63 protein-coding genes (1 of these 63 cut by a window edge) are annotated in these 57,228 nt (G+C 42.1%); 30 read left to right on the forward strand and 33 right to left on the reverse strand.

Translation table 11 applies throughout. The features are described from left to right. Both V7L05_RS33650 and V7L05_RS33655 read right to left on the reverse strand, forming a co-directional pair. On the reverse strand, positions 1-931 hold the 5' portion of the coding sequence (locus V7L05_RS33650; RefSeq protein ID WP_335170604.1) for a TIGR03960 family B12-binding radical SAM protein. It extends 1,766 nt beyond the left edge of the window; the window shows 931 of its 2,697 coding nt (coding positions 1-931); it begins with the start codon at positions 929-931; its stop codon lies beyond the left edge, outside the window. Between the two features lie 155 nt (positions 932-1,086). Beyond that, positions 1,087-1,416: an STAS domain-containing protein gene (locus V7L05_RS33655; RefSeq protein ID WP_334952885.1), complete on the reverse strand. Its 330-nt coding sequence runs from the start codon at positions 1,414-1,416 to the stop codon at positions 1,087-1,089. A 468-nt stretch (positions 1,417-1,884) separates the two neighbouring features. Here V7L05_RS33655 and V7L05_RS33660 point away from each other — a divergent pair, with 468 nt between their 5' ends. Together V7L05_RS33660 and V7L05_RS33665 are read left to right on the forward strand one after the other, a co-directional pair. Then, complete coding sequence (locus tag V7L05_RS33660) at positions 1,885-2,088, forward strand: hypothetical protein (RefSeq protein ID WP_292763530.1); 204 nt, start codon at positions 1,885-1,887, stop codon at positions 2,086-2,088. A gap of 210 nt (positions 2,089-2,298) precedes the next feature. Next, positions 2,299-3,474: a pyridoxal phosphate-dependent aminotransferase gene (locus V7L05_RS33665; RefSeq protein ID WP_335170605.1), complete on the forward strand. Its 1,176-nt coding sequence runs from the start codon at positions 2,299-2,301 to the stop codon at positions 3,472-3,474. 160 nt (positions 3,475-3,634) lie between these two features. On the opposite strand, the gene V7L05_RS33670 is transcribed toward V7L05_RS33665, so the two are convergent. Then, positions 3,635-4,000, reverse strand: coding sequence for a hypothetical protein (locus V7L05_RS33670; protein WP_335170678.1), 366 nt, complete (start codon positions 3,998-4,000; stop codon positions 3,635-3,637). A 300-nt stretch (positions 4,001-4,300) separates the two neighbouring features. Here V7L05_RS33670 and clpS point away from each other — a divergent pair, with 300 nt between their 5' ends. The 4 genes from clpS to V7L05_RS33690 all read left to right on the forward strand — a co-directional run bounded on the left by clpS (position 4,301) and on the right by V7L05_RS33690 (position 6,352). Continuing rightward, a complete protein-coding gene (gene clpS / locus V7L05_RS33675) occupies positions 4,301-4,582 on the forward strand; it encodes an ATP-dependent Clp protease adapter ClpS (protein ID WP_104907504.1) in 282 nt (93 codons plus the stop codon). 73 nt (positions 4,583-4,655) lie between these two features. Next, a complete protein-coding gene (locus tag V7L05_RS33680) occupies positions 4,656-5,480 on the forward strand; it encodes a CPBP family intramembrane glutamic endopeptidase (RefSeq protein WP_335170606.1) in 825 nt (274 codons plus the stop codon). 74 nt (positions 5,481-5,554) lie between these two features. After that, the gene (locus V7L05_RS33685) at positions 5,555-6,082 is read left to right on the forward strand and encodes a hypothetical protein (protein WP_335170607.1); all 528 of its coding nucleotides are present in this window, start codon (positions 5,555-5,557) and stop codon (positions 6,080-6,082) included. A 3-nt stretch (positions 6,083-6,085) separates the two neighbouring features. After that, a complete protein-coding gene (locus V7L05_RS33690; RefSeq protein ID WP_335170608.1) occupies positions 6,086-6,352 on the forward strand; it encodes a hypothetical protein in 267 nt (88 codons plus the stop codon). Here the strand turns inward: V7L05_RS33690 and V7L05_RS33695 are convergent. Both V7L05_RS33695 and V7L05_RS33700 read right to left on the reverse strand, forming a co-directional pair. Continuing rightward, the gene (locus tag V7L05_RS33695) at positions 6,326-6,727 is read right to left on the reverse strand and encodes a type II toxin-antitoxin system VapC family toxin (protein ID WP_335170609.1); all 402 of its coding nucleotides are present in this window, start codon (positions 6,725-6,727) and stop codon (positions 6,326-6,328) included. The genes V7L05_RS33690 and V7L05_RS33695 overlap by 27 nt on opposite strands. Then, positions 6,727-6,960, reverse strand: coding sequence for a hypothetical protein (locus tag V7L05_RS33700; protein WP_335170610.1), 234 nt, complete (start codon positions 6,958-6,960; stop codon positions 6,727-6,729). The genes V7L05_RS33695 and V7L05_RS33700 overlap by 1 nt, the downstream gene beginning before the upstream one ends. Before the next feature lie 381 nt (positions 6,961-7,341). On the opposite strand from V7L05_RS33700, the gene V7L05_RS33705 reads away from it, so the two are divergent. Next, positions 7,342-8,010: a Uma2 family endonuclease gene (locus V7L05_RS33705; protein ID WP_335170611.1), complete on the forward strand. Its 669-nt coding sequence runs from the start codon at positions 7,342-7,344 to the stop codon at positions 8,008-8,010. 37 nt (positions 8,011-8,047) lie between these two features. On the opposite strand, the gene V7L05_RS33710 is transcribed toward V7L05_RS33705, so the two are convergent. Further along, on the reverse strand, positions 8,048-8,248 hold the full coding sequence (locus V7L05_RS33710) for a hypothetical protein (protein ID WP_335170612.1): 201 nt from the start codon (positions 8,246-8,248) through the stop codon (positions 8,048-8,050). Positions 8,249-8,523: 275 nt separating this feature from the next. On the opposite strand from V7L05_RS33710, the gene mnmE reads away from it, so the two are divergent. The 7 genes from mnmE (at position 8,524) to V7L05_RS33745 (ending at position 13,076) form a co-directional block, all read left to right on the forward strand. After that, on the forward strand, positions 8,524-9,918 hold the full coding sequence (gene mnmE / locus V7L05_RS33715; protein ID WP_335170613.1) for a tRNA uridine-5-carboxymethylaminomethyl(34) synthesis GTPase MnmE: 1,395 nt from the start codon (positions 8,524-8,526) through the stop codon (positions 9,916-9,918). 95 nt (positions 9,919-10,013) lie between these two features. Further along, entirely contained in the window at positions 10,014-10,517 is a 504-nt protein-coding gene (locus tag V7L05_RS33720) for a GNAT family N-acetyltransferase (protein ID WP_335170614.1), read from the forward strand. Between the two features lie 6 nt (positions 10,518-10,523). Then, a complete protein-coding gene (locus V7L05_RS33725) occupies positions 10,524-11,294 on the forward strand; it encodes an SDR family NAD(P)-dependent oxidoreductase (RefSeq protein ID WP_335170615.1) in 771 nt (256 codons plus the stop codon). 164 nt (positions 11,295-11,458) lie between these two features. After that, positions 11,459-11,776 (forward strand): hypothetical protein, encoded by a 318-nt coding sequence (locus V7L05_RS33730; RefSeq protein WP_335170616.1) that lies wholly within the window; start codon positions 11,459-11,461, stop codon positions 11,774-11,776. Positions 11,777-11,846: 70 nt separating this feature from the next. After that, a complete protein-coding gene (locus V7L05_RS33735; protein WP_335170617.1) occupies positions 11,847-12,161 on the forward strand; it encodes a ribbon-helix-helix domain-containing protein in 315 nt (104 codons plus the stop codon). A 2-nt stretch (positions 12,162-12,163) separates the two neighbouring features. Beyond that, positions 12,164-12,607 carry a type II toxin-antitoxin system VapC family toxin gene (locus tag V7L05_RS33740; protein WP_335170618.1) on the forward strand — a complete coding sequence of 148 codons (444 nt, stop codon included), beginning with the start codon at positions 12,164-12,166 and terminating at the stop codon, positions 12,605-12,607. 40 nt (positions 12,608-12,647) lie between these two features. Next, positions 12,648-13,076, forward strand: coding sequence for an AlbA family DNA-binding domain-containing protein (locus V7L05_RS33745; protein WP_335170619.1), 429 nt, complete (start codon positions 12,648-12,650; stop codon positions 13,074-13,076). Between the two features lie 21 nt (positions 13,077-13,097). On the opposite strand, the gene V7L05_RS33750 is transcribed toward V7L05_RS33745, so the two are convergent. After that, positions 13,098-14,018 carry an alpha/beta hydrolase gene (locus V7L05_RS33750; RefSeq protein ID WP_335170620.1) on the reverse strand — a complete coding sequence of 307 codons (921 nt, stop codon included), beginning with the start codon at positions 14,016-14,018 and terminating at the stop codon, positions 13,098-13,100. Between the two features lie 347 nt (positions 14,019-14,365). Beyond that, a complete protein-coding gene (locus V7L05_RS33755; protein WP_335170621.1) occupies positions 14,366-16,135 on the reverse strand; it encodes a hypothetical protein in 1,770 nt (589 codons plus the stop codon). A gap of 105 nt (positions 16,136-16,240) precedes the next feature. Between V7L05_RS33755 and V7L05_RS33760 the strand changes: the two genes are divergently transcribed. Next, entirely contained in the window at positions 16,241-19,576 is a 3,336-nt protein-coding gene (locus V7L05_RS33760) for an alpha-mannosidase (RefSeq protein WP_335170622.1), read from the forward strand. A gap of 76 nt (positions 19,577-19,652) precedes the next feature. Here the strand turns inward: V7L05_RS33760 and psbN are convergent, their stop codons facing one another. After that, the gene (gene psbN, locus V7L05_RS33765; RefSeq protein ID WP_196525836.1) at positions 19,653-19,784 is read right to left on the reverse strand and encodes a photosystem II reaction center protein PsbN; all 132 of its coding nucleotides are present in this window, start codon (positions 19,782-19,784) and stop codon (positions 19,653-19,655) included. Between the two features lie 85 nt (positions 19,785-19,869). Between psbN and psbH the strand changes: the two genes are divergently transcribed. The 3 genes from psbH (at position 19,870) to pth (ending at position 21,355) form a co-directional block, all read left to right on the forward strand. After that, complete coding sequence (psbH, locus tag V7L05_RS33770) at positions 19,870-20,073, forward strand: photosystem II reaction center phosphoprotein PsbH (RefSeq protein WP_335170623.1); 204 nt, start codon at positions 19,870-19,872, stop codon at positions 20,071-20,073. 151 nt (positions 20,074-20,224) lie between these two features. After that, the gene (locus tag V7L05_RS33775) at positions 20,225-20,497 is read left to right on the forward strand and encodes a TatA/E family twin arginine-targeting protein translocase (RefSeq protein ID WP_099103129.1); all 273 of its coding nucleotides are present in this window, start codon (positions 20,225-20,227) and stop codon (positions 20,495-20,497) included. A 216-nt stretch (positions 20,498-20,713) separates the two neighbouring features. Then, positions 20,714-21,355 carry an aminoacyl-tRNA hydrolase gene (pth, locus tag V7L05_RS33780; protein ID WP_335170624.1) on the forward strand — a complete coding sequence of 214 codons (642 nt, stop codon included), beginning with the start codon at positions 20,714-20,716 and terminating at the stop codon, positions 21,353-21,355. Positions 21,356-21,664: 309 nt separating this feature from the next. Here the strand turns inward: pth and V7L05_RS33785 are convergent, their stop codons facing one another. Beyond that, positions 21,665-22,009, reverse strand: coding sequence for a hypothetical protein (locus V7L05_RS33785; RefSeq protein WP_335170625.1), 345 nt, complete (start codon positions 22,007-22,009; stop codon positions 21,665-21,667). Between the two features lie 507 nt (positions 22,010-22,516). Here V7L05_RS33785 and V7L05_RS33790 point away from each other — a divergent pair. Continuing rightward, positions 22,517-23,359 (forward strand): SPFH domain-containing protein, encoded by an 843-nt coding sequence (locus tag V7L05_RS33790; RefSeq protein WP_335170626.1) that lies wholly within the window; start codon positions 22,517-22,519, stop codon positions 23,357-23,359. A gap of 110 nt (positions 23,360-23,469) precedes the next feature. On the opposite strand, the gene folP is transcribed toward V7L05_RS33790, so the two are convergent. Both folP and tpiA read right to left on the reverse strand, forming a co-directional pair. Beyond that, a complete protein-coding gene (gene folP / locus V7L05_RS33795) occupies positions 23,470-24,330 on the reverse strand; it encodes a dihydropteroate synthase (RefSeq protein ID WP_335170627.1) in 861 nt (286 codons plus the stop codon). A 52-nt stretch (positions 24,331-24,382) separates the two neighbouring features. After that, entirely contained in the window at positions 24,383-25,114 is a 732-nt protein-coding gene (tpiA, locus tag V7L05_RS33800) for a triose-phosphate isomerase (protein WP_335170680.1), read from the reverse strand. 216 nt (positions 25,115-25,330) lie between these two features. On the opposite strand from tpiA, the gene V7L05_RS33805 reads away from it, so the two are divergent. Further along, positions 25,331-26,812: a GTP-binding protein gene (locus V7L05_RS33805; protein ID WP_335170628.1), complete on the forward strand. Its 1,482-nt coding sequence runs from the start codon at positions 25,331-25,333 to the stop codon at positions 26,810-26,812. A gap of 479 nt (positions 26,813-27,291) precedes the next feature. On the opposite strand, the gene V7L05_RS33810 is transcribed toward V7L05_RS33805, so the two are convergent. From V7L05_RS33810 to V7L05_RS33825, 4 genes are all read right to left on the reverse strand, one after another. Further along, the gene (locus V7L05_RS33810; protein ID WP_335170629.1) at positions 27,292-27,681 is read right to left on the reverse strand and encodes a hypothetical protein; all 390 of its coding nucleotides are present in this window, start codon (positions 27,679-27,681) and stop codon (positions 27,292-27,294) included. 527 nt (positions 27,682-28,208) lie between these two features. Next, positions 28,209-28,448: a hypothetical protein gene (locus V7L05_RS33815; RefSeq protein ID WP_335170630.1), complete on the reverse strand. Its 240-nt coding sequence runs from the start codon at positions 28,446-28,448 to the stop codon at positions 28,209-28,211. A 125-nt stretch (positions 28,449-28,573) separates the two neighbouring features. Further along, positions 28,574-30,226, reverse strand: coding sequence for a mechanosensitive ion channel (locus tag V7L05_RS33820; RefSeq protein ID WP_335170631.1), 1,653 nt, complete (start codon positions 30,224-30,226; stop codon positions 28,574-28,576). 139 nt (positions 30,227-30,365) lie between these two features. After that, positions 30,366-30,533, reverse strand: a complete 168-nt coding sequence (locus tag V7L05_RS33825; protein WP_335170632.1) for a hypothetical protein — start codon at positions 30,531-30,533, stop codon at positions 30,366-30,368. On the opposite strand from V7L05_RS33825, the gene V7L05_RS33830 reads away from it, so the two are divergent. Further along, positions 30,515-30,958, forward strand: a complete 444-nt coding sequence (locus V7L05_RS33830; protein ID WP_335170633.1) for an SRPBCC family protein — start codon at positions 30,515-30,517, stop codon at positions 30,956-30,958. The two genes, V7L05_RS33825 and V7L05_RS33830, sit on opposite strands and share 19 nt — an antisense overlap. Before the next feature lie 344 nt (positions 30,959-31,302). Then, positions 31,303-31,893 (forward strand): DVUA0089 family protein, encoded by a 591-nt coding sequence (locus tag V7L05_RS33835; protein ID WP_335170634.1) that lies wholly within the window; start codon positions 31,303-31,305, stop codon positions 31,891-31,893. Between the two features lie 77 nt (positions 31,894-31,970). Here the strand turns inward: V7L05_RS33835 and V7L05_RS33840 are convergent, their stop codons facing one another. After that, on the reverse strand, positions 31,971-32,795 hold the full coding sequence (locus V7L05_RS33840; RefSeq protein WP_335170635.1) for a SirB1 family protein: 825 nt from the start codon (positions 32,793-32,795) through the stop codon (positions 31,971-31,973). A gap of 1,182 nt (positions 32,796-33,977) precedes the next feature. On the opposite strand from V7L05_RS33840, the gene V7L05_RS33845 reads away from it, so the two are divergent. Genes V7L05_RS33845 through V7L05_RS33860 form a run of 4 tightly spaced genes read left to right on the forward strand, consistent with a single transcriptional unit; the run spans position 33,978 to position 35,182 of the window. Then, the gene (locus V7L05_RS33845; RefSeq protein WP_335170636.1) at positions 33,978-34,259 is read left to right on the forward strand and encodes a papain fold toxin domain-containing protein; all 282 of its coding nucleotides are present in this window, start codon (positions 33,978-33,980) and stop codon (positions 34,257-34,259) included. A gap of 13 nt (positions 34,260-34,272) precedes the next feature. After that, on the forward strand, positions 34,273-34,638 hold the full coding sequence (locus V7L05_RS33850; protein ID WP_335170637.1) for a hypothetical protein: 366 nt from the start codon (positions 34,273-34,275) through the stop codon (positions 34,636-34,638). 12 nt (positions 34,639-34,650) lie between these two features. Then, complete coding sequence (locus V7L05_RS33855) at positions 34,651-34,836, forward strand: hypothetical protein (RefSeq protein ID WP_335170638.1); 186 nt, start codon at positions 34,651-34,653, stop codon at positions 34,834-34,836. Beyond that, positions 34,817-35,182, forward strand: a complete 366-nt coding sequence (locus V7L05_RS33860) for a type II toxin-antitoxin system PemK/MazF family toxin (protein WP_335170639.1) — start codon at positions 34,817-34,819, stop codon at positions 35,180-35,182. Before V7L05_RS33855 ends, V7L05_RS33860 begins: the two co-directional genes overlap by 20 nt. A 113-nt stretch (positions 35,183-35,295) precedes the next feature. On the opposite strand, the gene V7L05_RS33865 is transcribed toward V7L05_RS33860, so the two are convergent. The 5 genes from V7L05_RS33865 to V7L05_RS33885 all read right to left on the reverse strand — a co-directional run bounded on the left by V7L05_RS33865 (position 35,296) and on the right by V7L05_RS33885 (position 41,705). Further along, positions 35,296-35,856 (reverse strand): phospholipase D-like domain-containing protein, encoded by a 561-nt coding sequence (locus V7L05_RS33865; protein ID WP_335170640.1) that lies wholly within the window; start codon positions 35,854-35,856, stop codon positions 35,296-35,298. After that, positions 35,853-39,299, reverse strand: a complete 3,447-nt coding sequence (locus V7L05_RS33870) for an AAA domain-containing protein (protein WP_335170641.1) — start codon at positions 39,297-39,299, stop codon at positions 35,853-35,855. The genes V7L05_RS33865 and V7L05_RS33870 overlap by 4 nt, the downstream gene beginning before the upstream one ends. Before the next feature lie 230 nt (positions 39,300-39,529). Beyond that, positions 39,530-39,943, reverse strand: coding sequence for a chorismate mutase (aroH, locus tag V7L05_RS33875; RefSeq protein ID WP_335170642.1), 414 nt, complete (start codon positions 39,941-39,943; stop codon positions 39,530-39,532). Positions 39,944-40,045: 102 nt separating this feature from the next. Then, positions 40,046-40,867 carry a signal peptide peptidase SppA gene (gene sppA / locus V7L05_RS33880; protein WP_334939491.1) on the reverse strand — a complete coding sequence of 274 codons (822 nt, stop codon included), beginning with the start codon at positions 40,865-40,867 and terminating at the stop codon, positions 40,046-40,048. A gap of 541 nt (positions 40,868-41,408) precedes the next feature. Further along, a complete protein-coding gene (locus V7L05_RS33885; RefSeq protein WP_335170681.1) occupies positions 41,409-41,705 on the reverse strand; it encodes a hypothetical protein in 297 nt (98 codons plus the stop codon). A gap of 652 nt (positions 41,706-42,357) precedes the next feature. Here V7L05_RS33885 and V7L05_RS33890 point away from each other — a divergent pair. The 4 genes from V7L05_RS33890 (at position 42,358) to plsY (ending at position 45,972) form a co-directional block, all read left to right on the forward strand. Further along, positions 42,358-43,152 carry an MlaE family lipid ABC transporter permease subunit gene (locus V7L05_RS33890; protein ID WP_335170643.1) on the forward strand — a complete coding sequence of 265 codons (795 nt, stop codon included), beginning with the start codon at positions 42,358-42,360 and terminating at the stop codon, positions 43,150-43,152. A 153-nt stretch (positions 43,153-43,305) separates the two neighbouring features. Next, positions 43,306-43,692 carry a DUF3119 family protein gene (locus tag V7L05_RS33895; protein ID WP_335170644.1) on the forward strand — a complete coding sequence of 129 codons (387 nt, stop codon included), beginning with the start codon at positions 43,306-43,308 and terminating at the stop codon, positions 43,690-43,692. Between the two features lie 121 nt (positions 43,693-43,813). Further along, on the forward strand, positions 43,814-45,088 hold the full coding sequence (locus V7L05_RS33900) for a DUF3086 domain-containing protein (RefSeq protein WP_335170645.1): 1,275 nt from the start codon (positions 43,814-43,816) through the stop codon (positions 45,086-45,088). Positions 45,089-45,291: 203 nt separating this feature from the next. Continuing rightward, positions 45,292-45,972: a glycerol-3-phosphate 1-O-acyltransferase PlsY gene (gene plsY / locus V7L05_RS33905; RefSeq protein ID WP_335170646.1), complete on the forward strand. Its 681-nt coding sequence runs from the start codon at positions 45,292-45,294 to the stop codon at positions 45,970-45,972. Positions 45,973-46,025: 53 nt separating this feature from the next. On the opposite strand, the gene V7L05_RS33910 is transcribed toward plsY, so the two are convergent. The 11 genes from V7L05_RS33910 to V7L05_RS33960 all read right to left on the reverse strand — a co-directional run bounded on the left by V7L05_RS33910 (position 46,026) and on the right by V7L05_RS33960 (position 57,163). Further along, a complete protein-coding gene (locus tag V7L05_RS33910) occupies positions 46,026-46,283 on the reverse strand; it encodes a hypothetical protein (protein ID WP_335170647.1) in 258 nt (85 codons plus the stop codon). A gap of 335 nt (positions 46,284-46,618) precedes the next feature. Then, positions 46,619-46,858 carry a hypothetical protein gene (locus V7L05_RS33915; protein WP_335170648.1) on the reverse strand — a complete coding sequence of 80 codons (240 nt, stop codon included), beginning with the start codon at positions 46,856-46,858 and terminating at the stop codon, positions 46,619-46,621. 174 nt (positions 46,859-47,032) lie between these two features. After that, the gene (locus tag V7L05_RS33920) at positions 47,033-47,602 is read right to left on the reverse strand and encodes a hypothetical protein (protein WP_335170649.1); all 570 of its coding nucleotides are present in this window, start codon (positions 47,600-47,602) and stop codon (positions 47,033-47,035) included. Positions 47,603-47,719: 117 nt separating this feature from the next. Then, positions 47,720-49,315: a hypothetical protein gene (locus V7L05_RS33925; RefSeq protein WP_335170651.1), complete on the reverse strand. Its 1,596-nt coding sequence runs from the start codon at positions 49,313-49,315 to the stop codon at positions 47,720-47,722. After that, a complete protein-coding gene (locus V7L05_RS33930) occupies positions 49,312-50,016 on the reverse strand; it encodes a hypothetical protein (RefSeq protein WP_335170652.1) in 705 nt (234 codons plus the stop codon). The genes V7L05_RS33925 and V7L05_RS33930 overlap by 4 nt, the downstream gene beginning before the upstream one ends. A gap of 50 nt (positions 50,017-50,066) precedes the next feature. Continuing rightward, positions 50,067-50,891 carry a hypothetical protein gene (locus tag V7L05_RS33935; RefSeq protein WP_334948992.1) on the reverse strand — a complete coding sequence of 275 codons (825 nt, stop codon included), beginning with the start codon at positions 50,889-50,891 and terminating at the stop codon, positions 50,067-50,069. 114 nt (positions 50,892-51,005) lie between these two features. After that, complete coding sequence (locus V7L05_RS33940; RefSeq protein WP_335170653.1) at positions 51,006-52,055, reverse strand: hypothetical protein; 1,050 nt, start codon at positions 52,053-52,055, stop codon at positions 51,006-51,008. Positions 52,056-52,499: 444 nt separating this feature from the next. Beyond that, positions 52,500-53,345, reverse strand: coding sequence for a hypothetical protein (locus V7L05_RS33945; RefSeq protein ID WP_335170654.1), 846 nt, complete (start codon positions 53,343-53,345; stop codon positions 52,500-52,502). A gap of 110 nt (positions 53,346-53,455) precedes the next feature. Next, positions 53,456-56,203, reverse strand: coding sequence for a hypothetical protein (locus V7L05_RS33950; RefSeq protein ID WP_335170655.1), 2,748 nt, complete (start codon positions 56,201-56,203; stop codon positions 53,456-53,458). Next, positions 56,157-56,528, reverse strand: a complete 372-nt coding sequence (locus V7L05_RS33955; protein WP_334952294.1) for a hypothetical protein — start codon at positions 56,526-56,528, stop codon at positions 56,157-56,159. The genes V7L05_RS33950 and V7L05_RS33955 overlap by 47 nt, the downstream gene beginning before the upstream one ends. A 14-nt stretch (positions 56,529-56,542) precedes the next feature. Continuing rightward, positions 56,543-57,163, reverse strand: coding sequence for a hypothetical protein (locus tag V7L05_RS33960; RefSeq protein WP_335170656.1), 621 nt, complete (start codon positions 57,161-57,163; stop codon positions 56,543-56,545). Between the last annotated feature and the right edge of the window lie 65 nt (positions 57,164-57,228).

Raw genomic sequence — 57,228 nt, forward strand, 5'->3', positions numbered from 1 at the left:
ACTCATTGTAACCAGTTGCCCGCATACCCTGTTCAATTGCTTCTACCACCTGATCCGGTTCTACATCCCGTGCTGGTCGAGTCAGCATTCCTGGTTGACAGAAGCGACAGCCACGAGTGCAACCACGCCGAATCTCAATGGTCAAGCGGTCATGCACTGTTTCTACGTAGGGAACTAACCCAATGGAATATGCTGGTATGGGAGTTGCAACCCGTCGCAGAATTCGTTTTGGCACGTCTGGGCGACGCGGATGAACTGAGCCATCCTCTGCCATGTCGTAAAACTGGGGCACATATACGCCTGGTATCTGTGCCAAATCCAGTAACAGATTTTCCCGACTCAATCCTGCTTGTTTGCCTTCTTCCAACACCAAACCAATTTCTGGCAGCAGTTCTTCTCCATCTCCAAGGGCGAAAAAGTCGAAGAAGTCGGCATAAGGCTCAGGATTCGATGTCGCTGTTTGCCCACCTGCAAAAATCAACGGAAATTGGGACTGGGTATCGGTAAATTCTTCCCCTGCTTTTTGGCGTTCTCGCCATGTCAAGGGAATTCCAGCCAAATCCAACATTTCCAGGATATTAGTTGCACCCAGTTCGTAACTGAGGCTAAAACCTAAAATGTCGAATTCTGTGAGCGATCGCTTTGACTCTACCGCAAACAATGGCGTTTTAGTTTCGCGTAATTTGGCTGCTAGGTCTTTTCCTGGGAGGTAGGCGCGATCGCACAATTGACGCGGTTGGGCATTCAAGATGTTATAGAGGATGATATGCCCTAAATTTGATGCACCGACTTCATATACTTCTGGGTACGTTAAGACCCAGCGTATTGCTGTCGTATCCCAAGGTTTGTGTACAGCTAAACGCTCATTACCCAGGTAACGCCCTGGTTTTAAAATATCCGATGTTATTAATCTTTCAACTGCAACAGCCACTATGCTATGTTCTAGCTACCTTAATTACAGCTACTCAAACCCAACTTTAGCATTGAATTAGGTCTTTTAACATAGTTTATCGTTGCAACTTACAACTCCTTTACATAAAGTCTACTTATTATCCGAACCTTTGTGCTTTTACTCAAGTAATCAAGTTATGTTGCACTCAACTCAACTTCATCATCCAATATTTCAAATACCCTGTCGAGTTGCGTTAGTTCAAAAATAATTCTAATTGACGGAGTAACAGCGCAAAGTCGGAAACCCCGTCCTAAACCGAGAGCTAGCTTGTGTGTAGATAACAATGCCATCAAACCTGCGCTGTCTAAGGATTCTACTGCTACTAGGTCTACTACCAAGATGGAAATACCATTTTGTGCCAACGCCGTAGTCATATCTCGTTCAAACTCCAAGGCGTTTGCAGCATTCAAACAGCCTTGGGGGCGAATAACTGCAATCTTGGGATAGTTAAGCACTGCCTGCATAATTACATCCTATTAAGAATTGTTGAAGCGTCAAGCTAAGGATTATTGGAACATAAACTCTATTTTGTTGCATCGGCCATATGTCTTAGCTCTCTTTGCTGAATCTTTATTACTTTAGTATCTCTGTTTAAAGATTGTTATAATTCCAGTTTAAAATGTGTTTATATATACTTTTTTTTTATCTCAGTTCAAAAACAATCAACATAGACAGCCATAGAGCAGACAACTCATCAGTAACTATGCTGAGAAAACTTACTTAGTCTATAACTAAAGCTAATTTAGCTAAGTCTTAACGGTAAGTTAAATCTCCCACTTTAGCGTTACTGATGGCATACCACAGAGTCATAGCGCATTATCTATTAACTAATTAAGATGTGATCTAAATCACCAAAAGTTAGTATTTCGATCACTCTTTATACTTAGATAAATCTGGGAGAACTAGTATCATATACAATTAGGCTATTACTTATGAGAACTCAGTACGCTATTCGTAAATTGGTAGAAAAAGCTCTTGACATTAAAAAACTAACTCCTGAGATAGAAAATGAAATCAATTCAGAACTGACGGAACTGGGTTACATTTCTGATGTTGATTACGAAGCTCTAGAATTATTAATGGCAGAGATGGATGCTGGTCGAATTCAGTTAGTTTCTAGTTGGGGATATTCCTAATTGCTTAGGCATAGAGGCTTTTTGGCTATATCCGGTGAATTTAATTAAGATTGGAGCAATCAAAATTTCAAGTAGGTAAAACAAGTTTTAGTAAAGGCAAGGGCGATATCATTCTTTGTATTTTTCTATGAGGTTGATTATTTAAATACCTATTTGGCGTAAACTGTGCTAATGACCCTCTACATTATTGTGCATTCGTAGTAAATCGCCATGCAGTTCGCTAAACGCCTAGAAAAAATTCCTCCCTATCTGTTTGCTGAAATTGTCCAGAAGCGGAATGAACTCGTTGCTAAGGGAGTTGATATCATCAATATGGCGATTGGCGATCCAGATAAACCAACTCCCAGTCATATCCTCCAGGTAATGCATGAGGCGATTGACGACGCTGCCAACCACAATTATCCACCTTACCAAGGGACAAAAGAATTCCGGGAAACTGCGGCTAAGTGGATGGAACGTCGGTTTGGGGTGACAGGGTTGAATCCGAATACAGAGGTTGTTTCTTCAATTGGTTCCAAGGAAGCAATTCATAATACTTTCTTAGCGTTTGTGGAAGCAGGAGACTATACACTAATACCAGATCCTGGTTATCCCGTGTACCGGACTTCGACAATTTTCGCTGGTGGTGAGTCTTTTCCTATGCCCCTGAAGGCAGAAAACGGTTTTTTGCCTGATTTGAGTGCGATACCTGAAGAAGTCGCCCAAAAAGCAAAGCTGTTATGGATTAATTATCCCAATAATCCGACTGGAGCATTGGCAACATTAGAGTTTTTTGAAGAATTGGTGGCTTTCTGCAAGCAGTATGATATTTTGTTGTGTCATGACAACGCCTACTCAGAAATGGCATACGATGGCTATAAACCGCCTAGTGTGCTGCAAATTCCCGGCGCGAAGGATGTAGCGATCGAATTTCACAGTTTGTCTAAGTCGTACAATATGACAGGCTGGCGGGTTGGTTTTGTTGTTGGTAATGCTGTGGGTATAAAAGGTTTGACACAGGTAAAAACTAACGTTGATTCTGGGGTGTTTAAGGCAATTCAAGCATCTGCGATCGCAGCTTATTCTACTACCACGGAAGCAGAACTCCAAGCCATCATGTCGGTTTACCAAAATCGCCGTGACATTATTGTGAATGGATTGCAATCTTTAGGTTGGCCAATTCAGCCTCCGAAAGCTACCCTTTACGTCTGGACACCTGTACCTCCAGGATATTCCTCAGCAGAATTTGTGACGTTGCTACTTGACAAATGTGGCATTCTTGTGCCACCGGGTAGTGGTTATGGTGCATCTGGAGAAGGCTTTTTCCGAATTGCTTTAACTATCCCTGATGAACGGTTGCAAGAAGGAATTCAACGCATGAAAGATGCTGGTATACGCTACGACTGAGGGAGGGAGTGGGGAGTGGGGAGTGAGGGAGATGAGGGAGATGAGGGAGATGAGGGAGATGAGGGGGAGTGAGAATTTTAGATTTTAGATTTTGGATTAAAGAATTGAAATTTAATCCAAAATCTAAAATCCAAAATCCAAAATTGAATTGCCCAATGCTCTAATCCCTAATGCCTAATCCCTCTTGATATGCTTGCCAAAGTTGGTGAATAAACTGATTGAGTTGCTGCTTGGCAGCTGAGTCAGGTTCCGTTTTTGGTTCTTTTGCTAAAACTTGGCTCAAGAAGGTAATTACTTCTGTGTCTAAAGCTGGCCGAAATAAATTTGCAGGCCAAAGCAAGTCAGACGCATCTCGCAAATCGGTAATTAGCGGTGATTCTTGAATCAAAGTAACCATAAATAAAGGACGCACCCAGCACAACTGGCGGGAAACTACAAATTGAATGACTTCTGCATACAGATTCCTGTCGCCATGCTCTAAACACACAATTTGTCCCGGTTGAAGAAAATCTCGGCTAATGTCCATCATTATGCAGTTTGGGCAGGGGCAAGGATTATTTTTTAACTTCCTTAATCTTAAAAGTGAAAATGCGCTAGGTTTAAGGAAAGCTTCTGTAAGATTAGGGTAGCACTCTTACCGCAGCCATGTCTTAGACATCGGCTTCAGAAGTGGGTACGCAAAACTAATACGACCAATCCTTGGCAACAAAGAGTTTTCGTAGCATAGTATCTGGACAGAAATATTATAGAATAGGTAAATAACTGTTAAGCGATCGCTAGACAGAAACTTTGTTGTAGTGAATTAACGAGAAAAGAGCAAAGAGCCGTGTCAGTTGAAACTATTGAAAAGCCTTCCACAACCCGCAAGCTCGCGCCTCGGTATCGCGTTTTGCTCCATAACGACGACTACAACTCGATGGAGCATGTTGTACAGTCACTAATAGCCACTGTGCCAAGCCTTACGCAACCGCAGGCTGTTAGCATCATGATGGAAGCCCATACTAACGGGCTAGCTTTAGTCATTACTTGCGCTCTGGAACACGCTGAGTTCTATTGCGAAACATTGATAAGTCACGGTTTAAGTAGCACGATTGAACCTGATGAATAGTCATTAGTCATTGGTCATTAGTTATTGGTCATTAGTCGAAATTTAGAGTATTGGCTGGTGACTTAACATTGGTATGAAAAAAAACCTTGTCCGTTTAGCCGAACGCCCTGCCCCTATCAGGCTGGGCTGTTTTATTTTGACGTTATTGCTGCTATGGTTGCCATTGGCCGCACCAATATACTTACTAGTGCATGATTCAAACTTAGAAAGTATATTGACATTGGTGTTGTTATATGCAGTATTTATTTTTCTGCTGAGACTATGGGGTAAATATGTCTACCAGCAGCCCCAAATTCTGCGGCGTTATGGCTTAGAATTCACACGACAAAATGGTGTGGATTTACTGCGTGGCTTGGCTATCGGCATAATTAATATTCTGATACTTTTTGGGGTAGAAAGTTTATTGGGTTGGTTGGTGTGGCAACAACCGAAAGTTTTTTTGCTGAAAATAATTTTAGAGGGTTTACTTGTTGGCTTAGGTATTGGATTTGCTGAGGAATTGTTATTCCGAGGCTGGTTGCTAGATGAATTACAACGAGATTACAGTCCGCGTGTGGCACTGGGGACAGATGCAATTGCCTTTGCTACATTGCACTTTATTAAACCCTTGGAGGCAATTATTCATACACTGCCGCAATTTCCAGCTTTAGTATTGCTGGGGTTAACGCAGGTATGGGGAAAGCGTTGGCGGAGGGGACGCTTGGGTTTACCAATTGGTCTGCATGGTGGATTAGTATGGGGCTACTACATTATTAATGTTGGGGAATTAGTGAAATATTCTGGTCAAGTTCCTGATTGGGTAACTGGTGTGAATAATAATCCCCTGCAAGGAATGATGGGGGTGTTGTTAATGAGTGTACTAGCTTTGTGGATACGGGGGCGAACAGTGAAAAGTTAAAAATGGGTAATGAACTTGTAGAAAAATAAAATATCGGCTAAAAAGGAACTACATTAATATTCCATTTGGGCCAAGTGTCAGAGTTTAGACAAAAGTTTTTTAGAGATTCAAGATCAAATAAAGATTTAGGATTAAAAATAATGGATTGTAGTCGTCTGGAATATATCAAAAATGTCAATAATGACAATGGTGTTTGGGCGTATGAATTGCATCCTATTGGAGAGGACTTTCAATTGAACTTTAAAAAGGGTAAAGGTGTAGATAATCATGCCTTTAACTTACCAAAAGGATCTTTTATCATCCTTTCTCAAAAACGACCTGGGTACGAACGATCCTTGACACACGTAGTTGAACTGGTTAACGAGGGAAGTGAAGATAAACCTGAATGGAATACAGGTACATGGGGTATTTTCCGATGGGTTAAGGTTCATTGGATTGCTGATTTCACAGATGTCAGCCGTATTCCTCTTGATCAGAAGGAAATGAGAGCCGATTGGGGTTTTCGGAACACTAAAGCCAAATTGTTGTCTAGTCCAAGCTTGATGGATCAGTGGGGTAGTATCGATAAATTAAGAGCGCACTTAGGAGAAGTCTTTAATTAAACGATGACGCGATCTAACACCATTAAACAGCAGCGATCGCAAAGAATATTAGAACTATTTGCGATCGCACGTCAACGATATTTAGATGCGGGAGGAAATCCTCGACGCACCCCAACGGGACTCAAGGGAGATGATTATATGACAGATGAGGAAAGGCAAGAAGCGTTGGTATTAGGAAGGCAAATTTTGCCACAAGAATATATTGATAATCGCAAATCGCCAAAAATGTACTTGATGACTGCTTCACCAAATTGTATTAACACTAGATAGTTGAATTTTGCTATCTCGACTAATCACTGGTACTCCCAGATATAAGGCTGTAGCAGCAATAATGCGATCGGGTAGGTCTGGTACTTGTGAGCGATTCACTAAGCGTAAAGCTTCAGCTATATGCCTAGTAAAAGGAACTTCAAGCAGTAAAGAATCAGTTGTGTCAACAGATGCAAGCAGGCGTTCAAGTGTTAATGGAGAAATACGTCCTTTCTCACTCAAGTATACAATTTCGGCTAGCGTAATAGAGGAGAAAGCAACTTGATCTCCAGAAGATGCTATTTGGGCTATAGTATTTTGGGCAGTTGTTGATAATCGTGAATCGCCAAAAATGTACCAAATTACTGCATGGGTGTCAGCTACAGCACGTAGCATCAAATATCCTCCCGTGGAAAGCTAGCCCATTCTTCACTACGGGCTACATCAATTTCCTCTGTGGAAGGTGCGTTTCCTAAATCAGCACAGAGTCCCCACAAAGATTGGCGCGGATGGGTAGACAGTTTATCTGTTAACTCGCGTTCTATATCAGGAGCAATTTGCTGGATTAAACGTACTTTGTCCACGGTTGAAAGTTGCTTTGCTAATCTGATAACTTCTTTTAGGCTCACAATTTTTCACCTGCTTCATCTGCGAAAATTTTAACAATAGCTAAGAATATTGCGAAACGGCGAAGCAGTGACCTTCGGATGAGAATAAAAACGATGACGCAATCTAACACCATTAAACAGCAGCGATATTTAGATGCAGTAGGAAATCCTCGACGCATCCCGAAGGGACTCAGGGAGATGATTATAGCGTTTCCTAAGCAACTGAGGTACACTCAAATCTTATTTAACAAGGTTAGTAGGCTTGAAAACGTACCTCACCAGGTCGGGAACCGCTATATATGACAGATTTCTCGCCGTGTAGACTTTTTCAGCAACCCATATTTACCTGAAAATAGCTCCTCACTGCTACGCTAAACTTATAGCACTGAGACACTTGCCGCTATGTCTGTCACCAAAGATTTTCAAGTCCCAAAAGATGTTATATTTCCGCCAGGAGATTTATATAGTGACGAACCGCCTTTGGAAACTGACTTGCATCGGTTACAAATGACGCTGCTGATTCAATGCTTAGAGTGGTTGTGGCAAAATCGCAACGACTTCTATGCATCGGGTAATCTCACCATCTACTACAGTCCACGCCAGCGCAAATCAGAAAACTTCCGGGGGCCAGATTTTTTTGTAGTACTGGGAACTGAACGCAAACACCGTAAAAGCTGGGTTGTTTGGGAAGAAGATGGCAAATATCCCAATCTAATTATAGAAATCCTATCGCATAGCACAGACGACACTGATAAAGGCTTAAAAAAACAAATTTACCAAGATATCTTTCGCACACCAGATTACTTCTGGTTTGACCCGGAAACGTTAGAATTTTCAGGGTTCCATTTGCTTGATGGTGAATATCAACCACTAGAACCAAATCCCCAAGGCTGGTTGTGGAGTCAACAGTTAGGTTTATATTTAGGGGTTTATCAAGAAAATTTACGGTTTTACACTCCTGAAGGAGAACTGGTTCCCACACCCGAAGAAGTGGCACAACAAGAGAAGCAACGCAGCGATCGCTTGGCGGCAAAACTGCGAGAATTAAATATAGATCCAGATACTATTTAACTTCTACGCTGTCTTGCTTGTGCCTTGAACATGAATGTTATGGATCTTCAGGAAAAACCCATTTTGGCGGTTCCGTCATTTTTTTTCGCAGACGTTCTTGTGCTAACTCCAACATTTGGTCTAAGGGAGTCTCTTGAATAAATTTTGCAGCGGCCTCTCTAAACTCCATATTGGGGCATTTATCCCCTAAAACACAACCGTTAACGCAGGCTTGGGCGCAGTTAATTTTTTGCTCCACAGTAAATTCCTCTCTAAAAGTTATGAGTTATAAGTTATACAGCAGAATTCAGAATTCAGAATTCAGAAGTAAAACAGGGGTTTATACCTCGCTTTGGGACGAATCGTTGTGTACTTCACTTTCCTTAAAATCTGTTATAAGTTGCGAGTTATGATTTTCACCCTCCAGGTAAATTTTACCTTGTCAGTTGCCATCTCATTAGTTTAAATATCTACCATTTAGAAAGTTATCAGATGAGTTATGATTTTGACTTCTCACTTTGATGAAGGGCGCTGATGTCAGAAGTTTTTGCCACTACTGGAACCATCGCTGCGATCGCTACTGCTGTTGTCCCCCAACAGGGTAGCGTTGGTATTGTGCGGGTATCGGGTTCCGAAGCAATGGCTTTAGCTCAAACTCTCTTTCACGCACCAGGGCGACAAGTTTGGGAAAGTCACCGGATTCTCTACGGTTACATTCGCCATCCCCAAACGCAACAATTGGTGGATGAAGCGCTGTTGCTGATTATGAAAGCACCCCGTTCTTACACCCGTGAAGATGTAGTGGAATTCCATTGCCACGGGGGAATTATGGCAGTGCAGCAGGTGTTACAACTGTGTTTGGAAAATGGGGCAAGACTAGCGCAACCGGGAGAATTTACTCTCCGCGCCTTTTTGAATGGACGATTGGATTTAACTCAAGCTGAAGGTATTGCGGATTTAGTGGGAGCTAAATCGCCCCAAGCTGCCCAAACTGCTTTAGCTGGTTTACAGGGAAAATTAGCTCATCCAATCCGGCAGTTACGCGCCAACTGTTTAGATATTTTGGCAGAAATCGAAGCTCGAATCGATTTTGAGGAAGACCTGCCTCCGTTGGATGATAAAGCAATAATATCAGAAATCGAGAAAATTGCCGCAGAAATCACTAAGTTAATAGAAACCAAAGACAAAGGTGAGTTGTTACGCACTGGTTTAAAAGTGGCAATTGTTGGACGTCCGAATGTGGGTAAGTCCAGCTTATTGAACGCTTGGAGCCGGAGCGATCGCGCGATTGTGACTGACTTACCCGGTACAACCCGCGATGTGGTGGAATCGCAGTTAGTTGTCGGGGGAATTCCTGTACAAGTGCTAGATACTGCGGGGATTCGGGAAACAACAGACCAAGTGGAAAAAATCGGTGTCGAGCGATCGCGCCGTGCCGCCAATGCAGCAGATTTAGTCTTGCTTACCATCGATGCTTCAGCTGGGTGGACAGAAGGCGATCGAGAAATTTATGAACAAGTACAACATCGTCCGTTGATTCTAGTGATTAACAAAATCGATTTAGTTGAAGAAAGCGAAAGAAAAACTCTTCAATCCAAAATCCAAAATCCAAAATCTAAAATTGTCACAGCAGCAGCCCAAAATCAAGGTATTGATGCTTTAGAAACAGCAATTTTAGAGATAGTTCAAGCCGGAAAAGTGCAAGCGGCTGATATGGATTTAGCCATTAATCAAAGGCAAGCAGCAGCCTTAACTCAAGCTAAAATTTCCTTGGAACAGGTACAAGCAACAATTGCCCAACAGTTACCTCTTGATTTCTGGACAATTGACTTACGAGGTGCGGTTCAAGCACTAGGAGAAATTACTGGTGAAGAGGTTACAGAATCAGTTTTGGATAGAATTTTTAGTAAGTTTTGTATTGGTAAATAAAGGGTAGATTGGCAAAAGCGAAATGCAACCCAACATTTATACTAATCTTTGTGAATTTTCACGATTTTTCAACTCAACCTACAATTAATAACTAAATGTACATCTCAATTCGCCAAGCAACCATACAAGATACGGTGATAGTTTCGGATGTGTTGTTAGAAGCAGCTTTGTGGCTTCAGCAACGTGGTATGACTCTGTGGCATGATAGCGAGATTTCGCCAGAAAGTATCTCGGAAGATGTTGCTAACGGCTTGTTTTTCATTGCTGAATCGGCAGGTGAACCAGTTGGTACAATCAAGTTTCAGCTTGAGGATTTACTTTTCTGGCCCGACATTTCTCAGGAGGAGTCAGCATTTGTACATCGCCTTGCAGTTCGACGGCGTTATTCTGGTGGTAAAGTCTCTTCAGCACTGCTTACTTGGGCAGTCGAACATGCACAAACACTTGGTAAACATTATTTACGTCTAGATTGTAAGGCTTCGCGATCGCGCCTAAGAGCAATATATGAAAACTTTGGTTTCCGTCATCACAGCGACAGACAAGTTGGTGCTTATTTTGTCTCTCGCTACGAATATGAAATACCTGCACAAATCAGCTAAATTTATATGTCTTTTATCGATGAAATTAATCCTGTAAACGCATTGATTGTGGGAGCCAGCCAAGGTATTGGTTTAGGTTTTGTGAAAAAATTGCTACAAGATGACAGAATAGCCAAAGTTTATGCAACTTCTCGTCAACCGGAATCAGCCCCCGATTTAATAGCTCTTGCAGGCGAACATTCTGAGCGATTAATTTGTTTAAAGATGGATATTACTGACGAGTTGCAGATTGTTGAAGCTGTTCAAAAAATATCTGCCCAAGTTGACAAACTGCATTTGGTAGTGAACTGTGTAGGACTGTTGCATGAAGATACTTTGCAACCTGAAAAAAGCTTAAGACAGATCAATTCCGAAAATTTGCTGCGCTACTTTCAAATAAATAGTATTGGTGCTGTCTTGTTGGCTAAACATCTATTGCCTCTGTTTCGTCATGGAGAACGCAGCGTGTTTGCGACTATTTCTGCTAAATTGGGTAGTATTGGCGATAACCAACTTGGTGGATGGTATGGCTATCGCGCTTCTAAAGCAGCACTCAATATGTTGATGCGAACTGCGGCAATTGAGTATAAAAGAAGTTGTCCTAAAGCATTAATAGTGACATTGCATCCTGGTACAACTGATACGCGCCTTTCCCGTCCTTTCCAGGGAAATGTCCCTGCGGAACAATTATTTTCAGTGGAACGTACTGCTACCCAATTATTGGCTGTGATCGAACAGCTTCAAGAAGGCGATAGTGGACAGTTTTTCTCATGGAATGGAAGCAGATTGCCTTGGTAAGCTAAAACATATCTAAGAAAGCATATTTCGATTTCATCAAAATCTTGTAGGGTGGGCATCTTGCCCGCCCTAATTCTGCAACTTAAATGCCAATTAGCTTAACTGCGTTACGCTGGTGCTAGTGAAACTCACGTTACTTGTAACCAAAGCCTATGAAGTTTTTTGTGCCAGCAGCCAAGGATGATATTAAAGCAGAGCAGGTGTATAGCGCTCTTGGTAAGTCTCTCAAAGCACCAATAACTGAAAAGCGCATTTGGAAGTTACAATGGCGCGAGAACGAAATTGATCTAGAATCCGAGGTTGGTAAACCTTTACCACCTTTTTACCAAACAGGGAAAGAGCTAGTTCTGGCAATCTTTGAGTGTGAAAACCTTTATAAGATTTGTACTCTTAGCCGTGGAGGAGTAAAGGGAGAACCTATTTTGGTTGGAAAAAACTCTCAATCCTCAGCAACATATTTTTCAGATATTGTAAATAACTGACTCTACATTTGAAGGTGCGATCGCGCTGGTAGCATAGTAAATAAAATCAGTTCACCCGAACTCTAAAGGTATGACTAACATTCAGATTTCCTTACCTGAGTCGATGAAAGTCTTTGTCGAAGAACAAATTGCTAAAGGCGGTTATAGTTCAGCCAGTGAATATCTTCAAGAGCTAATCTTTCAAGACCAACAGCGCAAAGGTCAAGAACGAAAACGCGCTCAGTTGATGGCGAAGCTTCAGACACAAGGTCAACTAAATAATCAGGAGTTTGAACTAATTGCAGATAAGTTAGCTGACGAGTTTGCAGCATACTTTGGGTCAAATTTACCTGTGCTGTCAGATTATGCTGTGACTCGTGAGAGTATTTATGAGGATCATCCTTAGCAGTGGTATACCTCATAGACACTAACATCCTACTGCGTTTTGTAGATCGCACTCACTTACTACACCCAATAATACGAACTGCGATCCGAAAATTGCGACGTGATGGACATACACTGCAAATCACAGTGCAAAACTGCGTTGAGTTTTGGAATGTTGCTACAAGACCAGCGACAAAAAACGGATTTGGCTTGACACCAACAGATGCAGATTGGCTACTGCGACTGATTGAGCGCCTCTTTCCATTGTTACCTGATATGCCTACTATTTACCCTGAGTGGCGTAAGCTTGTTGTCACATTCAGTGTGTCAGGTGTCCAAGTGCATGATGCTCGTCTCGTTGCTAATATGAAGGCAAATAGTGTGACGCATATTTTGACATTCAATACTAAAGATTTCATTCGCTATGCGTCAGAAGGAATTATAGCGGTTGATCCAACAACACTGTAATTGTTATTTTTCAATGGGCGATCGCTAGGATGCTATAGCCATGATGACTCCAGAAATACTTAGAAAACTCATAGCTGAAGGCGAAACTCTGACTGTAGAATTTAAAAGCGATCGCAAACCTCTACCTGATAATGATTTGCTAGATGCTGTGGTATGCCTTACTAACAAGCATGGTGGCAAACTAGTTATTGGTGTAGAGAATGATGGTTGTATAACAGGCTTAAATCAAAAGCTTACAGAATCTTCTCCAGGTTTGTTATCTGCTTTTATAGCAAATAAAACAGTACCATCTCTGTCCGTAGAAACGACAATGATTGATTTGCCTGAAGGATGCGTGGCTGTAATAAACGTACCCACTGCACCGCAATTGGTATCAACAAGCAATGGTCGAACGCTGATATATCATCAAAGAATCGAGAGGCGATGTCTACGACAGACTACGCCTACGTATTGCTTGACGATAAAGTAATCAAGCCTCATGTACTGAAAGCTAAGAACTAGGAAACTCTAACTCAGCGTTTCCCCGTCCTAACTGCACCACCTCAGATGGTAAGTGTCGCTCCAACCAATCTTCCAAATCAGCCAATACCTCAGAGTAATTAAGGTCATTCTGAATATCGTGATAGGCTCCCGGATACTCGATTCTCAGTTTATCTGTGCAGTTTATCCGTTGGTAAAAGATGTCGCTTCCCCCTGGTAAAGCCACTCGGTCTGCGCCACCGTGGAGAATCAACAATGGTAATTGCCAATCAGCTGCGTGAGCATTAATCCAATCAACTGTTGCAAAAAATTCTGTAGCTAGACGGGCAGTAGCACGGGTATGTCGCAGTGTATCTTGGACATAGGTGGCTACAATCTGCTGATCTCGTGAACCAGCGCTGATGTCAATACCTGTATTCAGGGAGAAACGCGGCCACACCCGTGAGAGCATTTTTCCTAAAAGTAGCCGAACAGGTGAAACCCCAACTTTCCCCAAGGTTGGCGCTAAAGCGATCGCACCCTGCAATAATGATGCTTGTTGGGGATAGCGCAGAATGTAATCTAGGACAATCACCGCACCTAAACTATGACCCAAGATAAAAATTGGGCATCCAGGATTCTGAGTCTGAATTAACTCTAAAAAGGCTCCCAGGTCTTCGCGAAACTCACTCCAAGCGTTGATGTAGCCTCGCTGGCCTGGTGAGCGTCCATGACCACGCAACTCTAAGCCATAGACAGCATATTGTTTGGGTATCAAATGCTGAACTACATTACTGTAGCGATCGCTGTGTCCTCCGAGTCCATGCACAATGGCTAATATTGCCCGTACTTTACCCTCTGGATGCCAGCTTTGGTAATACAGGTCAAGTCCTTCAACACCTTGGAATGTGCCTTCTTTACGAGACACTATGCGATCGCTATGCTCAATCATAGGGTTAATTTTTTACCTATTTTCCCCGCAAGCTACTAATATGTCAACATCCATTGTAGTTAAAATAGCTTCGAGCTATGGAAGAATTACAGTGAATTGAGTTACCCTCACCTATTTAAAGGCTTCTAACCGGGGAACATCTCAGTGAAAGCAAATACACTACATCATAAGATTCCTGCTCCCTCTCCTTACTAAGAAGAGGGTTGGGGTGAGGTTTAGGCTTTCTACGAAAGTGAGATGCTCTCTCTAACTGTGGGTTAGTTAATAATATGACATCAACAATTATGATTAGTTCATGAATTCAAACGCTTCTTAATTACGAATTACGAATTACGAATTACGAATTATTATTTCCCCAACCATAGTTGCCGCAACGACTGAAAAATCTTTACAAATCTCTTTTCTAGCCAGAGCATAACATAATCAAGCCATTCCAGAAGTTGCTCTAAGGGGTGCTTCTCATAGCCTGTTGAAGTTGCTTTGGTTTCTATCCAGTCTGGTTGTGCCTCAACTTGACTGCTTTGGTGAAATTGCTGTTGCAAAATTTCCCCTTTACGACTCTCGCTTTTAATTTCGGAAATACGGGCTTGGGTTTGTTTTCTAGAGGCGACTTTTCCAGATGTTTTTTGACTTGAGGCGAGATTACTAGTTGGTTGTTTCCTTCCTACCAAACCAGAACCCACTTTAGGTTGTTTTACACTCAAATTCTTTTGTGGAAAAGGCCCTACTGATAAACTTGGGGTTAAAGCAGGATTTTTATTTTGAGAAAGTGTAACTGGCTTATCAACAACGGTTTCGGTGTCACCAAATAAATCACCCCACGTTAGCCAAGGATCATTTTTTAAATCCTGGTTCTCCAACTGAGGGCTTTTGGATAAGGCTTTTCTAAGACGTGATGATAATAGTTTACCTAGCAATCTCTCATCACTGGTTCTTGGCTCAAGTGTTTTTCTACTACCAACACCAAAAAAGTAATTAAGTGCCGCTTCAATCAAAGCCTGAAGATTCAATTTATGAGTTTCCAAAGAATCAGCAGTAGTCGCAATTTCTCCCTTAGTAGCTAATTGCTCTTTGCCATAAAGAAATATATTTAACTGAGTTTGGGCAACTTGGACAATTTCCTGGCTACGTTCTTGCACAGGCACTAAAGCATTTAATTCCAACTTAGCAACGGCTGTATCTAAAAATACTAATAATCTATCTGTATTAAATGCGATGTGCGATTTATTCTCCAAACCTCTCCCCCACAGTCCGAGAGGCTTTGATTCTTGTTCCCCAACCCTTGTAGGTAAGGGGTTGGGAGTTAGGTTTGAGACGGCATTATTAAGTAAATCTTTTGGTATCCCCTCGGCTAAAACTGGAATTTTGGCTGTATTTCCGTCAGTGAGCTTTGCTAATAAACGGTCAATTTGTGGTAATAAATCTGTTTCTTTTTTAGCTATAATCAACTGCCAAGACTGCCAGTACTTAGCAACTTCGTTAATAATCCGGTCTTCTAATTTAGCCTGCTGTTGGGGTGTCAAAATATCTAGAATTTCATTATCGGCAGTAACAAGTACTAAATTCCGATTCATCAAATTTGTGGCAATTCCCCGCACTATTGGAACATGCTGCTTGAGAGCATTCTCTAACTGTGAAGAGTTGAGACTTGCGGCTTTATTCTCTGTAATATTTGATGCTTGAGTAAGATTAGCGTTATTTGTAGAGTTATTATCAACGAATTTCAGCCGAAAAACTCCCACCAAAGCCAAGGGATTGAAAAGTTCAGATATTTTTGCAGGAGTGGAGGCGAATTCATCAGATGATAGATAATGGACTGCCTCTAGTGCATGTTGAATCGGACTATCAACATTTGGGAGAGTTTCGGGCTGGAAATCGGTATCATTTGGTTGTAACTTTAGTCTAGTTTGTGGTTCTTTGGTCTGTAGCGTTTTCCCAGACGATTCCGATGACTGAAACAGTAGATACACTGGGTAAAGTAGTACCTCCACACCCCACTTAGTGGCAACTTGCAAATGCCGGAAGGTGTGTTCCCACTGTTCTGTCACCCGCCGAGATTGCTGATGGACAAAGTTAAATAGTCTACTTTGATAACGACCAGAGGAACCAGAAGACATAGTAGTAATTTTTTAGTTCAAGTCTTGTTGAGTTGTGAGACTCCAGCCAAACAATAAAAACGACTAACTGTTAATTATCGTAAGTGACCTTATCTTAGCGAAAATATGACCCCGACTGTCTCTCAATCCCAGACTAAATTCATCTCACAAGTTATTGAGCAACTGCGCTCATTTTGTCAAGTTAATCTTCAGTCTACTTGGCTATATCAGGCATCTGACCTGATTATTACAGATGTTGTAGCTGCTGATTTGTCTGATTGGCAACCTGTCGAGTTGAATGCTAAAGAACATATCGCTTGGACAGGCGGGAAAAAAGTGCTATGGCTAGTGCAAAAATTGGTGGTTCCCCAAGATTTACAAGGTTATCCCTTAGCTGGGTTATCTTTGCGGCTGGCGCTGCTTTGGTGGGCAGATTCTGCTGAGATTTATGTAAATGGGGAGTTAGTACTGGAGGGGGATTTATTTGATTGTTCGCCGAGAGTGCTTCTCAGTCGAGGGGTGAAGCCAGGGGATGAGTTTACTGTGGCTTTGCGGTTAGTCAGTCCGGGACATTGTGACGGTGCTTTAGTGCGATCGCTCCTAGTTTATGAGTCTACTGTTGATCATAATCCCGATCCGGGCTTTGTGGCTGATGAGTTAGCTGTGGTGCAGCTTTATTTGGAAAAATTTGCACCGGAAAAGTTGGATGTTTTGGCGGCGATGGTGGGGGAGGTTACGAACCGCAGAGGAGGACGCTTCCGTGCGGGGGTTCCCCCCGTTGAGGAAAGTGTCCGTCGCGCAGAGGACACGGAGGGAGAGAAGGAAGAGTTGGTAAAGTCGTTTTTCTCTCTACGCCAAAATTTAATTCAATCCGACATCTTAGCCCCCCTTTTGAAGGGGGGTTGGGGGGATCGAAAATCTAAAATTTTCCTATTGGGTCATGCTCACTTAGATTTAGCATGGCTATGGCCTGTGAGTGAAACTTGGAATGCGGCACAAAATACTTTTGAGTCGGTTCTGAAGTTGCAAGAAGATTTTCCTGAGTTAATTTTCTGTCATTCAACTCCCGCACTTTATGCTTGGATTGAAGAACATCGCCCGGATTTGTTTGGGGCGATTCAAGCACAGGTAGCTGCTGGAAGGTGGGAAGTTGTCGGCGGAATGTGGGTAGAACCGGAACTCAACCTAATTGCTGGTGAATCAATAGTCCGTCAGCTATTGTATGGTCAACGCTACATCCAGGAGAAATTTGGTAAGCTTTCAACCGTGGTGTGGGTTCCAGATTCTTTTGGTTTCTGTGCAACTTTACCGCAGTTTTTCGCTAATGCCGGAATTGAGTATTTTGTGACGCAGAAGTTACGGTGGAATGATACTACTAAATTTGATTATGGGGCTTTTTGGTGGCGATCGCCTGACGGTAGCGAAATCTTTAGTTTGATGTCTGCACCCATCGGTGAAAGCATCGACCCAGTTAAAATGGTATCCTACGCTCTGGAATGGCAAACCCAAACTAATTTACCAGAATCCCTCTGGCTTCCCGGTGTCGGCGACCACGGCGGCGGCCCCACCCGTGATATGTTAAAAATCGCCCAACGCTGGCAAAAGTCACCTTTCTTCCCAGACTTAGAATTTACGACATCTGAAAAGTATTTACAGCAAATTCAATCAGGAGTCAGAAGTTATTATTCTCCCTCATCCCCCTCATCCCCCTCATCTCCCTCATTCCCCATCTGGAATGACGAACTATACTTAGAATTCCATCGCGGTTGCTACACTACCCACGCAGATCAAAAACGCTGGAATCGTCGTTGTGAAAATTTATTATATGAAGCTGAACTATTTGCTACCTTGGCAACCATAAGCTGTGGTGTGACATATCCCAAAGCAGAAATTGAAGCAGCTTGGAAACTGGTGTTATTTCAACAGTTTCACGATATTTTACCTGGTACTTCAATTACCCAAGTTTATCTGGATGCGTTGCCCCAGTGGCAGCAAGTAGAACAAGTAGGAACCAAGATATTACAGTCATCACTTTTAGCGATCGCATCTCACACTACTCTATCAGAACCACCAAAATCCGATAGTTTGCCTATTTTCGTTTTCAATTCTCTCAATTGGCAACGTTCAGAGGTAGTCTCTGTAGCCTTACCCACGCCAGCAACAGCTACCCAAGAATGGCAGATTTACGATGCTTCTGGAAAGCAGCTTATCTCCCAACCATCTCAACCATCAACGCTACTATTTCTCGCCACCGAAATTCCACCCGTAGGCTACCGCATATTTTGGCTTTCCCCCTCATCCCCCTCATCCCCCTCATCTCCCCCACTCCTCCCAGACTGGATTTTAGAAAATGAATTCCTGCGAGTTGTTATAGATCCTGATACTGGAGATTTATCAAGTGTTTTTGACAAAACTTATCAACGAGAAGTTTTGAGTGGGGCAGGGAATCAACTACAAGCTTTTAAAGACAGTGGTCAATATTGGGATGCTTGGAATATAGACCCCAATTACGCTCAACATCCCTTACCCGCAACAAATCTTCAATCTATTCAGTGGTTAGAACAAGGCCCAGTCCAAAGTCGTGTGCGCGTGGTGCGTCAATTGGGTGAATCGGAATTTTGCCAAGACTATATTTTGCAAGCTGGTTCACCTCTGCTGAACATAGCTACTACCGTTAATTGGCAAGAAAATCATGTATTGCTGAAAGCTGCTTTTCCTTTGAATGTCGAAGCAGACTTTGCTACCTATGAAATTCCCTGTGGCGCGATTCGCCGCCCAACTAAATCACAAACCCCCGCAGAACAAGCAAAATGGGAAGTTCCCGCTTTGCGTTGGGCTGATTTGACAGCAGAAGACACAATCCAAAATCCAAAATCTAAAATCCAAAATTGTTATGGTGTCAGTTTGCTGAATGATTGTAAATACGGTTACGACAGCAAACCAAATCAACTCCGCTTGACACTGCTACGAAGTCCTAATTGGCCAGACTCAGAGGCTGACAGAGGTTTTCACGAGTTCACATATACCTTGTATCCTCATGCTGGTAACTGGGAATCAGCCCATACAGTACGGCGTGGCTATGAATTAAATATACCGTTGCAAGTGATATTGAATCCACTCAGCACTCACAACGGGCTAAACAACAGCTATCCGCTAACACAACTCAGCACTATTAAAGGGGTGAGGTTCCTAGATTTATCAGCTGAAAATTTAATTTTGATGGCCTTGAAGCCATCTGAGGATGACCCACAGCAGTTAATTCTGCGGTGTTATGAATGTCACGGAGAAACAGCCGAGTTATCTTTGCAAAGTGATTTAGGGTTGAATCTAGGAGATACAGTAGATTTGTTAGAGCGTTCCTCTACCACTGAATTCTCATCTGGGCAACAAATCTTGACAATACAGCCTTGGAAAATCGCCAGTTTCAAGGTGATACCAGCGATTAATCCCAGGCTGGAATGAGTCACTATTGCTCTGTCAGTGGTCAGTTGTGGTTTTCCACAGACCACTGACAAATGACTAATCACAAATGACTAATTTAATCTTCGTGGTCATCAAACGGATCGTTCAATTGCTTGCTAGGAGGGCCAAAGGAGGTATAAATCGACAGTCCAGTGATGGCAACCACCACGACAGCCACAGAAATGCTAAGAACTATTGCGGGTTCCATAATTGAGAGATAGATGATGAGTGCTATTCTTATAGAATATTACAGAAGATTAAAAAAAGCTTTGGTAAGTAATATTGGGTGAAGTATGGCACAAAGAACTAGGTTGGGAGATATCCTGAAACCGTTGAACTCTGAGTATGGGAAAGTGGCTCCAGGTTGGGGCACTACCCCTGTGATGGCTGTTTTTATTTTGCTATTTTTCGTGTTTCTGCTGATTATTCTGCAACTTTACAATAAATCACTGTTGATTCAGGATGTATTTGTCGATTGGCGGAGTTTAGGACGTTAACGGATACACAGCTATTAAGTTTGGATCACAAGTTAAGTTACACCCGGTTCATCCGGGTTTTTTTGTCAACGGTTAGTGCAGACTAACTATTGAGTAGACTACATAATATGTGAGTTTCTCTAGTGGTTCTATAGTTTAGAGGAGACAAAAAATGAATATATTTGGTATCGGTCTGCCGGAAATGGCTGTAATTATGGTAGTGGCGCTCTTAATCTTTGGCCCAAAGAAGCTACCAGAAATTGGTCGGAGTGTGGGCAAAACAATTCGTAGTTTCCAAGAAGCTTCCAAGGAGTTTCAAAATGAGTTTCAAAAAGAAGCAGAACAGTTAGAAGAAGTTGTAAAGACTACTGCGGAATTGGAACCTAAGCAAATCCACCCTGCTAAATCTGAGCAGGATACCGCTAGTTCTTCCCAACCTAGTTAGGAAAGTGTACTATACCAATTTTGGATTTTGGGTCGCGCCTTTGGTGTGCTAATAGCGCAACTTGGATTTTAGATTGTTTTGCGGTTCAGAGTAACGTTCTTGGTGGACGGAACAAATGCAAAACCGTCAATCTCAAATCACCAAGCTTGTACCCTTGTGGTCTCTTTCAATCCAAAATCGCAAATCTAAAATCTAAAATTGATTGACTGTAGCAAAATGACACAAGCAGTTACGCAACCAGCTTTGGTAATTCCCCAACTAATTGTCGGGTTGGGGAATCCAGAAGCTAAGTACGACCAAACACGCCATAACATCGGCTTTGCTGCTGTAGAAACTCTCTCCCGTTCTTGGCGCATTCCCTTAGCAGAAAATCGCAAGTTTCAGGGTGAGTATGGCGAGGGTATGGCCTCAGGTGGGGGTAAGATTCGCTTGTTGAAGCCGTTGACTTATATGAATCGCTCAGGACAGTCAATACAATCGGTGACAAGTTGGTATAAATTGCCGCCTGAATCAGTGCTGGTAATTTATGACGATATGGATTTGCCCTTGGGAAAAACTCGTCTGCGCTTGTCTGGTTCGGCTGGGGGACATAACGGGATGAAAAGTGCGATCGCACATCTTAGTAGCCAAAACTTTCCCCGTTTGCGAATCGGTATTGGTAAACCCAAAGGTGCAGCTAATAACGATGATTCCGATGCTATCTCCCATGTGCTGGGGCGATTTTCTGCTGCGGAAAATCAGCTGATGTCTCTTGTACTTCAGTTCGTACTTGAGTGTGTTGAACTAAGTCTCAAGCAGGGAGTAGAAAAGGCGATGAATGTTTGTAATAGCCGCACCATTAATAATTCTGAGTCTTAGGGTTGGATGAATACTGCCCTATCAGGTAGAAGAAAAGAGTTTAAAGGCGCTTATTTTGGTTCATGGGTAGCAATTTTAGCTTGCTCTATCCAACCAAGATAAGCCCTTAACGCACTCTGTGCATAGGAAAAGTGACTCATCTATAGGGATGCCACATACTTTGCTTAAGCGCTCTAATACCCTCTCAGAAGCAATACAGAAGATGGGAAAATTATAATGCTAAATTTTTCTGGCTGTACGATGAACTGAAGAATAATGTAGTCTTAGCTACTAACATAGATGAGAAAATATGATTATTTTTACATGATTTTAAAAGCTGATTCTGCCCTCATTTAGTAATTTATATCCAGATGCTAATGCTGCAAAAGCAATTATGAAATCCCATAAGCTAGTTGGCTTTAAAATAACTCCACCGCTTAAGAAAAGTAGTACTATGCCAATGCCTAGAAAAATCCATCCCAAGTTACCAGTTTCTCTACGAAAGAAAACTAATGCAAATACACCTATCATAGTTGCGATAACTGAAGCTGTAGCAGGTAAGCTACGGTAAAAATATGAATAGTAACCGCTAACAAATATGATGTCTTGACCAAAAAAGTATAAGCCTGTAATAAGTAGGATTAAACCAATAAGTCTGATTAACAGCCTGCTCATAATATTTTTACATTGTTAATGGCTGAAGCCAATTTTAATCCGATCATACTGGAGCTTTTTATATTGTGCTATATTTTACGCTAAATATTTTAAATTAAGTTAATATACTTAATAAAAGTTCCGATTATCTGAAGATGTCAGTACAATTAAGGGATATTTAGTAATAAGTAATAAGTAATACCTATAAAGTTTTCCCTCAGCACTCAAAACTGGGCATGGGCTAAACCTGGTTCTTCCGCTAACAGCACTGTTTCGGTAATGTTGATTACATAAAGTAGTCCTTGCCAGCGTTTTATCAAGGTGCTTTAATAGCGATGTCTGACGACAAGAAGCAGAGCTTCTACGCATTCCGCAAAACAGTCCCACTTATAGAATATGTACAAGACGGGCAGCGACTCGACATCAGACATCGCTGCTGGTGTTCATAAAATTACAGACTCAAAGATATGACAAGCTAGTAGCATATCCTTGACACTAAATTCTCCCCAAAGCTGAATAGGAGTATACATGGAGCCAATCATTTTTATAGTTTTAGTGCTTATAGGTTATGCCTTAGGTTCTGCAAAACTGATTAATCAAGGTAATGAAGCCCTAGTCGAACGCTTGGGGCGGTATCATCGGAAACTTAAGCCAGGGCTGAACTTTATTGTTCCCTTGGTCGATCAGATTGTGATGGAAGATACTACACGAGAGCAAATTTTAGACATCAAACCTCAGGATGTGATCACCCAAGATAATATTTCCGTGGAAGTTGACGCTGTTATGTACTGGCGCATCAAAGATATTGAGAAAAGCTTTTATGCTATTGAGGATCTGCAAGGGGCACTGACACAGGTGACTACAACGACGCTCCGGGAAATCATTGCCCAGAACACCCTAGAGCAGACCAATGTCTCTAGAATGGAGATGCACTCAGCTCTGTTATTCGAGTTGAATAGTATAACCACAGATTGGGGAGTTGATATTCTCCGGTTAGACCTTCAGAGAATTACCCTACCTGAAAGTGTACGGAAGTCAAGAGAAGAGGAGCAAGCTGCTGTAATCAAAAAACGGGCGCTGATTACTGAAGCAGAAGGGGAAAAGGAAGCTGCCATTAAAAAAGCAGAAGGAACTATGGCTTCAGTGCAAATCATTTCTCAAGCTCTACGTTCCAATCCTGACAGTAGGGACATTCTGCGGTATCTTGTAGCTCAAGATTACGTAGATGCCAGTCAAAAACTTGGTGAGAGCAATAATGCCAAAATTGTCTTTGTAGACCCAGCCAACTCAACTGAAATGTTTCAGGAGTTGATAGCCGAGTCGATAATTACAGAAGGTCACGGCAAAAAATCCGAAAACGGTAATACTTAAGAATCAAACAATTTTGGATTTTGGATTTTAGATTTTGGATGGTCACTGAGCCATGCCGAAGTGTTGACCCCATTAAATCTAGAATCTGCTTGCTCTGTAAAATCAAGGAATTATTGGTTATGCTGCGCTGCTTGTCTCAATAGTGCATCGGCTACTAATGACACATCGCGCATTTCTTGAACATCGTGAACTCGGAGGATATCAGCGCCATTAAAAATAGCAGCACAACAAGCTGCTGCCGTTCCCCAAACTCGTGCTTTGGGATCTGGTTGATTTAAAATGCGACCAATGAAACTTTTACGAGATGCTCCTACCAAGATAGGACAGTTTAGTGTTGTGAGCGATCGCAAGCCGCGAAAAATTTCTAAATTTTGCTCATAGTTCTTAGCAAAGCCAATACCAGGATCAATAATAATTTTATCCAGGCCAATGCCCGCAGCAGTTGCTAGCTCAATTTGCCCAGCCAAAAAACTATAAATTTCTTTGAGCAAATCTTGATAATCAGTCTGTTGCTGCATTGTCTGTGGTGTTCCCCGGATGTGCATTAAAATCATCGGTACATTTAACTTTGCCACTGTTGGCAACATTTCTGAGTCAAAAGTGCCGCCAGAAATATCATTAATAATATCCGCTCCAGCTTCTACAGATGCCATTGCTACAGCAGCACGGGTAGTATCTACAGAAATCGGGACTGAAATTTCTGGTCTTATTACTTGTAACACTGATACTACTCGATCGAGTTCCTCTGCCAGAGTTATTTGCTTTGCCCCTGGTCGAGTTGATTGACCGCCCACATCAATAATATCAGCACCAGCAGCTACCAGTGCTTGCGCCTGTACTAAAGCGGCAGAGGTAGTATTAAACTCACCTCCATCACTAAAGCTATCAGGTGTCACATTCAAAATACCCATCAAATAAGTCCGCTGTCCCCACTCGAAACAGCGTCCTCGAATTATCAAATTCCTTGGCATAAATCTAGATTAGGCATTCCCATGCAGAGCATGGGAACGAGAAGAAGGCACATTACACTGACTGAAAATTCACAATCCGAGCGAAACTCTCAGCTTCTAAACTTGCTCCTCCCACTAAAACACCATCAATTTCTGGTTGAGCCATGATCTCATCGATATTATTCGGCTTAACTGAGCCGCCATATTGAATTGATACATTTGGATTAGTCAACTGGCTACGAATTAAGCCAATTATTCGATTTGCTTCCGTCACTTCACAAGTATCACCGGTGCCAATTGCCCAAATCGGTTCATAGGCAATCACCAAATTATTCTGATCAATATCTACCAAGCCTTTATCGAGTTGGAGACTAATCTGTGATTCAGTTTCTCCCGCATTTCGTTGTTGTTTAGTTTCGCCAACACAGAGAATTGGGGTCAAACCAAACCTTTGAGCAGTTCGGAGGCGCAGATTAACAGTGGTGTCCGTTTCACCAAAGTATTGCCGTCGTTCGCTATGACCGACAATCACAAAGCGCACACCACTTTCTGTCAGCATTGGGGCAGAAATCTCACCCGTGTAGGCTCCAAATTCTTCCCAATGGACATTTTGTGCCCCCAGTTGGATGAGGCTACCGTGCAAACTCTTGGACAAAAGGCTTAAATCAGTGAACGGAGGGCACAATATCACTTCTCGCCCTTCGGGGGTTTCCTCTAACTGGGGCAGAAATCCTTGTAAAAACTCCTGGGTCTCTGCCTGGGTTTTGTACATTTTCCAGTTGCCGGCAATAACGATTTTCCGCACAGGTAATTTAGTCAAGATCCTAACGCGTTATTTAGATGCATTTTTCAGTTTATGACTTTTTGTTAGCCATTAGTCTACTAATTGGGTATTGGGCATACTTATCCCCCTTGTCTGGTTTATCTGCATCATCTCGCCAAACCGCTCCTAAAAATAACTAGGATAGTAAATGGGGTGTATTTCAAATTTAAAATCTAAAATTTAAAATCTAAAATTAATATGACTTCGACATTGCCCTTGCCTGAACCTGATCAAAGCGATTCCGCTAACACTGATGCAAATTCTCTCAGATGGGAGGAAGAACTGGATAGTGCCATTTTCAGTTTTGAAGACATTCAAACAGAACTGAACTATAAACAAGCGCAAACGGCGCTGCGAAACTTGGTAGTCAATCTCGACCTCACCCCCCAAGAAAAAACCGGGTTGGAGACAGAAATTGCGGATTTGGAAACCATGCTGGGAAAGTTAGACCGCATGGTGGTACAGATTGCGGCTTTTGGCATGGTGGGACGTGGGAAATCTTCGCTACTCAATGCTTTAGTTGGGCAAACAGTATTTGAAACTGGGCCGCTGCATGGCGTCACCCGTGCTGCACAAACAGTTAATTGGAGTATTACTGAGGAAGCGGTTGGGGAAACTGAACGGGCTTTTCGAGTCACTCTCCCTGGTGTAGGTCAATCACAGGTGGAATTAATTGATACTCCTGGGTTAGACGAAGTAGATGGTGCAACCCGTGCCGCATTAGCTGAACAGATTGCAAAACTTGCGGATTTGATTCTGTTTGTGATCTCTGGCGACATGACGAAGCTAGAATACATGGCTCTTTCTCAGCTGCGGGAAGCAGGTAAACCGATCATTCTGGTGTTTAACAAAGTAGATCAGTATCCAGAAGCAGACCAGATGGCAATTTATCACAAAATCCGGGATGAAAGGGTGCGGGAATTACTCACACCTCTAGAAATTGTCATGACTGCGGCATCGCCATTGGTAAAGACGGCGGTTCGTCGCCCTGATGGTACTAGGGGCATACAGTTGCGTACAGGAAATGCGAAAGTCGAGGAACTGAAGCTGAAAATTTTGGAGATTTTGCACCGTGAGGGTAAAGCTTTGGTTGCTCTTAATACTATGCTTTATGCCGATATTGTAAATGAGCAATTGGTTGAGCGAAAAGTGATGATTCGGGAACAGAATGCCAATCAGTTGATTTGGAAGGCTGTGATGACTAAGGCATTAGCGATCGCACTCAATCCCCTAACTGTGGTAGATATTCTCAGTAGTGTGGTTATTGATATTGCTCTAATTTTGGGTTTATCTAAACTCTATGGCTTCTCGATGACCGAAACCGGGGCTGTACAATTGCTACAAAAAATCGCCCTGAGTATGGGCGGCATCGGTGCTAGTGAATTGTTAGCAAATTTGGGCTTGAGTGGATTAAAAACTTTACTTGGGATCTCTGCAACAGCTACGGGTGGCATTGCGCTAGGCCCTTACATATCGGTGGCAATCACGCAAGGGGGAGTCGCTGGTGTTTCTTCTTACGGGATTGGACAAGTTACCAAAGTTTATTTAGCTAATGGCGCGACTTGGGGACCTGATGGCCCGAAAGCAGTAATTAATCGGATTTTGGCAAACCTGGATGAGGCTTCAATTCTCAACCGGATTAAAGATGAATTACTCCACAAAGTAAAACTCAGAAAGTGATGCATAGTGGAATTATTGAAGAAGAATGCAGAATCCAGAATTCAGAATTCAGCAATCTTTCAGTCGGGGATTGGGACCCGCTACTGAATTGTTGCACCACCAAATCGTAGATTTGGTGGAGGTCTAAAAAGAGGTTATTCATCCGCTTTTTCGGTCAAAATTCATTCTGAATTCTGACGACTGGCACCTTTATTCCAATACAGTTCAGTTAAGCATTTCTTCCTTCTCTTCTTTGCGTCCTTTGCGGTTCGTTAAAAAAAATGACTTTTACAAAGAGTTTTAGCCTTAACCCAAGCGTATTGGCCTTTATTCTGTTCGATAAAGGTTTTGTTAGCCAATATTTAAGTATAAGAAAGAAAAACGAACCGCTAAGGACGCAAAGGACGCGAAGAGAGAAAGAAAGAAGTTAAAAGGGTTTGGCGCAGCTTTACAAAGAAACTGTACTCAGTGCGATCGCTCCCATTGATCAAAATACTATTTCAGGGCGCAGAACCATCAAACGCACTCTTGTAAGCATCAGCAGTTTCTATCCCAAAACCTCCAGCTTGGATATGACGAACTAGCGATTGAATGATGGGTATAGCAATACCAATACCAAATAAAGAATTGAAGCCTGCAACAACCACTGGTGCCGACAAAATCACTGCAAATTCTGGAAATAAAGCTAACACAGCCACCAAAACCAAAAAAACAATTGGTGTAGCAATACCTGCTGCCTTTGCTGCTTCAAAAATTAGATTTTTAAACTCTTCAACAGTAATGTCGCCCCGATAAAGATCCAAAGAATAGGAAATCGCCGTTACTACAACCTGGGTGAGAATAGCTGTTCCCGTTGCAGTAATGCCAAGTTTAGCGATTGTAAAATCCATGTTTTCGTAACCTTTCATTTCTGCTGTGGAGTATTTGCTCCAGTTTCTCTTTTTAAGACTGAGAACCACCTCAGCATTAATGACGAATTTACTGACAAAATTGTTAAAGAGATATAGTAATCCGCTTTGATTATTGAACTGACTTGCGTAGGCTGGGAGTAGGGAGTGGGGAGTGGGGAGTGGGGAGTAGGGAATAAGCCTTTTCGATTAGTACTTAATTTGTTCAAAAATCAAATAGGAGTCCTATAGTAATCAATTTATATCGTTTGTGTATGTTAACGTGAGTTCGACAAACCTCTCCCTGCCTTGAACAAAGTTCAAGTCTGTCCCTCTCCGACTCGGAGAGGGACAGGTTTTGCGTAGTAAAACCTCTTAGAGGTCTTTTGATGCGATCGCAGTTAACGTTACTAAAAATACCCTGTATGAAAAGGTGGTGATCTAAGCGATCGCTTGTAGAATTATTGAAAATTTATTAATTTAATTTTTTCAAGGTACAAAAATATTCTGGATACTGGATTACGCGACTCTTAACCCGGAACTTCGACCTCTGAACTCGGAACTTTGACCTCTGAACTCGGAACTTCGACCTCTGAACTCGGAACTTGAGCTTTTGAACTCGGAACTTGAGCTTTTGAACTCGGAACTTGAGCTTTTGAACTCGGAACTTCGACCTCTGAACTCGGAACTTGAGCTTCTGAACTCGGAACTTGAGCTTCTGAACTCGGAACTTGAGCTTCTGAACTCGAAATGTCAAGTTCTATACTCAAACTCCGAGCTTCTAAGCTCTAACTTTCAACCTTTTAGGCACAATTGCCGATAGATTTTCTCCACTCTTGATGCTTAGGGCTGCACTTTCCTTTCTTTACAAACGAAATTGCGCCTTCATCAACTTTTAGTTTCTACCTTTGAAAGAGTTTAGCCATTCTTGAACTTGCTCTCGTGCAATATCTCGCCCCCCAAGACCAAAAGCTAGGGCAATAGCAACTGCGATCGCACCTAGTAAAAGTCCAAAAGCTAAATTTACAATATCACTGGCAACTCCAATCTGTTGCAGTGCCATTGCAGAGACTAAAGCAATAATGGCAATCCGCGCCACCTGACCCAAAATCTGTGCCTGACGTTCGCCGGAACTGGTAATGATATTAAAAGCCAGATTTGCCAGGAATAAGCCAATGGCAAAGATCACCAATCCTGCCAAAATCCGCCCGAATATGATTACAATACCAGACACTAATGCTGTCAGGGCTGGAATATTCAAGATATTCACCGCCGCCACCGTTGCAAACAACATGATACCCACTAAGGCAACAATACCTGCAATTTCCGATGGCGTGCGGGTTGGAGTCGGTTCAACTGTTGGTTGTGTTGAAATTATGATTCGTCTGCTGGGTGTTGTCAGACCCAAAAGAGTGAAAATGTTATTAAAGCCTAAATTGGTGAGGATACTTGTAACCAAATCCGCCACAAACCGCCCCACGAAATAGGCAACAATCCAAATTGCCACGGCTGTAAAGATGGCTGGTAGGGCATTAAGAATCTGTTGCAGCATGGCGATCGCCGGCACTGAGATCGCATCAATTCGCAAGGCATTCAGCGTGGCGATCGCCACAGGAATCAAAATCAAAACATAGACAATTGTGCCGATAATACTCGATAGAGGTTGCACCCCCGCAGTCGCAGATAATCCCAACCGACTACCTAAATGGTCGATACCAGTTGTCGCCAGTAAATTCGTGACAATCCGCCGTACTACATTAGCGATGAACCAGCCAACTACAGCAATTAAGATCGCCGCTAAAATGTTCGGTAGAATTAGCAGAACTTCTGTAATAAGAGCTTGTACTGGTTGTAGAGCCTGCCTGAGTCCGAGAGTATCCAAAACTGGGGCAAGAAACAGTAAAAATATAAACCAATACAGAGCATTGCCAATCGTCTCACTCAGAGACAGCTGATTGAGGCTGGGTGGGCTGTCTTCTGGCTCTGGATTCAAACGCTCATCCAGGTTAAATGCCTGTAATGAGCGCACAGTGATAATCTTCACAATGATCGCCAAAAACCAGGCGGTTCCTAAAAGGATTCCCGCACCAACCAACTTTGGCAAAAAGCCAATAAGTTGATCGAGAGAATTATTCAGAGGTCGAGAGACGACCTCCAGATCCAATGTCTGTAAAACAGCTACCGCCGTCAACAAAATAATGATCCAAAAGACTAAGCTGGAGATTAATTTCTCCACTTGGGGAACATCTTGACGACTCGTTATCCCTGCGGCAATGCGATTATCTATATTTGTGCGCTTGAGAATTGCTTGTGTCAGTGACGCTGCGATCGCTGCAATTAGCCAACCTACTAACAAAATTGCCACCGCCCCCAGCAGACGGGGTGTAAACAGAATCAACTGTTGAACAATACCTTGCACATCAGCAATTCCTTGATTCACTGCTGGTTGCGTCTGTTGCAGGCTGGGCGATTGTGCCAAAAATTGCTGCACCCTTGTGGATGAAGCAACTCCTATCATCTGGGTTATTCCTTGCCAAGTTGTGTTCATGGTTTTCGGGAATTATGCTTAAGTATTCGCCGCAAACACTGAGTCAGTGTTTTGCCTATCAATTTACCAGTAAAAACATACATCTATGGGATTAATATCAAGAATAATTTTTGACTTTGTTACTCATATTTGGTTTAATCTACTGACATTGGTATGGGCATTGGGCATTGGGCATTGGGCATTGTTCAATAATCAATAGTTCTTCTTCCCCTACTTCCTCATCCCCCTCATTCCCCTCCCCAGAATTTTGCGTTACTCTAATTGCAGCAATAGCATCAAAGATGTGGAATGTCCCAAGTTTTGTCACAATCGATTCAAATTAATGCTACAGCTACGGTGGTGGAGCGCTGTATTAGCGATTTAACCCTCATGCACCGTTGGCTCAACCCTGTCCTCCGTTGCGAACCTATGGGCGAAGCTTGGAGTACCGATGTTGGCAGTCAAAGTCGTTTTATCATTCAAATTCCTCTACTGAAACCCACGTTGAATAGCGTAGTTGTGCAACGAGAACCGGGTTTGATCGTCTGGGAATTTAAAGGATTTTTTCAAGGGCGCGATCGCTGGGAATGTCAGCCAACAGAAAAGGGAACCCGCCTACTCAATCGCTTTGAGTACGAGATCCCTAACCCCTTAGTGAATTGGGGTTTCAACACCTTTGCTGCATCTTGGACAAAAGAAGATATGCAAGCCCAACTGCGCCGCCTCAAACGAGTCGCAGAAGAGCAAGATTAACAATTCAAAATTCTTGCATTAACGCCTTGCGTATTTTCCAAGAGTTGTGGCGACTGCGGGGAATTTAAACCCCGATGGTTCCTGAGCCTGCGTTGCCCTGAGCAGTTGTTGAGAATAGGACTTCATCATTACCTTAAGTATAAACACAGCTTGTAACCTCTGTAGATAAGGTTACAAGCCTTTTAAAGTACGTATTATTACGTTCATTTCCCCAAATTATTAGCTTTATTTATCAGTGAATTTTCTGTGAAGTAGGTAAAAAAGTTTTAAATCATTAGAGACACATATTAGTATCGAAACGTTGAAAGTAGACAAAAAGATTCCTTTCTAGGGTAAATAACAGAATGGCTACTGTAAATGTTTTGACAAATTTATCAATGACTACAGTGGGAGCAGCAGTTATTGCACTGGGAGTAGTAGGAAGCGCACAAGCTAAGACTTATATTGAAGTGGGTGATGCAGGTAAGACTTTAAAAACCGCCCAAAATCTTCCTGGTGGCATTGATGTCATCAAAGGAACTATCTCTTCTAAGAACGGTGCTGACCTCTTTTCTTTCTTTTGGGATAGTGGGCGATTCAAAGCTACGACAGTCGATGGTGCATCCTTTGATACCATACTAGAACTGTTTGATTCGTCAGGTACGCTAATCGCTGTGAACGACGATTCTAAGGGTACGGAGCAATCCACTCTCAATGAGTTTTTGGATACTGGTGAGTACTTGTTGGGAATATCATCCTTCGCCAACTTTGCCCTATCTGCTTCTACTTATGGTGATATTCTTCCTGGTTTTTCTTCTGGCAATTACTCTATCACCCTAAACAAGAAGACTGCTTCTGTTCCAGAACCCGCATCTCTCATGGGTATCTTAGGCTTAGGTGCTTTCGGCATTAACTCTGTTCGCAAGCGTAAACAACAAGCCGCAGTTAAGGCATAAGCATCAATTTTTATTTCAGTCGTTTAATTTAACGAACTACTGCTGTGTCAATATAGTGCTGACACAGCATTTTTGATTCAACCATTCTTACCTAATTTAGCAAGTAACTGGCGAATCACAGATGCATCCTCGGCGTCAGGAACTTTTGCTAAATAATTTTGTAAGTCGTCTACAGCTTGGGGGTAGTAACCGAGTTGATAATAAATCAAACCGCGATCGCGCAATTCTAAGGTTAAATTAGGAAACAGTAACAAAATTCGTTCAACCGCTCCTAGCGTTTTTTCTAAATCTTGTTGTTTGATATAAATAAATTTTAAATTTGTCAGCATCCTGGCCAAAAATTGCCGATGACTGACTACGGCTAAAAATTCTGCTTGTAGCGTCACAGGTTGCTGATAAAGTTGAGACAGCCGTTCTTCGCAATCTTGAGCAAATATTATTTCACCACCATTGAAAGCATCGACGAAAATCTCTATGTCTGGAATATCCGGGCGAATTAGGAAATGCCCTGGCATCCCCACACCCACCATCGGAAAATCAATCCGTCGGGCGACCTCCAGGTAAACCAGTGCTAAGGTAATGGGAATCCCCAATCGGCGGTCAATTACATCATTGAAAAAGCTATTGCGCGGGTCGTAATAGTCAGTTTTATTACCAGAAAACTTTAAATCTTCGTAGAGATACTGATTAATACCTTGAACTATCCGCAAAGGATATCGTGAAGAAGGCAGGCGTTCTTGAAGTTCCCATGCCATTGTATCGAGAGCATTGAGGTATTCTTCTGGGTCTAGCTTGGGATATTCTTCTTGTGCAATATACAAAGCTGCCTTTGCTAGGTCAATGTGTTCGTCAGACTGCTGAATCTCCTGGTAAAAATATTGTCGTGCTGACGAGAAATTCATAGGCTATTGCTGGGTGGAAGTGTGAGGATGAAGCGAGAGCGGCTTGGCTGAACTGAAAACAGTTTTTTGTACCTATTTTTATATTAAAGATATTCAGAAGATTTGGAAATGTAGTTTGTTTTTAACCACTATGGTTTTCATCGGTAGGTATTATAACAGTGTGCTACTACGATGTTCTTAAGCGGAGATTCTGCTTACATAGCCATACTTACACATAATCACGTTGATCCAGGTATCTGAAAGCAACAACTTAATTTTACAAAGGTTTAGTCAATGATTTACTTGATATTACGTATATAAATCGCCTTGCATCTAGGTTTTGGCTGCTATTTAATCTAATTTGGAATGTATTTCTTATGTGAATATACGCAAATCCTCTCGACACTAAATAAATTTGCCAGTAATCTAACTAAATAAGCAAGTGAGGAAAACACTTTTAATAACCTCCTTAAATAACTAGAAAACAAAAGCTAAGTTCAAAACTTTAGTCATTTTAACTAGTGCTTATATCTGCGTAGGCGTAGCCCGTCGTAGACATCGCAGCGAGACTCTGACTCATCGCTTCTTGTACAGGATGCGTTATGTCAACTGTGTCTAAATGCTTGGCATAGCTAGATATTTTTCTAGTCCAGCATTTTTATTATTCACGTCTGCTTTTTTAAAGTAATAAGGTCAATCATGAAAAATTTCATCTCTAAAGGAAATCTGGGCAAGATTGGAGTAAACCTTTATCTGTTCATAAAGAACGTCTATGACTCTTTCTGTCTGTTTTCTAGCTTGATTTAGTCGCCCGATATCTGTCGGATAGCTGATATCACCCGGCGCACAAGTGGCATCTAATATTAATTTTTCCCGATTTTTTGGCTCACTTACCTCTTTTTCTGATTCTTATGTTTTTTTTCAGTTGATTGAGAGATGTTGTCTCATAGCATCTTCTTTCCGGTACATAGTTACTGATGATACACTTGGTTGGGGCTGACCACAGTGATGCACGGATTTTTGGCTATTTTACCTTCTTATCTTGCACCGGAATATACTTCTTTGGTCTGAAAATCTAGAGACTGTCACCTTTTCTTTCTTTTTCAGCAAACCCTAAGTACTTTTATTCAATGACTAGGTAATAAACCATGTAAATGCTGAACTTCGACTCGACCTATGATGCACTCTTAAAGGGCGATCGCCTTGCGCCAACTCCTCATTGATCAAAACATTTCTGGCAAACAGGTTAGCCTCTTTACAGGTAGCACAGAAGAACCCTTTTGCAACATCTATCATAAACGCCTTCAACAAAACATCTCCATTAATGGACGACATGAAGCGATCGCCGTTGAAATTGATGGACAAGAACTCATCTTTGACAATATAGATCCTGAAGGAATTTCCAGAGTAGACTGGATCAATAACCTATACTGCCCTGCCCAAGATTTAGGCGGCAATTTCCAAATCACCGAAACTAATTTTTAAGTTGGAGGGACACATGGTTGATTTGTATGACCTAATCCACAATATACAGAAACGTCCTGCCATGTATTTGGGACGAGCTTCTATATCCAACCTCCGCACTTTTCTAGCAGGTTACTGCTTTGCCCGTCGCCAGATAGGAATTCCTCAAACATCACAAGAACAGCAATTTTCAGAATTTCAAACTTGGATTCAGCAGAGATTTCCTGTAAGTTCTGATCATACCTGGGATCAGATTATTCTATTTTTCTCCCAAGATGAGCACACTGCACTAGAGCAGTTTTTCAAATTGTTTGACGAATTCACTCAAACAGAACATCCAAGAGAACTTCAACCGAATACAACGAATAACTTTATAGTAGTTTCAGGAACTCAAGATTAAAAGAAACTTGAAATGGATATTTTAGTCCAAGAACTCGACACAAAACTACGCCAATGGCAACCTGACATTGCTCAACAAGTGCGACAATGCCTTGCAGAGATTATTGAACTGGCAGACCAGGATGCTCTAGATATTCTTCGCTCTAGAGTAGTTGAACAAGAAGTATTGGATTTGATTGATGAACCTGAAACCTGGTGAAGTGTGGCTAGCTGATTTAGGACTTGCAGCCAAGACGCGCCCTGTTGTCGTTGTCTCTCGCTATGACCCCACTCCGCCGCGTGCTTTAGTTCTCTATGTACCAGTAACTACGCAAAATCGGGGTAGCGCATACGAAGTTGAACTGCCTACATTGCGGTTTTTACGACAAGGCTCTATTGCTAATGTTCAAGGTCTAGGTTCAATCCCTGCTGCAAGACTGGAGCGTAAACTGGGCGAACTGCCAGATGAAACATTACTCAAAATCAAACAAGCTTTGATGTTTGCTCTGGATTTGGAAATTGAGGAACAGCAGGACGATTCCAGAGATGTTAATAGTACTTTATGATAGACGCGATCCGCGATCGCCTACAGATAACCTCAAAGTACATCAGGTTTCAGGGACTCAATAGTGAAAAAGACCACTCTAGAAACCAAATCTTCAAACCAACCTATAGCGATTTAATCACTGGTAAATCGTCGCAATAGATTATTGAACAACTCGTCAATCTTCTGTGGATCAGAAACCAGTGTTCCTCGCTCATCACGGAAAGTGCGATCGCGCTCTCCCTTGAATGACAACCAGTTAAAGCTTGTACTAACAGCAAACTTGGTGTCCACAATGAGAATTTTGGCGTGAGTATCTCCGAGTCGTTTAAGTTTAAAGGTTTTGGAATACTGCCTTGCCAACTTTTGCAGACTTTCCTCAGCCTGAATATCTGTTGGGTATCGATTCTCATCTTTCTCACCCAAGCCATACCCGATGAAAACCTGCACTCCCCGTTTCAGCAGATTCTCAAATTGTTGCAGGAACCAACCATTGACTGATTTAGCTCGAATCCAGGGCGAGATAATCATCAGTCGTTCCTGGCTATCCTTTATACGAATTTGGGTTAGGGCATCAACAGTAAGCTTATAAACAGGCAATCCGACTTCTTGACAGCTAACTAGATCAAACCCGGAGCGATTATCATAGCGGCGTAGGTCTTCTGAGCTAAGTGATGTAGGTTCATCCAAATTCATGGGTTAAAATCCTCCAGCTTGCAGTCTGTTGGGTTTTGCTCAATGTGCTTCAGAACTTCATGAAGAGGACTATTATTCAGGGAGCGACAAAACTGGTGATCGCCCACAATCACCAAACCAACTCGCCCTCTGGACAAAGCCACATTTAGTCTAGCTTCATCTTTGAGGAATCCAACTTTGCCGCTTTCGTTGGATCGTGTAACTGAATATACAACAATATCTGCCTCTCGTCCTTGAAAAGCATCCACGGTATTGCACTCGATCTTCAACGCTCTGAGGCTATTCTGTTCTGTGTCTAAGCTCCGGTTTAGCAGTTTTAATTGGGCAGCATAACCACTCAGAACTGCGACACTGTAATCTTTGTGAGCTGCTTGGGCTACTTGATTAAGTTGTTGAAGCCACTGAACAATGACTCTGACTTCACAAGAATTATTGAAACTAGATCCAGAAGCTTCTTCACGGCTATTTGGCAATTTTGATGTGGTGAGCCATGTGACAGGGCGTTCCAGAACTCTACTCAAAGTCCGATCAATCTCTGGGCCATTACTGCTAAGTTCATTTTGGTAGAAGCATCTGCTGATCAGCTTTCCAATTGGTTCAACCATGCGATGCTGAATTGTCAGCATTTTACGACAGCCATCCGGCAATGTTCGTAATAGACGATCAAACAGTGTTTCCTGAATGTCCTCTCGTGCTAATTCGTACTCTTCCAGAAACTCAACATTCCGGCTGGCTTCGTCCTGAAAGGGCGGCAATTGTTTCGGATCGCCTACTAGTATCCACTTTTTAGAACGCGCCATCGGCACTAAAACTTCTGTTGCGGTTGCCTTTGAAGCCTCGTCGATAATACAGACATCAAATTCAACGTCAGAAATTTCTCTGGAAACGCCGATGCAGGTTCCTGCAACCACCTGCGATCGCTTGATCAATGGCACCTTAAATCGTTCATTCCGACCAAACTGTTCAAACCACTCCGTTTGTAACTTAATTAGCTGTTGCAGCATTTTGGCATTAGGAGCATTGGGACTAATCGCTATCTGACTCCATTGTTCAAACTCTTGAGGAGACATTTTTAATGTTTCTTCTACTTTAATCCCAGCGATATTTTCCAGTTTTTCAGCTTTTTGCTTTTGTTGATTCCGTACTTCCTTTGCCTGTTTTTCTAGCTGTGCAATTTTCTCTTCTAATTGAAACTCCTCAAGTTTCTCACCAGAAATCTTTCCTTTTTGCCGTGACTTATGATTTCCTTCGTCATTCAATGCAGGAAATTTATTTTCTTTATCTTGCCTACAACTCGCCAGTTCTACCCTTAGTTCCTCTAGCTTCAGTGCAATATTTCTCAATTCTTGAAATAGAACTGCTTGCTCCAAATCTTCTTGGGAAATACCACTGCGTGCAGACCAGTCAGCAAGGAATTTTTGCCCTTTAGCGATCGCCGACTCTCGCCATTTTTCCATTTGCTCTTCTAACAGCAGCAAGTGAATGCCTTTTGCGACTCGCTCATGATTACCAATCCTAATCAGCTTCAAATTAGGATTCTTTTCTTGAATGCGCTCCAATGCGTTATCAAGGGCAACATGGGTTTGAGAACTAAGCAGAATTCGCGCTTCACAATTCTGCTGAAGCGTTTGCAGAATCACTTCTGTAATAAATGTTGTTTTACCTGTGCCAGGTGGTCCCTGTACTAGTAAAAAGTCCTCTGTGGTTAGAGCCGCTCTAACAACTTCCTTCTGGGATTCATTTAGATCCTGAACAAATTGAACCTCTAAGTTTAATGTAGGAGCTTTAATCTCTTTGGCATTCACCAGTAATGCTCGGAGATCAGAACGAACGGCGCGATCGTACCGGATTGCATCCAACGCGCTCTTTTGTCGATTCAGAGCATTTTCAGCCAAACGAGTGTCAAACTTAAGTTCACCTTTTTCAGGTAGGCGATCGGGAAAACCAGACCTAACATATAGCTCTAATTTATCATCGACGATTCCAACTACATCCCCACTCAAAACGCTAAATCCTTTTGAATTGGTGATGTGGCGGGGTTGTTCGGTAATGTCTTTCTCTGGTAATTCTGCCAGTTGAAAAATGACATGATTGCCATTAGGTGTGGCATTTATGTATTTAATTGGTTCTTCTCGCTTTTGTTCCCAATCGGTTTTTGCCCTGAGAATCTCCCACCATACCCGAAAGATCCGCTGTTTTTCTGCTTCAGCCGTTTGCTCTTGAAGATTTGCTTCATGCTCTATGACTGCATCTTGTACTTCTTGAATTACGTCATTGCCTTCATAAGAATAAGTTGGAGTTCCAAACCTAAATTCATAAGGCAACTCCCAAGCAAGTTTTCGGCGCTGTTCAAGTTGAGAATGGGGCGTATCCCAAGCATTTAAAACAACAAGATGATTTTTCAGTCTATCATCTACCTTCACATGATATCGATAGGAACTACCATAAATATCGTAGTGATTTTCATCAGAACTGCTGTCATTATTCTTGAACTTATAGGGACGAATTCCACAACTTATTTCACCATTTAGCTCGCTCAGAATAATGCCCTGAATTTCAGCTTCAGAAGAAACATTTAGTTCAATTTGAAGGCGGCTTAAGCATTTAGATGTAAACTTTAGAAAGCAAGTTTGCTTCTTCGTCCGTTGCTGGCGCGATCGCTTCTGCCCAACAGCATCTAATTCTGCCAAGAGTACTTCTGCATTTGGCTGTCGTTCAGCCGGATCAGTCGAGACAGCACGTTGAATAATTTCGCTGAGTTCAGGCGGAATATCCAGAGCAGCGATGGCCCTCAAAACACTGTCGTCATCAACAAGATCAACGTCAGTTAAACATTTCAGCGTCACTACCCCAAAGCTAAATACATCACGAGTGAAAGGATAAGAACCATCATATTCTTCTGGAGGTGTGAATGGACGCGAACCAAATTCTCTTAATGTAACAGTTGGACGGAAGCACCCCCTGAGCTTGGAGATACCAAAGTCAGCCAGTTTCACTCTTCCATCACTGCCAATTAGGATATTGCTAGGCTTAATATCCCGATGAACAACTTGACGCTCGTGTGAAAAAGCCAGTGCTTCTAACACTGGCCGTCCCACTTTCACCCAGTAGGAATCCCATCCTTCCAGGGGGAATTCTTTGAGCAGAACTGACAGATCCTTATCCATCCACTCTAAAACTAGAAAAGCTTCCCCAGTTTGCTTATCCTGTCCAGAGTCAACCAACTCCACAATGCGGGGATGCTTCAGTTCCTTGAGTGCCTCAGTTTCACGTCTGAAAGACTCAGCTAAAATAGCTCCTTCAATCTGCCCATATTTGAAGACTTTGACTGCAACCTGACAACCCTCCCTCTGGGAATCGATTGCTTTATGAACATCAGCCATTCCGCCTGACTTTATATTGGGGAGCAAGACATAGCGATCGTTAATGATACGAGGTGTCATTGTTACAGACTTTTGCTTTTCAAATTAATTATTCCCTTAACTCCAGTTCAAAGTCACAGGCATCATCTTGATGGCTTCCTTAAACCTGGAGTAGAGCCTCATCCTTAATATCACAGTAACTTAACACTGAACATTAACAGATAAAACTTAGGTTAACGCCCTCACCAGTAACAGCAGTATCACCACGTAATTTATATTGTGATTTAATTTACATATAATTACTAAATAATTTACACTTTTGACTTCACTGCTGGCTGTGATGTTTGTAACGGCTGAGGCAAACTCCAGTCGGGACGCAAACTAGCGGCGTTGCGTAAATAGATATGATGAATTGAGGCGGAGGCTGGCAGATAAGCGTGGATTAAGAACCGAATGCAGCGCTGTAAGCTACCTTCGACGTGCATTTGCTGCACATCCAACATGGCCACATTATCCCAACCCGGACGCGCTCTGGCGATCGCAGCGGGAAAAATAGCATCTAAATCCCGTGTCACTGAGAAAGTCACACTAATCATGTCCCTCGGCTGGAATTGATTCCGGTTTTCCAGTTCATCTAGTAGTTCTCTTACTACCTCTTGCATTGCCTCAACGGTATTTTCTGAAACGGTTGTTGCTCCGCGAATCGCCCGCATTTGCCACTCCACGCCAAAATCCTCCTTAAAACAGAAAAGTCAGGAGCTAGGACTTAAGAACGAGAAGTTAAGAATTTTAACTGATAACTTCTCACTCATAACTCCTAACTTATATCAGGGTCGATATAACCACAACGGTAAACCACTAGTAGACATTTCAAATTCGAGCCAATCAATACCAGCCCCAATTCCTGATGAAAACTGACGACTCCCTGGTAGAACGCGACTCAATAAGGGTTTACGTTCTTCTAGGGTATAGCAGAGAGTTTTTTCCGGATCAAGACCGACCAGTTCTGCTGTCCAACGACGGGCATCTTCTTCTGTGCCCAGGCGGTCTACAACACCCAACTCTAGGGCTTGCTGTCCAGTAAAAATCCGACCATCGGCGAAAGTTTTCACCGTTTCTACTGCTAAAGAACGGCCATCAGCTACCGTTTGGACAAACTGCTGATAACTTGTGTCAATCAACTCTTGCAGGATGTTTGCTTCTGGTTGAGTCAGTTCCCGGTCGAAAGCCAAAATGTCTTTGTAAGGGCCAGACTTAATTACCATGAAGGAAACACCGATTTTTTCTAGCAAGCGTTCCAAGTTATTCCCACGCAGAATCACACCAATACTACCCGTAATTGTACCTGGGTTAGCGACGATGTGTTCGGCTCCCATGCCGATGTAGACTCCTCCAGAAGCCGAAATATTGCCAAAGCTGGCGACGATTTTGATTTTTTCGCGCAAACGCTTTAAGGCGCTGTAGATTTCTTGAGAATCTCCGACTGTACCCCCAGGACTATCGATACGTAGCAATAATGCCGGAAACTTTTTTTCTTCTACAGTTTTTAGGGCTTCTAGGACGCGTTTGCGAGTAGCACCGGCGATCGCACCAGTAATTTCAATCCGCGCAATTTGTTTTTTAAACTTGGGCTTAAACGGCCAAACCATGAGTTGTCAACATACCTCGTAATAAATTCAATATAAGATGCCCAACGGTCAGACGCCCTGCTTTACTCTGTTAAGAAACATGAGCAGGCATTGTGCTGATCACGATTTTAAGGAAATTTTTATATTTTGCAGTGAGTTTTATTTGATATTCTCAATGAATCCTAATCAAGTCCTTAAAGATTGCAGCTAACACAAAATGCCAAACTCTAGTTTAGCGTTCAACGTGATGATTTAGTAGAGAATATTTTAGCTGTTTTGCGGAATTCAAAATTCCAAAAGCCTTGAGATTCTATCTTTATGAACTTTTTGAGAATTAATTTGCTAGGGCTACACACCTGAACTAGTAGTCAGTCAGTAATTAATAACTAATAAATAATAAGTATTTAATCAATAATTTCGTTGCTCAATTTAACGAATAAAAATTCATTCAGCAACACTAATCTCTGTCTAGGTTAAGACCAGTAGTACTTTCACTTTGGGAAATATCACTTTTTCCTCTCTTGTACAGCCCATGAGCATTTGAGGCAGCTATTTCTCCTACTTATGAATCAATTCGTAAAATTTGATACCGATAATGAGCGTACATATCAAACAGTGCCCCGACGAAACCACAGGTCAAGCTAATCACAAATAATCCGCGTAGGGGAGTTCCACTGCCAAAGGTGACGAGAAAAAGGATAATCTGAGTAGCGATCGCTGAAGTTAACTCTTGTAAGCCAGGGATGTTACCGATGAGGGATAGAAGGAGCAATCCGCCGCCAACTAGGAACATGGGAGCGACAAAACTAAAAATGATCGTGAGTAGTAGGGAGCGGAGAAAGTTGGTGAAAATAGTCATTTGAAGACAAACTCCGTGAGTAGAGATGACAATAGCCCGATAGCGGTTTGTCATTTTCTACAATACGTGCGATCGCTCCAGAGCAGAGAATCTGTCAAAAATCTTAAGTTTTCATTAAAATAAACGACTAGCAGTTACAGCAGATGCTGGGGATAGAAAAAATGACTTAAATCTACAAAACCCTTGCAAAATCTAGGTTAAAGTCAAGGTTAGCACCTATTTATTGGTTTGCAGCACCTTTAATAACAGCTTCATTTTCTGAGAGCATCTTTAATCTAAGTTAATGTTTAGCCTTTTTAGGGGAGTGGGGGATGAGGGGGATGAGGGGGATAAGGGGAATAATCCATGCCCAATGCCCAATGCCCAACGCCCAACGCCCCTTTTGAGAGCATCTTTAATCTAAGTTAATGTTTAGCCTTTTTAGGGGAGAGGGGGATGAGGGGGATAAGGGGAATAATCCATGCCCAATGCCCAACGCCCAATGCCCAATGCCCAATGCCTCATGCCCAATGCCCCATTCTCTATGACCAAAACATAAAAGGATACAGAGCAAGTAAATTTATTTATGGAGATTGTAATTTTGAATTTTGAATTCCCCGAAGGGGTTGACTTCCGCTATTCTTAAGGCAGTTACCGAGTTAGCTACCGAACATTGAACCAGACTAAATCCAAATCCAGTTTAGGAGAATGGAGTCAGCGATTGCTGGCGGCAATTTTTCTGGGTGGGCAAGTACTAGTTCACCTATTGAGAGGCAAAATCCATCGGCGCAACACCTTAGAACAAATGGCAGCAGTTGGGCCAGATTCCCTATTTATTGCCCTCTTGACGGCTATTTTCGTTGGGGCGGTGTTTACTATTCAGGTGGCGCGGGAATTTATCAACTTTGGCGCAGGAAACGTTATCGGCGGAGTTCTTTCTATAGCGTTGACACGAGAACTCGCTCCCGTGTTGACAGCAGTGGTTTTGGCCGGGCGAGTCGGTTCTGCCTTTGCAGCCGAAATCGGTACCATGCGGGTTTCAGAACAAATCGATGCCATGTTGATGTTAAGAACAGATCCAATCGATTACCTAGTTATCCCCCGCGTCCTTGCTTGCTGTTTAATGCTACCAATTTTAACCCTCTTGTCTTTGGTAACAGGGATGTTCGGGGGATTCATCATTGCGACAAATATCTACAACCTGTCTGATACGGTATTTATAGACTCAGCCCGTAACTTTCTTGGTATCTGGGATATTTTTAGCGCCATGATTAAGGCGTGTTGCTTTGGCATTTTAATCGCTGTAATTGGTTGCAGTTGGGGGTTAACGACAACAGGAGGAGCCAAAGGTGTAGGACAGTCAACCACAACTGCCGTTGTGACTGCCTTGCTGATTATATTTGTTAGCAATTTCTTTCTTTCTTGGTTAATGTTTCAGGGGACTGGCAGTGCATTCCTAAGCCTATAAAACTGATAAGTTAGGAGTTAAGAGTTAGGAGTGAGGAGTTTTAACTCATAACTCTTAACTCCTAACTCCTGTACAGACGCGATTAATCGCGTCTCTAACTCCTAACTCCTAAAATAGGAGAGATGCCTACTAAATAAAGCAGGATTTAAGACTGTGACCAGTTCATTTGTTTCTAACTCTACATCAACTGTGGAACTCAAGCCTAGCTACAATATACCTATAGTGTTAGTGATTGCCGCTATTCCACTACTGTTGGTACAACCGTGGGTAGGCTTGATTTTCACACTATTTGGTTTGTTTCTTATGTTTCAGGCGTTAACGCTGCGTTTGCAATTTACCGCCATCAACTTAGATATTTACAGAGGGGAAAAATTGATTCGGCGCTTTCCCTACCAGGAATGGCAAAACTGGCGGATATTTTGGAATGTAGTCCCCATCCTGTTTTACTTTAAAGAAATTAAAAGTATTCACTTTTTGCCGATTTTATTTGACCCCAACACCTTGAAAACTTGCTTAGAACAACGTTGTCCGCGTCTTTAGTGCTGAGTCGTTTTGCTTTAAACTCATAACTCAGCACTGATGACTCAGGACTTTTATCGCAGGTCAATTGTAATATTTGTGAAAGCTATTTATTCGCGTCATCGGAATTACACTATTGTTTATGAACTCAGAGGCATCTCAAACCCCAGAACCAATTGATGAGCGGTTGGCAGAAAAACAAGAACAGAATAATGCAGTTGAACATCCAGTAAATCCATCTGTTGAGTCAGTGGTAGAAGCAGGAGCCATTAGCTCGTCAGAAGACTACACAACTTTTGAGCCACTCATCTCCAATGCAGAAGTGGTAGATTCGACTGTAGAGCTAACAGAAAATTCAAATGGCGAGTTTGTAGCGCAGCTAGAAGCGGAAAATGTCGCACTGGGGTCAGAAATAGGAGCAGAAAATAATTCTTTATATGCAGAAGCAGAGCAGCGAGTGGCAGAGTTGCAGAGCGCCGAAGCTACTCTCAAGTCAGAAATAGCCAAGCTGCAAGCTTCTTACAAAAACCTTCAGGGACAAGTAAGTGAAACTCAAACATCACTGGGACGACTCGTGCAAGAGTCGCTGGTGCAGTTAGAACAACGCAAACAAACTCTGCAAATTTCTGTAGAACAATTAGAACGCCGTCAAGAACGTATTCGCAACGAGATGCGAACCACTTTTGCTGGTGCATCCCAAGACTTGGCAATTCGGGTGCAGGGTTTCAAAGACTATCTTACGGGTAGCTTACAGGATTTGGCCTCTACTGCTGAACAGTTGCAACTGACACCAAGTGTGGTGGAACGAGAAAAACCATCTGTAAAAGAAGCTAAACCAGTTGAACCCCAACCTGGAATACCACAATTTGCCCAACAGCAGTTTCAAGATACTACAAAGCAAATTCGCCGCCTAATTGACCAATACCGCAATAAACCAGATTACTACGGACCGGCGTGGCAACTGCGTCGCACTTTTGAACCAATCCACGCTGAACGAGTCTCCAACTGGTTTTTTACCCAAGGGGGACGGGGTGGCTTGCGGACAATGGGTAGCCGCTTACAGAATATTCTGATTGCCTCAGCCGCAATTTCGATATTACACAAGCTGTATGGCGATCGCGTCCGTACCTTAGTCTTAGCTAATACACCGGAGCGATTAGGGGAATGGCGGCGCGGCTTACAAGACTGTCTGGGAATCGGTCGCCCAGATTTCGGCCCAGACCGAGGTGTGGTATTGTTTGAGGCATCTGATGCTGTCGCTCAGAAAGCAGACCGATTGACGAAAGCCAATCAACTGCCCTTAATTATCATTGATGATTCAGAAGAGCAAATTAGTTTGTCATTGCTGCAATTTCCCCTGTGGTTAGCCTTTGCTCCTGATCCCAAAATAGTGAGAAACTATGATGATGACTTTTAATTAGTCATTAGTCATTGGGCATTGGGCATTGGGCATTGGGCATTGGTCATTGGTCATTGGTCATTGGGCACTTGTACTGAGCGAAGCCGAAGTATTGGTCATTGGTCATTGGTCATTGGTCATTGGTCAAGAGGTCATTGGTCAAGAGGTATTACTCTTGACTTTTTTAAATTTTGAATTTTAAGAATTTTGAATTGTTTATTATGGCTATTTGGTTAACTCTGTGTGGGGCAATTGTCGTCACAGCTTACCTATTGGGTTCTTTTCCCACTGGGTACATTGCTGTGAAGCAGCTAAAAGGTATTGATATTCGAGAAGTTGGTTCAGGTTCCACTGGCGCAACTAATGTACTAAGAACCTTGGGGAAAAGGGCAGGAGCGTTGGTTTTAGTACTTGATTCCTTGAAGGGAGTATTAGCGATCGCTCTAGTTTACTGGTTGTTCAATTTTGCCCAGATTCAAAATTATATCCCTCCAACGGTAGATGCACAACTGTGGCAACCGTGGGTATTAACTTTAGCTGGGTTAGCTGCCATCCTGGGACATAGTAAATCAATTTTTTTGGGCTTTACTGGTGGTAAATCTGTTGCTATCAGCTTGGGGATTTTGTTGGCAATGAGTTGGCAGGTGGGTTTAGCAACAGCAGGTGTGTTTGCCGTCGTTGTGGCGATATCGCGGATTATCTCTTTGAGTTCAATTGCAGGTGCGATCGCAGTTACCATTTTCATGGTAATTTTGCACCAACCCTTACCCTATATTCTGTTTGGGATTGCCGGTGGATTATATGTGATTTTGCGCCATCGCACTAATATTCAACGACTGCTTGCGGGAACGGAGCCAAAAATTGGGCAAAATGTAGCGACAGAACCAGAACAAACTGCATAATTGACCAACCACAAATAGATATATTTTCCCCCGTGCTTCAGTCGGGGCTAGGTTTAGGAACGAACGTTACCTTTAATTAAACGGTGGAAAAGCCGGCAAGGCCAGAAAAAAGCTCCACAGATACTTACTGAGGCGATGGCGGCCACAACTCGCCAACTCAAACTAGTCCCAGTGGATGACTCTGAAGGATGAGCTTGTGTACTTTTAGCTAGTTCTGGCACTGAATGAGATAGCTGACTGGCTGTACTCACCCCTTCAATCGCTGCTCCAATTAGATAAGCTATCAGGGCAATTACTAGCCAGTGATTCATAATATTCAACTGTTTGAACTCTGACAGGTTGTTTGAAAAGTCTAATTTATTACTCACCGGGCGAATACAATGAAACTGTTGGCGAATTGATCGGGGGTCTAATCCATCAGCCCCAATCCATCTTAATTCCTTTAATTTCAGTGCGTTTCAACGTACTTTAGCTATTAGCCCGCAATTTATTGCAGGGTGGGAAAGCAACGCTCTCACTGAGGTTTTAGGGATGGGGGGTTTAACAAGAGAGTAAATTTACCAATAGTCTCATTCTATTCGCCCAATACTTTTCAAACATCCTCTGAGCGTATACTTGGCAATGAGCAATCATTTGATTTCTCGTGCTAATGATTGCCGCCTTGCCCGAAGGATAATCGACCTTCAGCTGTATCCCGAATGAGGGGCAGTTTAGATTTTATATAAGTATTGAGGGTGCTATCTGCCTGAGCATCAATCCCCTGCTTAACTTTTAACTGTTGGAGGAGTAATTGTACTAAAGCAGCATCGTCAAACTGGAGCAGGGTGCTGACCTGGGTAGACTCGATTACAGCCCAGAGCTGTTGCATCATTTTGGCACTGACCATGAGTCTGTAACCTCTTAAGCTTTTCTTTATATTTATATTTGCATGAATTTAAAATTTGTGGTTAGTTTTTATCTGAAGATTTATAAAGATGTCGGGTAACAGTGAAGATGTAGCACTGCGCTTTTTGTGGAGGGGAAACTTCAGTGGTCGTCATTGGGTACTTTTGCTAGAAGTTTATTGTGAAACTCTCACGCAAGATCCTTCCTGACCGGAATCGGGAAAAATTGCTAACGTGTGATATTCAGGGTTATCTGTTCCATATAGCACTCGAAAAGTATACAACTTGTTTTTACCTTGCCCTTCGGTAACAACTGTTAAAAGTGTATTGCTAGTAGGAGGAAGTCCAGGAATGTCCAGTTTTTTAATTCGTCTGAGTTGAATTACATTCGCTGCGGAGTTTTTACAATCTCCTGAATTAGTATTAGCTTCTTGACCAAATTGCATACATACTGGCCCATCAAAATCTATAGTTACCTGTGATGGATCGTTTAACCAAACTTTTTTAATTACTTCTCCAGCCGGAATAAAGCTTAAGTTTGTTCCTTCTTGATACCAAACCGTGATCGTAGGTATTGCTCCCCCTAAACCCTGTGCTTGGCAGGAAAATATGGAACGCAGAACGGCGTTATTAGCTATAGCACGGTCTACTAACAAGAACATAGCAACCGAGAAAATTAAGGAAGCTATAGGTAGGAAATAAGAATTATGTGGGGTATTTCCTGACAAGTTAGGATTATTTTTCATGGTTGCAAATGGGGAGATTGGTAGATAGAACAAGGGGAGATGGAAAGATCGAAAGAAAACTAATTACCAATTACCATTACCCAATCGAAAATCTAAAATTGGTATAAATCCTACCTCCTAAAACTGAGTTGGTTGATTAACGTATACTTCAACATTTGTACCGGCTGGCAAAAACCAAGCACCAGCTTGTTGTGACATTTGAGCGATCGCCTGTTGATTACGTTGGGCAATTTGGGGTACTACAGAGTTCAAACCACCTTCCAGAAGCCCAGCTGCAAGGTTGCGCCTGGGTTCAGTGACAGTAGTATAAGAAGTAGCTTGTGTAGTACCTGATGAAGCTTGTTGGTTGGTAGAGCCGTCAGTGCCAGTGGTAGTTATAGGAGTGGTAATTGCTTGGAGATGAGTATCAGGGAGATTTACTAACTCTGCTGCTTTACCAATACCTCCCAAAATGAATAGTCCTGCATCCATCGATGCTATGGATGAACCTTGACTGGGAAATTTATTTGCGATTAAAGGTTTACCTTGAGTACCGCGAAGAATAATTGCATTGTTGGATAAGCTGCGTTCTGTAAGGTTGCCATTATCATGGGAGATAACTTTAACTACGTTCATCTGCAAAAGACCTTGTTCGGAGAGGGAACGAACTTCAGCTAGAAATTCGGTGTTTGCAGGTAGAGCGATCGTACCATCCGTAGATTTTAGCGGTTCTTTCAATCGGATCACAAATACGTTTTTATCTTCGCCTTCTTCACCACCACCGTTTGATTTGGTAGTAGTTTCGCCAACTATCGCTGTTGCTAACACAGCTTGAGCACTACTCCCGACTGCTACGGTTTTCTGTCCCTGCGGTTGCGCTTGGCTCACCGCAGGAGCAGGAGTGGTTTGGTTAGGATTGGGGTTTGGTGTCTGTTCCTGCGCCTGCGGATTGTTTGGAAGTTCAGGAGCAGCTGCGATCGGTTGATTGGTAGGATTTACTTGACCATAGCTACCTAACTTTGCTAATCTTCTCCACTCTTCAAGTGCGCTTGGTGGGGCTGGGGGAGTTATATTGGCTACCGGTTGAGTGTTTACTACCTGGGGTGATGGCAAAGCTAGGGGAGCAACGCGCTCAACTGGTAGTGTCTGAGGTACGTAAACTGTTGGTGCGGGTGTTGGGATCACTTTCTCTCGATCTCTGGAAGAAACTGACGGTTTTTGTAAGGCTACTGTCGGCGTTGATTTGGCAATTCTAAGCTGTTGTTGGGCAGCTTTTACCATCTGTGCTTGTTCAGTCAGGGCTAATTTCGTTTTCAGGGTATCTACTTCGGCTCCTAGCTGTTGAGAGTTAGAAGGTGAAATAGGCTGCGATCGCGCTTCTGGAGAAACAATATTTTTTGGCTTTTGATTGCTGGTACTCATCAACTTGGACAAAAACACACCACCTACCAAAACTATCGCTAAGGTAGCGGCTCCTACCAAGGCTAACTTTGCAAACGGATTAGATGAGAAGGCTTGCTTAGTCTGAACTTCTTGTGGTTGAGAAAGAAACTCTTGCGCCGTTACAGAGTCTTCTGATCCTGGGATATCGGTAGAAGATTCTTGTTCAAAGCCGACTAACCTTGACATCTGTGATTCCCAATTTAAAGATTCTACTTCTGGTTGGTGATCGTCCGTGGTTAGAGTAAATCCATTTTGGGGAGGCGTTTCCGTCGGAATTGGGTATCTAGTCATGGTAGAGCTTGGTTTGGATTTACAGAACAATTTTGATCTTCGATTTCACATATATTATAAATTTCTAGTCTGGCTTCACCAAGGCGGTAAGCTGCGAAGTGCAACGGTAGTGCTGCATTTGGTAGTGAAGTTGCTGGTTGATCTATTGCTCTAACTAAAATTTGTTTATTAAAAGAAACTGATTTTCCCAACTTATCATAACTGCTAAAAACTAATTGATTGGCAACTATATCCACTTTCCACTTTCCATTGTCTATTTCTGTAGGTTGAGAAATTTTTTGGATTACTAATACATTTTCCGCTCCTCTATTAACATTTTCAAATTGGCTATCTGGACTTAAGTTAGTAAGTTGTGACTTAAGTTTTTGTTTAAAATCATCAGCTACCAGTTGAGAGGTAATTTCCCAGACTTGTGTTGGCGGCTGTTGTTGTGACCAGGTAAGCATTAAGCTCATAGTTTCACCCACAAAGCGGCGAATAGCTTCTGGCTGTCGCTGTAAATTTGGTTGGGGGTCTACAGTTATAGTCCGACCATCAACAAGTTGCACTAAACTTTGAGGTGTTAGTTGCCTACTTAACTGTTGTAACATAGACCCGTTAAATATTAGTAAAAGCAAGGTAAATAGATGTAAGCCGAATGTTCCTACTACCAAAAGTGGTAATGGGCTATTTTTCCGATTTTCTGGTTTGAGTAATTGCATTAATAATTAATTATATAAATTTAATTATCAGCCAGGAATTTAGAAATCGATTATCTGATAAAGCTATCAGATGTTTGTCCAGAACCACACTGCTTTAATTTATCTTCATTCAGGTTGTTGTAGTCATCTAGCAAACATAAGTTACGAATTTCATAAATTTCTAATCTATCAGCACGGACACTATAAATTGCTTTTTGCAGGTTTGTGCCATTGTCGCCTTGTGGATTCCCGAAATAATCTGCTGCACGTACAAGGAAATCTTTGTTAAAAGGAGTTATAAGTTTTGCACCACCAACTCGGTTCTTTTGAATTAAGTCGGCTACCATACCCACTCGCCACTTACCTGGTGCAATTTGTTTTGGCGGATAAACCCGCTTAATAACTAATTGTGATGTCATAATTTGGTCGGGATTTTCAGAGAAAACTTCTGGCGGTGTCATTTCTGCAACTGTGCTTAAGAAACCTTTGCGAAAGTCTTCTGATAACGCAAAACTAGCTACCCAACTGGTGGTACTAATTTTTTGGCTACTCCCTTGAGGTGTTTGAATTAGAATTCCTAAATCTGATTTTGGGTTTGCAACTTCTTCGATAGTTTGTGGTGGTAAGGTTCCAGACCAGCTAAACATTGATATCATTGTTTTGCTGACAAATTGGCGAATTGCTTCTGGTTGTCTTGCTAAATCGTCAATATTACCTACTGGTTTACCATCGATTAATTGCACAAAGTTGGGAGGTTTTCTCAGACTGAGTTGGCGAATATTTATCCCTTGGAATAAGAATAAAAGTAAAACTAATATATGTAAACTGAAGCTAGCGATCGCAAAAATTGTTAAGACACTTCCCGTTCTTTGTCTTTTTTCCAGTAAACGCACCATTTCCTGATCTCCTTCTGAAAAAAAACCTCAGCTACTATATATGGTGTTTCGTATATAATCAGTAGTTACGACACTTGCCAAAATTGAGTTTATTCATTTTTAATTTTCAATTTCCTATATCCTCTCCTTTACTAAAGAAGCCGTATTGCTGATAGCGCTGAAGACTGCAAAACCGCCAGCAGCAGCCACAAGTAACGATAAAATTGGTGCTAAAATTCCCAGAAAAATTATGAACCACATTAAATCTGGATCAACATTAACATCTTGACCTGGCCCATTCACAATAACTGAGGCAGTCAGCACAGCAATAATATTGAATGAAATCTTGGCGATTCCAATAGATAAAAATCCGGTCAGCCATGCAAAAATTGGTTTACCAGCTACAGGGAGTAAAGACCCACCTACAGCCAGAGGACCTAAAGCCGCTATCAGCAACATAGTAGCTTCTATCAAATTCTGGAAGGCATATTGTAAGGAAACTAAAAAGTTTTTGACACTTGTTTGGACTGTAGAACCTAACAAAGAATTAAATGAGGTTTCTGATACAATGCCAGTGCCATATCTAATATTATCGACCTTAGTTTGTAGTCTAATTATCCAGCTTCTATTTCCATAAGTATCTCTATATTTCTGCCAGAGAGTGTTGATTTTTTCCGCAGCTTTGGTAAAGCATTCACTTTGTTGTTGTCCAGTAAGCGACTGACAAGGACGCAAGAAAGAACCAGCGACTTCTTCGGCAACACTCATATTCAGTGCTTGTTGGTATATTTTATTCGCATCTGCCGTTACTAATACTTGTTGATTCACAGTGTTTAGAAAATTCCGCACTCCTAGTGTCAGATTAGAAAGGATACTTCCATTGCCTGAATTATTTAAGAGGATCACCACAACAAAAGGCCAAATCAAAGCTGATATGGGACGGCTATATTCGTAGGATATTAAGTCTTTGAGGAATTGTATCATAAAAAATAACAGTGTTCCTACCGCAAAAAAAATACCCAGATTGGTCAGCGCTCCATACAAATTATTACTGGTATTATTTTGTAATAAATCCAGCCATTGTTTATCCCAACCTGCGGCAATACTTCGGGAAGTTGCGGCACCATTATCGACAATCTGATCAATGCCTACTTGGGCAAAAATTAGTTGAATAGCAAGTTGCATTTTGAGTTTATGGGCTGTTTTTTAGATTTCGTAGGATGCGTTACGTTCCTAACGCACCATCCCGGATGCTTTCGGTGGGTTAGCGACAGCGTAACGCACCTTACCAAACTGTTTTTAGACTTCTTATTGGTTTCTCAGAAGTTTAGAGGATGTTTTAAAAGTCCTCTTGTCGGTAGCAAAACATTCTATTGGGGGACTTTAACCAAGGTTTTACCCCACCCTAACCCTCCCCTTATAAAGGGGAGGGAACTAGATTTCCGGTTTCCCCCCTTTATAAGGGGGGGGGATTAAGGGGGTAATTCGACTTGTGTGTACACCGTAGTCTTTTTAAGGGGGCTAGAGGGGATCAATAAGTCCCTCAAATAACAAGCAACCACTTTTCAAACAACCTCTTAAGGATTTGAAAACTTGTCTGGAAAATTAGAGTTTTTTTATCCTAAAATTCTACTTACCAACTTTTCTGCCAAATAAATCTAGTTGAGAAGTAGCTCGTAACAGCCGCGCCGCTTCTGTAGATGTTTCTACTCTCCGAGCGCGATTCGCCTCTTCTGCCTGTTGAGAAATATTTGCTAAATTTAAATTAGAATATTGTAAAGACTGATTCATCTGTATTGTCTGAGCAAATGTTTCACCGACAATTTCTGATTGTGCCTGTTGAATCTTAATACTTTGCAATTGAGTAGCACCTATTAATTGTGCTAAAGCCGAAATAGCACCGCTAGTTGCAACATCTCCAGGACTAATACTTGTATTACCACTACTAGCAACAAGTGGAGTAATTTTACCAATAAATCCTTTGCTCCCTACCTCCGCCTCGTCGGTAATATCGGCAATACTTTTTAGTGTGTTTTCAGTATTTTCTAACTTTGCTTTTGTCCGAATTTGTCCATTTTGACCAAGAACACCTGCCGCCGCTCCCCGGGTAATTACACGATTGAGTTCATTACTAACTAAATTTCCCCGGACTGCGGAATTATTTTCAAAACGGCTTGATTTAGAGTCTGAACTAGAAGAGTAGAGAATCAAATTATCACGAACTTTTTGTCCCGCAACGACGGGGTTAGGTATATTCAATTCTCCCTTGGCACCACTCAGAGCATTTTGACTCTGTACTTCTAGAGGCTTTAAGTTATCGCTGAGATTATATTGAAGGTAGTTTTGCAAATCTGTGGAATATGATTGAAAATCAGTCCAAACCTGGCCTAATCCCGTCTGAACTTGTGCTATTGCTGGTAGGATTGTTAGGGATAGTAACGTTAACGTAAAAGTCAAAATGGTAGTTTTTTGCATACATTTGTGCCTGGAAAAGGTAGACGAGATTAAGTAGGGAGTCGGAAATTTAAGTTTTTAACTATTATTTATAACTTTTTTAATCCCTGTTAACTGCTGACATAACCCGATTAACTACTACGTAAAGTAGCCACTAACTGACGTGCAAATGCGGAAATGGCTTCATATTTATTGCTATGAATTTGCATCATTTTGCTCCGTGCAGTTTGTTCAGAGGGGTTATTTGCAACTGCTGCCAATTGTTCGTAACCTGGATAGTAACGGCAGAATGTATAAATACCGTTATCATCTAGCAGCCATTGGCTATAAACGCCTTCTTTGCGGGGAAAAAAGCTTTCTGAGGCATTACGAGAAATAACTTGGCGGGGATATTTTAAGATGTCTGCAAAACTATCCACTGCAACTGGCTGAATGCGTCCAATCAATCGTGTTGTCAGGTTTTGCAAAATTTTAGATGCAGCTTTAGATTTGGCAATGGTATCAGGATCTTGTCCTGATAAGATAACTCTAATGCCAGCTTTAGCGCCGTTGGCACAAATTCGGCCAACTAAGTCAGAAATTTGCTCGAATTCAAATAGAATTGGTGCTTCGTCAATAAAGAATATGGAAGCTGGACTGCTGAGTGCGCGTCGTAGTGCGGCTGAATAGGCACTCAACGATAGTACGGCTGCATCTTCACTATCTGATAGGTTTCTGAGCGCAAAAACTAAAAGTTGTGCATCGGTAGGAAAGCTGGATGGTGCAGAAATGGCTTGTCCCACCCGACTAGAAAGCCAAAACCGCAAGCGCAACTGAATTTGACTGAGAGCGTCTTCTACTCTGCCAGTTAAAGAACTTAGCTGCAAGTGTTCTGGTGAACAGAAAAACAGAAAATCTTTTAAGGTAGGAGTTTTCTGCCAAGCAAGAGTGCCAAATCCTCCCGCCATCGCCTGTCGATATCGCTCTTTGATGCCCTCATCAGTAAAGAAGGCATCTAATGCTAAGTTGAGCAGCGATCGCACGGTTTGCGATAAAATTTGACTTTCAGTGGATGATCCTAAAACCATTGTCATTAAAGCTGATTCTAGGAAGGCGGTATAATCGTTAAAGCGATCGCGCTGTTGTTCTGGATCTAGCGATCGTAAATCTGGCTGTTCAAATAAGTTATTCGATTGTTTGGAGATATCAAAATACGCTCCATTCCCCTCCATAAACTCTGTGTAGTCAGTGAAAGTAGATGTACCATCAGGTTTTGGGAAATCTAACGCCACTACCGGAATGCCATGCGCCAAAGCCTGAGTTAAAATCCCTGATACCAACACCGATTTACCAGCACGAGTTGTCGCAAACAAAGCTAAATTTTTGTGTTGATTAAATAAATCTAAATGTACGGGTGTTCCGCCTTCTTCAGCAATCAACTCAAAGCCTTGTTTATCACCTCTTTTAGTTAAAACTAAAGGCATTAATCCGGGAACTTCACTTGTTAAATATAGCTGGCGACGATTGAAAGGTGTTGCTAACAAACCTTCCCAAACTATCGGTAGAGTTTGCAGCCAAATTTTCCAGGCGTACTCAGTTTCTCTAATTACCCTTGCTGGACGTTGAAAACAGTTTTCAATATATCTTGTCGCCTCATCTAATTTCTCTACAGTTGGACGATGTACCAAAATGACGACACTCGTGTAAATCGGGACTGCACCTTCAAATAATTGTTCTTGGGCTGCTACCGATTTCTTTAGCTTTAATTGAGCATTGACATCAATAGTTTTACTTTTTTCTTGAGCCATAATTGTCGTCATATTTGACTGCTTCAGCACTCGTTGCAGAGTAGTTTTCACCATTGCTGGATTTGCCGCAGTCAACTCACAAAAAATTTCTGTATCTACTACTCTTTCTCTCGCCAACAGTTCCCATAAATAGCGCAGTTGGTTAGATTTATTTGACCAACCTCCGGGTTTTTCCAGAAATGATAGTGCGCCAATATAACGATTGTTAACATTAACCCAACGGCGATCGGCACAAGGTATACTAGACTCCATCAGCAAAGTTGTGCCGTGGATATTGTCTACAAGCAATTTAGTACTAGCTAAATCTGAATTAACTTGCTCGTGCAGTCCTTGTTCATCTAAAGTCATTAACTGGGGAATTTCTATTGGGTCTGTATCATTAAACCTTCTCCAGATTTCCTCCCACAGTTCGTCAGCTTTCAAAGGCTTGACATCCAATCCCATTTGGTTAGATAAAATTTGTTCCCAACGCAGAAAACCCTGTTTGTAAGCATTTGTGATCAGGGTTTCAATACGCTGATTTTCTACATCTGAGAGTTCACCTTTGAATTTCAACCACCATGATTCCGCCCTGACTAAAAGCTTCTCTATCCAATCATCTGCATTTTTGGAGTTAGATTCAATGGTGTAAGTGACATAAATCCGCAAAAATTTGGGTTTCCGAACACCAGAAATAGTCAGTTCTTTAACTCTAGCTCTTTCCGCCATCAACAAATATTTGATATCTCGTGATGGCGTATTTTTAATTAGTGATGCTAATTCTTTTTGGCGCTCTTTATCTGAACTAAAAGATCCCAAATGCAGTGTCATTCTTTCACCGCTAGGGATGTCTTTCAATCCGGCTTCAATATTATTAAAAAGTGTATCGATTTGTTCGGGTCTTAAAGTGGTATGAATTCCCTTACAGTCAAAACCAAAAACAAAGCAGAAGCGATCTTTTTGAGTGCCTTTTGTCAAAAGGTAAGCGCCAATATCACGTCCATTCATTGCTACACGTAGCATTGTTGCCAAGTGTAAGGCATCTTCAAATGGTGTTAATCTACTTTCATTTCCGGCGACGCTGACGCTTTGTTTTCCGATTTTTTGCTTCATGGTTAACTTCTAGTAAGCTTTGATAACGAGCAAAACCTCTTGTCCAAGCGGGAACGCCAATAAATTTACTTAAAAAGCTCCAACTCCTACCACCAGTTAAAATCCACCAAGTTCCGATTCCCCAACCAGTAATTAGTACTGTCCACAACCATTTTTGAAACTCTTCTTGGAAAAGACCACCAAAAATCCCATTGATAATAAAGTAGGAGGCTAAGGCAATTACCGTCCAAGGAAGAATTTGATCGGCAGGGATTGGTCCTAATGAAGGTTGGCTTCCCAGAACCTGATTGACTGGACGAAATTCTTGTTCCCGCTCTTGAGACATTTGAAATATCTGAATTATTTACTGCTATCGCCAATTACAAAGCGTGTGAGTACATCAGCAATGGTAACAGCAACAACCACTAATAGGGGTGTTCTGGCAATGCTTTGCCAATCTTCATCTTTACGCACTGCGTTAATCACACCAACCAGAGAGATTGCAATATACAGTAAGTAAATTGCCCGCAACACATTAAATATCAAACTTACTGCTGTGTCGCCACCACCAGCATTTGCTCCTGTACCACTTTGTAAGGTTTTTTTGAAAAACTTTTCAGCTTCCCCAAAAAACTGTGCTTGTGCGGGGGCTGCAAAACAGTCTAACCAATATAAACTCAGAATGCTCGCTGCTGCTAGAATTTGTAATAATATTAGCGATCGCCTTGGTAAATTCACCTGCTCCCCAATTTGCTGGGTGATGACTGCAATTAAACTACCAACTAGTAAACAAAAGAGCAGGATAGGACTTTTTAGGCTGATCACGCTTACAAGTACAGCACAAGCAATCAAAAAAGGTACAGATTCAACCAGAATAATCAGGCCAGATTTCAGTCCCAGTCTTAAGTTATGAAATCCTTTGACCGCACTACCAGTTAAAGCTTTGAAAAAGTTTCTCTCGTGAGAACTTTGTCTAGACATTTGCTAATTTTCCTATGGCGTACTATGAGTGTTGGTTGTCTAAAATTTTACAGTTATTTATAACT

Source organism: Nostoc sp. (assembly GCF_036917755.1).
Taxonomy (GTDB): domain Bacteria; phylum Cyanobacteriota; class Cyanobacteriia; order Cyanobacteriales; family Nostocaceae; genus Nostoc.

Coding starts and splice junctions, on each gene's coding strand:
- V7L05_RS33910 (WP_335170647.1), bottom strand. CDS start 46,283: ATGAATCACTGGCTAGTAATTGCCCTGATAGCTTATCTAATTGGAGCA.
- V7L05_RS33805 (WP_335170628.1), top strand. CDS start 25,331: ATGACTTCGACATTGCCCTTGCCTGAACCTGATCAAAGCGATTCCGCT.
- V7L05_RS33950 (WP_335170655.1), bottom strand. CDS start 56,203: ATGAAGCAAAAAATCGGAAAACAAAGCGTCAGCGTCGCCGGAAATGAA.
- V7L05_RS33820 (WP_335170631.1), bottom strand. CDS start 30,226: ATGAACACAACTTGGCAAGGAATAACCCAGATGATAGGAGTTGCTTCA.
- V7L05_RS33870 (WP_335170641.1), bottom strand. CDS start 39,299: ATGACACCTCGTATCATTAACGATCGCTATGTCTTGCTCCCCAATATA.
- V7L05_RS33900 (WP_335170645.1), top strand. CDS start 43,814: ATGAACTCAGAGGCATCTCAAACCCCAGAACCAATTGATGAGCGGTTG.
- V7L05_RS33855 (WP_335170638.1), top strand. CDS start 34,651: ATGGATATTTTAGTCCAAGAACTCGACACAAAACTACGCCAATGGCAA.
- V7L05_RS33920 (WP_335170649.1), bottom strand. CDS start 47,602: ATGAAAAATAATCCTAACTTGTCAGGAAATACCCCACATAATTCTTAT.
- pth (WP_335170624.1), top strand. CDS start 20,714: ATGACACAAGCAGTTACGCAACCAGCTTTGGTAATTCCCCAACTAATT.
- V7L05_RS33790 (WP_335170626.1), top strand. CDS start 22,517: ATGGAGCCAATCATTTTTATAGTTTTAGTGCTTATAGGTTATGCCTTA.
- V7L05_RS33745 (WP_335170619.1), top strand. CDS start 12,648: ATGATGACTCCAGAAATACTTAGAAAACTCATAGCTGAAGGCGAAACT.
- V7L05_RS33775 (WP_099103129.1), top strand. CDS start 20,225: ATGAATATATTTGGTATCGGTCTGCCGGAAATGGCTGTAATTATGGTA.
- V7L05_RS33930 (WP_335170652.1), bottom strand. CDS start 50,016: ATGCAATTACTCAAACCAGAAAATCGGAAAAATAGCCCATTACCACTT.
- V7L05_RS33830 (WP_335170633.1), top strand. CDS start 30,515: ATGTCCCAAGTTTTGTCACAATCGATTCAAATTAATGCTACAGCTACG.
- psbH (WP_335170623.1), top strand. CDS start 19,870: ATGGCACAAAGAACTAGGTTGGGAGATATCCTGAAACCGTTGAACTCT.
- V7L05_RS33670 (WP_335170678.1), bottom strand. CDS start 4,000: ATGGACATTAGCCGAGATTTTCTTCAACCGGGACAAATTGTGTGTTTA.
- V7L05_RS33860 (WP_335170639.1), top strand. CDS start 34,817: ATGAACCTGAAACCTGGTGAAGTGTGGCTAGCTGATTTAGGACTTGCA.
- V7L05_RS33760 (WP_335170622.1), top strand. CDS start 16,241: ATGACCCCGACTGTCTCTCAATCCCAGACTAAATTCATCTCACAAGTT.
- V7L05_RS33720 (WP_335170614.1), top strand. CDS start 10,014: ATGTACATCTCAATTCGCCAAGCAACCATACAAGATACGGTGATAGTT.
- V7L05_RS33940 (WP_335170653.1), bottom strand. CDS start 52,055: ATGCAACTTGCTATTCAACTAATTTTTGCCCAAGTAGGCATTGATCAG.
- V7L05_RS33655 (WP_334952885.1), bottom strand. CDS start 1,416: ATGCAGGCAGTGCTTAACTATCCCAAGATTGCAGTTATTCGCCCCCAA.
- V7L05_RS33840 (WP_335170635.1), bottom strand. CDS start 32,795: ATGAATTTCTCGTCAGCACGACAATATTTTTACCAGGAGATTCAGCAG.
- V7L05_RS33865 (WP_335170640.1), bottom strand. CDS start 35,856: ATGAATTTGGATGAACCTACATCACTTAGCTCAGAAGACCTACGCCGC.
- V7L05_RS33835 (WP_335170634.1), top strand. CDS start 31,303: ATGGCTACTGTAAATGTTTTGACAAATTTATCAATGACTACAGTGGGA.
- V7L05_RS33850 (WP_335170637.1), top strand. CDS start 34,273: ATGGTTGATTTGTATGACCTAATCCACAATATACAGAAACGTCCTGCC.
- plsY (WP_335170646.1), top strand. CDS start 45,292: ATGGCTATTTGGTTAACTCTGTGTGGGGCAATTGTCGTCACAGCTTAC.
- V7L05_RS33750 (WP_335170620.1), bottom strand. CDS start 14,018: ATGATTGAGCATAGCGATCGCATAGTGTCTCGTAAAGAAGGCACATTC.
- V7L05_RS33935 (WP_334948992.1), bottom strand. CDS start 50,891: ATGGTGCGTTTACTGGAAAAAAGACAAAGAACGGGAAGTGTCTTAACA.
- sppA (WP_334939491.1), bottom strand. CDS start 40,867: ATGGTTTGGCCGTTTAAGCCCAAGTTTAAAAAACAAATTGCGCGGATT.
- V7L05_RS33945 (WP_335170654.1), bottom strand. CDS start 53,345: ATGCAAAAAACTACCATTTTGACTTTTACGTTAACGTTACTATCCCTA.
- V7L05_RS33735 (WP_335170617.1), top strand. CDS start 11,847: ATGACTAACATTCAGATTTCCTTACCTGAGTCGATGAAAGTCTTTGTC.
- V7L05_RS33680 (WP_335170606.1), top strand. CDS start 4,656: ATGAAAAAAAACCTTGTCCGTTTAGCCGAACGCCCTGCCCCTATCAGG.
- mnmE (WP_335170613.1), top strand. CDS start 8,524: ATGTCAGAAGTTTTTGCCACTACTGGAACCATCGCTGCGATCGCTACT.
- folP (WP_335170627.1), bottom strand. CDS start 24,330: ATGCCAAGGAATTTGATAATTCGAGGACGCTGTTTCGAGTGGGGACAG.
- V7L05_RS33885 (WP_335170681.1), bottom strand. CDS start 41,705: ATGACTATTTTCACCAACTTTCTCCGCTCCCTACTACTCACGATCATT.
- psbN (WP_196525836.1), bottom strand. CDS start 19,784: ATGGAACCCGCAATAGTTCTTAGCATTTCTGTGGCTGTCGTGGTGGTT.
- V7L05_RS33690 (WP_335170608.1), top strand. CDS start 6,086: ATGACGCGATCTAACACCATTAAACAGCAGCGATCGCAAAGAATATTA.
- V7L05_RS33810 (WP_335170629.1), bottom strand. CDS start 27,681: ATGGATTTTACAATCGCTAAACTTGGCATTACTGCAACGGGAACAGCT.
- V7L05_RS33725 (WP_335170615.1), top strand. CDS start 10,524: ATGTCTTTTATCGATGAAATTAATCCTGTAAACGCATTGATTGTGGGA.
- V7L05_RS33955 (WP_334952294.1), bottom strand. CDS start 56,528: ATGTCTCAAGAGCGGGAACAAGAATTTCGTCCAGTCAATCAGGTTCTG.
- V7L05_RS33785 (WP_335170625.1), bottom strand. CDS start 22,009: ATGAGCAGGCTGTTAATCAGACTTATTGGTTTAATCCTACTTATTACA.
- V7L05_RS33705 (WP_335170611.1), top strand. CDS start 7,342: ATGTCTGTCACCAAAGATTTTCAAGTCCCAAAAGATGTTATATTTCCG.
- V7L05_RS33665 (WP_335170605.1), top strand. CDS start 2,299: ATGCAGTTCGCTAAACGCCTAGAAAAAATTCCTCCCTATCTGTTTGCT.
- V7L05_RS33960 (WP_335170656.1), bottom strand. CDS start 57,163: ATGTCTAGACAAAGTTCTCACGAGAGAAACTTTTTCAAAGCTTTAACT.
- V7L05_RS33660 (WP_292763530.1), top strand. CDS start 1,885: ATGAGAACTCAGTACGCTATTCGTAAATTGGTAGAAAAAGCTCTTGAC.
- V7L05_RS33755 (WP_335170621.1), bottom strand. CDS start 16,135: ATGTCTTCTGGTTCCTCTGGTCGTTATCAAAGTAGACTATTTAACTTT.
- V7L05_RS33925 (WP_335170651.1), bottom strand. CDS start 49,315: ATGACTAGATACCCAATTCCGACGGAAACGCCTCCCCAAAATGGATTT.
- V7L05_RS33695 (WP_335170609.1), bottom strand. CDS start 6,727: ATGCTACGTGCTGTAGCTGACACCCATGCAGTAATTTGGTACATTTTT.
- V7L05_RS33915 (WP_335170648.1), bottom strand. CDS start 46,858: ATGGTCAGTGCCAAAATGATGCAACAGCTCTGGGCTGTAATCGAGTCT.